This window comes from Pedobacter sp. KBW01 (assembly GCF_003852395.1).
Taxonomy (GTDB): domain Bacteria; phylum Bacteroidota; class Bacteroidia; order Sphingobacteriales; family Sphingobacteriaceae; genus Pedobacter.
Genome location: NZ_QAJQ01000003.1, coordinates 115,344 through 173,014 on the forward strand (window position 1 = coordinate 115,344; position 57,671 = coordinate 173,014).

Annotated in this window: 42 protein-coding genes and 1 tRNA gene (2 of these 43 cut by a window edge); 31 read left to right on the forward strand and 12 right to left on the reverse strand. The window is 40.5% G+C overall.

Features of this window, described 5'->3' with window-relative positions:
• The 7 genes from DBR40_RS03050 to DBR40_RS03080 all read left to right on the forward strand — a co-directional run.
• A protein-coding gene (locus tag DBR40_RS03050; RefSeq protein WP_124558338.1) for a SusC/RagA family TonB-linked outer membrane protein crosses the window boundary here: on the forward strand, window positions 1-751 show its 3' portion. It extends 2,567 nt beyond the left edge of the window; 751 of the gene's 3,318 nt are visible here — the last part of the coding sequence; its start codon lies off the left edge, out of view; it ends in the stop codon at window positions 749-751.
• Between the two features lie 10 nt (window positions 752-761).
• Window positions 762-2,522: a RagB/SusD family nutrient uptake outer membrane protein gene (locus tag DBR40_RS03055; RefSeq protein ID WP_124558339.1), complete on the forward strand. Its 1,761-nt coding sequence runs from the start codon at window positions 762-764 to the stop codon at window positions 2,520-2,522.
• 271 nt (window positions 2,523-2,793) lie between these two features.
• Entirely contained in the window at window positions 2,794-4,902 is a 2,109-nt protein-coding gene (locus DBR40_RS03060; RefSeq protein WP_124558340.1) for a polysaccharide lyase family 8 super-sandwich domain-containing protein, read from the forward strand.
• A gap of 88 nt (window positions 4,903-4,990) precedes the next feature.
• A complete protein-coding gene (locus DBR40_RS03065) occupies window positions 4,991-6,175 on the forward strand; it encodes a glycoside hydrolase family 88 protein (RefSeq protein WP_124558341.1) in 1,185 nt (394 codons plus the stop codon).
• A 17-nt stretch (window positions 6,176-6,192) separates the two neighbouring features.
• Window positions 6,193-7,422: a DUF2264 domain-containing protein gene (locus DBR40_RS03070; RefSeq protein ID WP_124558342.1), complete on the forward strand. Its 1,230-nt coding sequence runs from the start codon at window positions 6,193-6,195 to the stop codon at window positions 7,420-7,422.
• Between the two features lie 85 nt (window positions 7,423-7,507).
• Window positions 7,508-8,347, forward strand: a complete 840-nt coding sequence (kduI, locus tag DBR40_RS03075) for a 5-dehydro-4-deoxy-D-glucuronate isomerase (protein ID WP_124558343.1) — start codon at window positions 7,508-7,510, stop codon at window positions 8,345-8,347.
• 80 nt (window positions 8,348-8,427) lie between these two features.
• Window positions 8,428-9,192 carry an SDR family NAD(P)-dependent oxidoreductase gene (locus DBR40_RS03080; RefSeq protein ID WP_124558344.1) on the forward strand — a complete coding sequence of 255 codons (765 nt, stop codon included), beginning with the start codon at window positions 8,428-8,430 and terminating at the stop codon, window positions 9,190-9,192.
• A 103-nt stretch (window positions 9,193-9,295) separates the two neighbouring features.
• Here DBR40_RS03080 and DBR40_RS03085 read toward each other — a convergent pair whose 3' ends face one another.
• The 3 genes from DBR40_RS03085 to DBR40_RS03095 form a co-directional block, all read right to left on the reverse strand.
• A complete protein-coding gene (locus DBR40_RS03085) occupies window positions 9,296-9,922 on the reverse strand; it encodes a carbonic anhydrase (protein WP_124558345.1) in 627 nt (208 codons plus the stop codon).
• 286 nt (window positions 9,923-10,208) lie between these two features.
• Window positions 10,209-10,820, reverse strand: coding sequence for a hypothetical protein (locus DBR40_RS03090; protein ID WP_124558346.1), 612 nt, complete (start codon window positions 10,818-10,820; stop codon window positions 10,209-10,211).
• 265 nt (window positions 10,821-11,085) lie between these two features.
• Window positions 11,086-11,727 carry a Crp/Fnr family transcriptional regulator gene (locus DBR40_RS03095; protein WP_124558347.1) on the reverse strand — a complete coding sequence of 214 codons (642 nt, stop codon included), beginning with the start codon at window positions 11,725-11,727 and terminating at the stop codon, window positions 11,086-11,088.
• Between the two features lie 78 nt (window positions 11,728-11,805).
• On the opposite strand from DBR40_RS03095, the gene DBR40_RS03100 reads away from it, so the two are divergent.
• The 3 genes from DBR40_RS03100 to DBR40_RS03110 all read left to right on the forward strand — a co-directional run bounded on the left by DBR40_RS03100 (window position 11,806) and on the right by DBR40_RS03110 (window position 13,382).
• Entirely contained in the window at window positions 11,806-12,501 is a 696-nt protein-coding gene (locus DBR40_RS03100) for an HAD family hydrolase (RefSeq protein ID WP_124558348.1), read from the forward strand.
• The gene (locus tag DBR40_RS03105) at window positions 12,498-13,133 is read left to right on the forward strand and encodes a chloramphenicol acetyltransferase (protein ID WP_124558349.1); all 636 of its coding nucleotides are present in this window, start codon (window positions 12,498-12,500) and stop codon (window positions 13,131-13,133) included. Before DBR40_RS03100 ends, DBR40_RS03105 begins: the two co-directional genes overlap by 4 nt.
• A gap of 175 nt (window positions 13,134-13,308) precedes the next feature.
• A tRNA-Ala gene (locus tag DBR40_RS03110) sits at window positions 13,309-13,382 on the forward strand.
• A 948-nt stretch (window positions 13,383-14,330) separates the two neighbouring features.
• Here the strand turns inward: DBR40_RS03110 and DBR40_RS03115 are convergent.
• The 3 genes from DBR40_RS03115 to DBR40_RS03125 form a co-directional block, all read right to left on the reverse strand.
• The gene (locus tag DBR40_RS03115) at window positions 14,331-14,741 is read right to left on the reverse strand and encodes a hypothetical protein (RefSeq protein ID WP_124558350.1); all 411 of its coding nucleotides are present in this window, start codon (window positions 14,739-14,741) and stop codon (window positions 14,331-14,333) included.
• Between the two features lies 1 nt (window position 14,742).
• Window positions 14,743-15,060 (reverse strand): peptidyl-tRNA hydrolase, encoded by a 318-nt coding sequence (locus DBR40_RS03120; protein ID WP_124558351.1) that lies wholly within the window; start codon window positions 15,058-15,060, stop codon window positions 14,743-14,745.
• A gap of 138 nt (window positions 15,061-15,198) precedes the next feature.
• Window positions 15,199-16,098, reverse strand: coding sequence for an AraC family transcriptional regulator (locus DBR40_RS03125; RefSeq protein ID WP_124558352.1), 900 nt, complete (start codon window positions 16,096-16,098; stop codon window positions 15,199-15,201).
• Window positions 16,099-16,281: 183 nt separating this feature from the next.
• Between DBR40_RS03125 and DBR40_RS03130 the strand changes: the two genes are divergently transcribed.
• The 9 genes from DBR40_RS03130 (at window position 16,282) to DBR40_RS03170 (ending at window position 28,970) form a co-directional block, all read left to right on the forward strand.
• Window positions 16,282-17,166, forward strand: a complete 885-nt coding sequence (locus DBR40_RS03130; protein WP_124558353.1) for a sugar phosphate isomerase/epimerase family protein — start codon at window positions 16,282-16,284, stop codon at window positions 17,164-17,166.
• Window positions 17,167-17,284: 118 nt separating this feature from the next.
• On the forward strand, window positions 17,285-18,451 hold the full coding sequence (locus DBR40_RS03135; protein WP_124558354.1) for a mandelate racemase/muconate lactonizing enzyme family protein: 1,167 nt from the start codon (window positions 17,285-17,287) through the stop codon (window positions 18,449-18,451).
• 11 nt (window positions 18,452-18,462) lie between these two features.
• Window positions 18,463-18,951, forward strand: a complete 489-nt coding sequence (locus DBR40_RS03140; protein ID WP_124558355.1) for a VOC family protein — start codon at window positions 18,463-18,465, stop codon at window positions 18,949-18,951.
• Complete coding sequence (locus tag DBR40_RS03145) at window positions 18,951-19,886, forward strand: 2-hydroxyacid dehydrogenase (RefSeq protein WP_124558356.1); 936 nt, start codon at window positions 18,951-18,953, stop codon at window positions 19,884-19,886. The genes DBR40_RS03140 and DBR40_RS03145 overlap by 1 nt, the downstream gene beginning before the upstream one ends.
• A gap of 21 nt (window positions 19,887-19,907) precedes the next feature.
• Window positions 19,908-20,765 carry a ThuA domain-containing protein gene (locus DBR40_RS03150; protein ID WP_124558357.1) on the forward strand — a complete coding sequence of 286 codons (858 nt, stop codon included), beginning with the start codon at window positions 19,908-19,910 and terminating at the stop codon, window positions 20,763-20,765.
• Between the two features lie 12 nt (window positions 20,766-20,777).
• Window positions 20,778-23,999: a PVC-type heme-binding CxxCH protein gene (locus DBR40_RS03155; protein WP_124558358.1), complete on the forward strand. Its 3,222-nt coding sequence runs from the start codon at window positions 20,778-20,780 to the stop codon at window positions 23,997-23,999.
• 399 nt (window positions 24,000-24,398) lie between these two features.
• A complete protein-coding gene (locus DBR40_RS26600; RefSeq protein ID WP_124558359.1) occupies window positions 24,399-25,235 on the forward strand; it encodes a hypothetical protein in 837 nt (278 codons plus the stop codon).
• An 84-nt stretch (window positions 25,236-25,319) separates the two neighbouring features.
• Window positions 25,320-28,190: an outer membrane beta-barrel protein gene (locus DBR40_RS03165; RefSeq protein WP_233603783.1), complete on the forward strand. Its 2,871-nt coding sequence runs from the start codon at window positions 25,320-25,322 to the stop codon at window positions 28,188-28,190.
• Window positions 28,191-28,457: 267 nt separating this feature from the next.
• Window positions 28,458-28,970, forward strand: a complete 513-nt coding sequence (locus DBR40_RS03170) for a hypothetical protein (RefSeq protein WP_124558360.1) — start codon at window positions 28,458-28,460, stop codon at window positions 28,968-28,970.
• Between the two features lie 72 nt (window positions 28,971-29,042).
• Here the strand turns inward: DBR40_RS03170 and DBR40_RS03175 are convergent, their stop codons facing one another.
• Window positions 29,043-29,963, reverse strand: coding sequence for an AraC family transcriptional regulator (locus DBR40_RS03175; protein WP_124558361.1), 921 nt, complete (start codon window positions 29,961-29,963; stop codon window positions 29,043-29,045).
• A gap of 119 nt (window positions 29,964-30,082) precedes the next feature.
• On the opposite strand from DBR40_RS03175, the gene DBR40_RS03180 reads away from it, so the two are divergent.
• From DBR40_RS03180 to DBR40_RS03215, 8 genes are all read left to right on the forward strand, one after another.
• Window positions 30,083-31,423 (forward strand): sugar porter family MFS transporter, encoded by a 1,341-nt coding sequence (locus tag DBR40_RS03180; protein ID WP_124558362.1) that lies wholly within the window; start codon window positions 30,083-30,085, stop codon window positions 31,421-31,423.
• A gap of 107 nt (window positions 31,424-31,530) precedes the next feature.
• Window positions 31,531-34,845: a DUF5107 domain-containing protein gene (locus tag DBR40_RS03185; protein WP_199748264.1), complete on the forward strand. Its 3,315-nt coding sequence runs from the start codon at window positions 31,531-31,533 to the stop codon at window positions 34,843-34,845.
• A gap of 13 nt (window positions 34,846-34,858) precedes the next feature.
• On the forward strand, window positions 34,859-38,107 hold the full coding sequence (locus tag DBR40_RS03190) for a sugar-binding domain-containing protein (RefSeq protein ID WP_158673980.1): 3,249 nt from the start codon (window positions 34,859-34,861) through the stop codon (window positions 38,105-38,107).
• A 41-nt stretch (window positions 38,108-38,148) separates the two neighbouring features.
• On the forward strand, window positions 38,149-40,935 hold the full coding sequence (locus DBR40_RS03195; protein ID WP_124558364.1) for a glycoside hydrolase family 2 protein: 2,787 nt from the start codon (window positions 38,149-38,151) through the stop codon (window positions 40,933-40,935).
• A 352-nt stretch (window positions 40,936-41,287) separates the two neighbouring features.
• The gene (locus tag DBR40_RS03200; protein WP_124558365.1) at window positions 41,288-41,842 is read left to right on the forward strand and encodes a hypothetical protein; all 555 of its coding nucleotides are present in this window, start codon (window positions 41,288-41,290) and stop codon (window positions 41,840-41,842) included.
• Window positions 41,843-42,061: 219 nt separating this feature from the next.
• Window positions 42,062-43,117, forward strand: a complete 1,056-nt coding sequence (locus DBR40_RS03205) for a sensor histidine kinase (RefSeq protein WP_124558366.1) — start codon at window positions 42,062-42,064, stop codon at window positions 43,115-43,117.
• Window positions 43,114-43,806 carry a LytR/AlgR family response regulator transcription factor gene (locus DBR40_RS03210; RefSeq protein WP_124558367.1) on the forward strand — a complete coding sequence of 231 codons (693 nt, stop codon included), beginning with the start codon at window positions 43,114-43,116 and terminating at the stop codon, window positions 43,804-43,806. The genes DBR40_RS03205 and DBR40_RS03210 overlap by 4 nt, the downstream gene beginning before the upstream one ends.
• Before the next feature lie 23 nt (window positions 43,807-43,829).
• Window positions 43,830-45,572: a CocE/NonD family hydrolase gene (locus tag DBR40_RS03215; protein ID WP_233603785.1), complete on the forward strand. Its 1,743-nt coding sequence runs from the start codon at window positions 43,830-43,832 to the stop codon at window positions 45,570-45,572.
• Window positions 45,573-45,645: 73 nt separating this feature from the next.
• Here DBR40_RS03215 and DBR40_RS03220 read toward each other — a convergent pair whose 3' ends face one another.
• Window positions 45,646-46,293, reverse strand: coding sequence for a hypothetical protein (locus tag DBR40_RS03220; protein ID WP_124558368.1), 648 nt, complete (start codon window positions 46,291-46,293; stop codon window positions 45,646-45,648).
• 349 nt (window positions 46,294-46,642) lie between these two features.
• The gene (locus DBR40_RS03225) at window positions 46,643-48,706 is read right to left on the reverse strand and encodes a BNR-repeat neuraminidase N-terminal domain-containing protein (RefSeq protein WP_124558369.1); all 2,064 of its coding nucleotides are present in this window, start codon (window positions 48,704-48,706) and stop codon (window positions 46,643-46,645) included.
• 254 nt (window positions 48,707-48,960) lie between these two features.
• Here DBR40_RS03225 and DBR40_RS03230 point away from each other — a divergent pair, with 254 nt between their 5' ends.
• Together DBR40_RS03230 and DBR40_RS03235 are read left to right on the forward strand one after the other, a co-directional pair.
• Complete coding sequence (locus DBR40_RS03230) at window positions 48,961-49,797, forward strand: GyrI-like domain-containing protein (protein WP_124558370.1); 837 nt, start codon at window positions 48,961-48,963, stop codon at window positions 49,795-49,797.
• A 74-nt stretch (window positions 49,798-49,871) separates the two neighbouring features.
• The gene (locus DBR40_RS03235; protein ID WP_124558371.1) at window positions 49,872-50,990 is read left to right on the forward strand and encodes an agmatine/peptidylarginine deiminase; all 1,119 of its coding nucleotides are present in this window, start codon (window positions 49,872-49,874) and stop codon (window positions 50,988-50,990) included.
• A gap of 179 nt (window positions 50,991-51,169) precedes the next feature.
• Here the strand turns inward: DBR40_RS03235 and DBR40_RS03240 are convergent, their stop codons facing one another.
• A complete protein-coding gene (locus tag DBR40_RS03240) occupies window positions 51,170-53,515 on the reverse strand; it encodes a PDZ domain-containing protein (RefSeq protein WP_124558372.1) in 2,346 nt (781 codons plus the stop codon).
• Between the two features lie 274 nt (window positions 53,516-53,789).
• Complete coding sequence (locus DBR40_RS03245) at window positions 53,790-54,530, reverse strand: SDR family oxidoreductase (protein WP_124558373.1); 741 nt, start codon at window positions 54,528-54,530, stop codon at window positions 53,790-53,792.
• A gap of 78 nt (window positions 54,531-54,608) precedes the next feature.
• Between DBR40_RS03245 and DBR40_RS03250 the strand changes: the two genes are divergently transcribed.
• Window positions 54,609-54,989, forward strand: coding sequence for a winged helix-turn-helix transcriptional regulator (locus DBR40_RS03250; protein WP_124558374.1), 381 nt, complete (start codon window positions 54,609-54,611; stop codon window positions 54,987-54,989).
• Window positions 54,990-55,074: 85 nt separating this feature from the next.
• Here the strand turns inward: DBR40_RS03250 and DBR40_RS03255 are convergent, their stop codons facing one another.
• The gene (locus DBR40_RS03255) at window positions 55,075-55,479 is read right to left on the reverse strand and encodes a DoxX family protein (protein ID WP_124558375.1); all 405 of its coding nucleotides are present in this window, start codon (window positions 55,477-55,479) and stop codon (window positions 55,075-55,077) included.
• Between the two features lie 721 nt (window positions 55,480-56,200).
• Here DBR40_RS03255 and DBR40_RS03260 point away from each other — a divergent pair.
• A protein-coding gene (locus DBR40_RS03260) for a SusC/RagA family TonB-linked outer membrane protein (RefSeq protein WP_124558376.1) crosses the window boundary here: on the forward strand, window positions 56,201-57,671 show its beginning. Its footprint extends 1,730 nt past the window's final position; only the first 1,471 of its 3,201 coding nucleotides appear in the window; it begins with the start codon at window positions 56,201-56,203; its stop codon lies beyond the right edge, outside the window.

The window sequence follows — 57,671 nt, forward strand, 5'->3', positions numbered from 1 at the left end:
AGGCGATGGAAATTATTTTACAAACGGGAATGTAAATGTTAATGGCGGGCCTAAAGATGGTATGATCCGTACACCAGCTGATATGGATTGGTTAAATGCAATGATTGCAGCAGGATATTCTTTCCAGCCAGCCGGAGGTGTTGGTAAAACCAAAATTTATTATGGTGATTTAATTTATGCAGATAACAATGGTGATGGACTTTATGGTAATAGCTTTGATGCACAGTTCTTAAATAAATCTTCTACACCAAGGTTTAACTACGGCTTTAGCATGAATTTATCGTATAAAAATATAGATCTTTCTATGCTATGGTCAGGCAGTGCAGGCATGTGGTATTACTGGAATGCTACAGGCTATAACAACTCTGTTGTATCTCTTGGTAATGCAGTAAGTACCTTAATAGCAAACGATCATTATTATTACAACGATGCAAATCCTAACGATCCGGCTAATAATATTAATGCAAAATATCCAAGACTTAAAAATACTACCGATGTTCAAAACGCAGCAGTAACAAGTGATTTTTACTTATATAATGCTTCATATCTAAAGTTGAAAAACTTACAGATTGGTTATACGCTGCCAGAAAAAATTTCTAAAAAAGCGGCCATGAGCAGAGCAAGAATTTTCCTTTCAGGAGAAAACCTGTTTACCATTACCAATTATCCGGGCTTAGATCCTGAAATAGGAGCAGGAGTATCTTATCCAACTATGCGCCAGTATTCTTTAGGCTTAAATGTTACTTTTTAACGGAAACAAAATGAAAAAGATTTTAACCATACTATTTACAATTGCAGTATTTACGGGTTGTAAAAAAGACTTATTAACAACTACACCTCCTTCACAAGTTGCATCAGAAATGATGTGGACTACAGATAACCTAACCGATCAGGGAATGACCGGTGTTTATGCCACTTTAAGATACGGCATGGCATCAGGTGGTGCCTCAGGTTTAGAATTGTACCAAATGGATTGTTTGGGTTTTACCGGCCAAACCTCGGGTGCAGAATCCTTACTTGCAGGAACAATAACGCCAAGTAATGGCTATTTCGGTGGGCATTGGCAAAACCTTTATGAAGGTATTCAGCGTGCAAATGATGCTTTAAAAAACATTGCGATAAAATCTCCTTCTTCACCTGAGAAAAAAGCCAGGTATATTGCTGAAGCAAAATTTTTAAGGGCTTATTTTTATTTAAGATTAAATCAGTTGTATAAAGGTGTACCGATTTATTTAGAGCCTTATCTTCCTGAAGAAGCAATTAAACCTCGTTCTACAGAAGCGGAAGTTTGGGCTCAGGTAATCAGTGATTTAACTGCCGTGGTTGCAGAACCAAACCTACCTGATAGATATACCAGTGGTAATGCAAATTATGGTCATGTTACTAAAGGTGCTGCTTATGCTTTACGTGGCAAAGCCTATATGTACACACAAAAGTGGGATTTAGCCGCTGCAGATTTTCAAAAAGTTAAAGATGCCGGTTATGGTTTGTTTGCAAATTATAGCGCATTGTTTAAAACCGCTAATGAACAATCTAATGAAATGATTTTCTCTATTCAAAATATTGGAGTTACTGGTTTTGGTTCCACTACACAATTTTATTGCGGTACCCGTTCTTCTTTCGGCTCATGCTGGAATACCTATCATGTTTCTCCAAACCTGGTAGATTTATACGAAAATGCTGATGGCTCTAAATTTAACTGGGATGCCGTTATTCCTGGATATTCAGCTCTTTCTGTAGCAGAGAGAGAGGTGTACTTTTTAAGAAACAACCTAACAGCGGCCGAAATTACAGCAGCCACTACAAGAGGCGCAAAAATGAGTTTGTATTTGCCAACAGGAAACGAAGCACGTATTATTCAGGCTTATGCTAACCGTGATCCTCGATTGGCTGCAAATGTAATTACACCCTACTCAACTTATTTGGGGGTATTTGGCGGTGCTAATGCTCTTGTAACTTCAAGATGGCCTTATCGCGCTGAAGCGGCTACGAATGGCGATTTGCGTACAGATACACAAAGCCTGTTCTATTATTTATACCGTAAATATGTTTACGAAGGCGCAACAGAAACACCAGCCAGAGATTACGGGCCTACAGATTTTGTTTTAATCAGATATGCTGATGTACTTTTAATGTGGGCAGAAGCTCTTAATGAACAAGGTTTAACTGCTGAAGCCATTGCTAAAGTAAACGAAGTAAGAACCAGAGCTGGTGTTGCACTACTTCAAAATACAAATGCTGCTTTACCAACATTTGTAACAAGCCAGACAGATTTGAGAGAAAGAATTCGCAACGAAAGAAGAGTAGAGTTCCCGAACGAGGGGATTAATTTCTTCGATGAAATGAGATGGAAAAGCTGGAAGGACAAAGTTTTTTATGCTGGTAATGGTGTAAAGCAAGCGTGGGGTAAAGTTGTATATGCTTACTCTTTTAAAGGTGATTATTTGTATAACTGGGCAATTCCGGCTGTAGAGATAGAGCGGAATCCAAACCTGACTCAGAATCCAGGTTGGATAAATTAGATTGTTAAGACATGCTTTTAGGCCGCCACCGTCATGGCGGCCTTTTTAACATAACACTATAACCTTTTTCGAAGCATACATACCTTGCTCAATTGAACACATGGGTGAAAATTGACAATATTATATATGAAAAATCATAATTGAAATAAAAAAAACGATAAGTGGAGAAATGATGCAACTGGTTTCTGCTAGTTTTGAAGAAAAACGGGCACCCGCTTTTCCTTACGGTAAATATCAAAACTGGTTTTGGGGCTTCAATAAAAAATAACAGATGTTGGCAGGCAAGAAAATAATAAATTTTAAAATATTGGCTTTTAAGGTACTCAGCGTCGGTGCTTTATGTGTATTGTTGTTCGTTAATCAGGCAAAAGCACAAAATGAGCCCTACAATACCATTTTGCAACGCATTAATACAGATTTGCAAACATTTGTTAAAGATAAAAACCTGGCTACTGAAATAGGGGTAAACCTGAAAAACCTAAACACAGATGGCAGCTGGGCTGATGTTAATTATACTGATGTGCAGTATGCTCCGCTAAAAAGAATTAAGGATATGGCCACGGCTTATATCCGGTCATCAAACAAATGGTATAGCGATGCGCAATTGCATACATCGATTGTAAAAGGATTACAGAATTGGCTCGATAAAAACCCAAAGAATAAAAACTGGTGGTACAACGATATTTTTTATCCGCAGGCCATTGGGCAAACACTCATTTTAATGCGAAGTGCTAAAGTGCAGCTTCCTGCAAGTCTCGAACAGGCATTGATTCAACGGATGGTGATTCGCCGTTTTAGAACTGGCGATGGAGCCAATACCTCAGATGAAGCGCTGCATTATCTCTACCGTGCCTGTTTAACCCGCAATAAAGCAACACTCGATTCAGCTGCAAAATATCTTTTCGAACCCATTGCCATCAGCGATGGGAAAGAAGGTGTTCAGGTTGATGGAAGCTATTACCAGCATGGTAAACAACAAGCTATTGCCAGTTATGGGCGCGTTTTTGCAGGTAACTCTGTAAATGCCGCTTTTTATTTAAGAGAAACCGATTATACCTTGCCTAAAGATCAGCTTGCTATTTTAGTTAACTATCTTAAAAACACTTTCCTTCAAACCATACGTGGCTCGTTTTACGATTTCAATGTACGCGGTCGTGGCATTAGCCGTAAAGATTCGCTAAGTAGCGGAATGGGCGGAATGATTGAAAAAATTAAATTTTTCGACTCCGAAAATACCAGCTATTGGAACGCTTCGGCATTAAGAACAGCAGGTAAGAAACCAGCTAATTACAACATTACCCCTTCGCATAGCCAATATTGGAAAAGCAATTACACCTTGCATGTAAGACCGGCTTATACTTTTAGTGTGCAGGCTTCATCTAACCGGACTTTAAGAACGGAGCGGGGAAATAATGAAAATATATTGGGTAAGTTTTTACCCGATGGGGCAACCAATATCCAGCGCAGCGGTTCTGAATATGCTAACTTGGTGCCGGTTTGGGAGTGGGATAAAATACCTGGCACTACCAGCAGGGATTATCCTGACGATGAGGGTGCAACCATCCGTAAAGACTGGGGGATACCCGGTACTACCAAATTTTCGGGCGGGGTAAGTGATGGCGTGTACGGCGTATCCTGCTACGATTTAAATTACGATAGCCTTCAGGCTAAAAAAGCCTGGTTCTTTTTCGATCGGGAAGTGGTTTGTTTAGGGGCCGGAATCAAAAGTGAAGCTCCCGAAAAGATTACTACAACAATTAATCAGGCCTGGAGCAGGGGAGCGGTAATTTCATCGTCAGGTGAAAAAAATGAGCAAGGCGTATGGGCAGTTCATGATAGCATCGGCTACATCTTTCCGGAGGGTGGTCAGGTAGAAATTAGCAATGTGGCCCAGGCAGGTAGCTGGTACCGCATCAATCAGTTTCAATCCAAAAACGAATTAAAACACAATGTCTTTAAAATCTGGATAAACCATGGTACAAAGCCGCAAAATGAGCGTTACCAGTACATCGTTATTCCGGGAACTACAGTGGCGGAGATTAAAAAGTATAATCGGTCTATGATTCAGATTTTAAAAAATACAGCAACGCTTCAGGCTGTAAAACATAGGGACTTAAATATGTTGCAGGCAGTATTTTATACCCCCGGAACGCTGGAGTATGATGGTGCTTCGCTCTCTGTTGACAAGCCTTGTACAGTATATATTAAAAATTTAAACACCAAAACTCCGGTACTATACATTGCCGATCCTGCTCAGGAAAACCAGTTAATTCAGGTTCAGTTTAAAGCCGCAGGATCATCAACAACCAAAAACATAACCTGTAATCTGCCAACCGGTGCTTTTGCGGGTGCTACCGCAAGTTTTAAAATAGTAGAATAAACACACCTAAAATTATGAAACCATCAGTGTTTGCACCTGCTACAGCCAGGCCCGACAAATACTGATTTTGAAAAACAAAAATGATAAGATGAAAAAAATCAATCTAGCCGCTACACTACTCCTGCTTATGGGATCGGTCTCATTTGCCCAAAGCCCAAAGAAACCCATGGCTCAATTAATTAATGATGAATTTAAATTTGCTGCCGATCAATATCAGGTATTGGCTAAAAATATTCCTGCAGGAAAAACACCGCAGAGTTTTGATAAAGGTAAACCTGTTAATTTCGATATTAAATGGTGGTGCAGTGGTTTCTACTCAGGTAGTTTATGGTACATTTACGAACAGACCAAAAATGACAAGGTAAAAAGTGAGGCAGAGGCTGCACTTAAAATATTAGAACCTAACCAAACCTTTACCGGTAACCACGATCTGGGTTTTATGATGTATTGTAGCTTTGGTAACGGGTATCGCATTACCAAAAATCCAGCATATAAAGAAATTATCCAACGTTCAGCGCAATCATTGGCTACACGTTTCCGTCCTAAAATTCAGGTTATCCAGTCGTGGGACAAGAATAAATATTGGGAATGCCCGGTAATTGTAGATAATATGATGAACCTGGAAATGTTAAACTGGGCCAGCGATAACGGCGGCAACGCACGCTATAAAGAAATTGCTATTACACATGCCAATACTACAATAAAAAACCATTTCAGACCAGATTTTAGCTCTTACCACGTGGTAGATTATAATCCGGAAACTGGCGGGGTTATTAAAAAAGCTACTTGGCAGGGTGCTGCAAACTGTTCGGCATGGTCGCGCGGACAAGGCTGGGCTTTATACGGTTACACCATGATGTACCGCTTTACCAAAGACCAAAACTATTTAAAACAAGCTATCGGAATTGCGAATTATATCTTAAAAAATCCGAACTTACCTGCCGATAAGATTCCGTATTGGGATTTTGATGCGCCTTTAATTCCTTATGCCAAACGCGATGCTTCTGCAGGTGCAATCATTGCATCGGCACTGCTCGAACTGGGACAATACACCGAAGGCAAAGAAAAGGCTGAATTTAAATCGGCTGCCGAGATCATGATTTATTCCCTGGCGAGTGCAACTTATCGTGCCAAGGCAGGCGAAAACGGTGGTTTTTTATTGATGCACAGCACAGGTGCTTTTCCTTTAAACAGCGAAATAGATGTGCCGCTGGTTTATGCCGATTATTATTATTTAGAGGCGCTTGCACGATATAAAAAATGGTACCTATAAACAACAATTTAAACAAAATGAACCATAAATCACTTTTAACCATTATTGCTTGCTGCTTGTTTTTTACCGCAACAGCCCAAAATAAAAAAATAACTACAGGTGCCGAGGACCGCGCCATTTGGGTAAAACAATTGTATCGTATAGCCAATCCGGTAATTCATAACCTGGCTAACGAAACATTAAAAAAGAACATGCCTTTAGAAAAAGCACCTGGCTATGGTTTAAATGCTGCTAAGGTAACTTATCTGGAAGCATTAGGACGTACAATTGCCGGCGTAGCGCCCTGGCTGGCCTTACCTGACGATGAAACTGCCGAAGGTAAACTGAGGAAAACTATGCGTACTGAGCTTTTAAAAGGATTGGCTAATTCAGTAAATCCCGAAAGCCCCGATTATATCAGCTACCGCTCAGAGAGCCAGCCTATAGTTGATGCAGCCTATGTGGCACATGCTTTTTTACGCGCTCCAAAAGCACTTTGGGAGCCACTTGATGAAACAACCAAGAAAAGATTTATCGAAGAGTTTAAGTCGCTCAGAACCCGTAGCGGTGCGTACAACAACTGGTTGTTGTTCTCGGGCTTAACCGAAGGTTTTTTATTAAGCATTGGCGAACAGTACGATCCTGCCCGTGTTCAGTTTGCTATCAATAAAATGAAAGAATGGTATGTAGGCGATAGCTGGTACAGTGATGGCGAAAAATTTAGTATGGATTATTATAATTCTTATGTAATCCACCCCATGTTGGTCGATCTTTTAAAAGTACTGGTAGAAAAGAAAAAAGCACAGCAGGCCGATTACGATCTGGCTTTAAAACGGATGGTGCGTTATTCGGAATATTTAGAGCGGATTATCTCGCCAGAAGGAACTTACCCTGCCTATGGCCGTTCTATTACCTACCGTACGGCAGCATTTCAGGCATTGGCGCAGGTGGCATTGATGGAAAAACTACCTGAATATGTTAAACCCGCACAGGTGCGTGGCGCTTTAACCAAAGTAATTTATAACCTGTATAACGGAAACCAAAATTTTGATGATAAAGGCTGGTTGGTATTAGGCTTTAACGGTCACCAGCCGGATGTTGCCGATACCTATACTTCTACAGGTAGTTTGTATATGGCTACATTGGGCTTTTTAACACTGGGTTTACCAGCTGACAATAAGTTTTGGACAGATGCACCTGCACCATGGACCAGTTTAAAAGCATGGGGCGGAGAAACGATAAAAAAGGATTATAAAGTTGAGTATTAATACCAATAATCGATATCGTATAAATATATTTGCGGGTAAGATTTGATATCGGTTCAAATCTTACCTCACAACTCAATTTTAACCAATGAACAAATTCGAAAGCCGTTACGCTCAAAGCCCAAAAGAAGTTAAACAAATGGATACCGCAGCGCTGCGGGATAATTTCTTAATTGAAAACGTGTTTGAAGCCAACCAGGTAAATCTAACATTATCTCATTTTGACAGATATATTGTTGGTGGTGCCATGCCAGTTGACCAGAAAATTGCACTTCCTAACCCCGATGATTTAAAAGCCAGCTACTTTTTAGAACGTAGAGAGCTTGGGATTATCAATGTAGGCGGAAAGGCAATTGTTACGGCCGATGGCGAAACCTACGAATTGGATTATAAAGAAGCTTTATATATTGGTAAAGGTACTAAAGAAGTATTTTTCGAATCGGCTGATAAAGGTGTAGCTACAAAATTGTACATCAATTCGGCACCTGCGCACCATACTTACCCAACTAAAAAGGTAAGCAAGGCCGAAGCTGAAATTGTTGAGCTGGGAACACCCGAAACAGCAAACCACCGCATCATTAATAAATTGCTGGTGAATAGTGTTTTGCCAACCTGTCAGTTACAGATGGGGATGACCGAATTAAAATCGGGTAGCGTTTGGAATACCATGCCTGCGCATACGCACGACAGAAGGATGGAAGCTTATTTTTATTTTGAAGTTCCACAGGGACAAAGTGTTTGCCATTTTATGGGCCAGCCGCAAGAAACACGCCACATCTGGATGCAGGGCGATCAGGCGGTAATTTCGCCAAACTGGTCAATCCATTCAGGTGCAGGTACCAGTAATTATACCTTTATTTGGGGTATGGCTGGCGAAAACCTTGATTATGGGGATATGGATCACTGCGCCATTACAGAATTGAAATAAACCGTCATCTCGACTAAAGTGTGCCAATTTTTATTGGTAGCGGAATGGAGAGATCTTATAAAAGTATCAATAGAAAACACATGTCAAACGTATTTAATTTAGCAGGTAAAACTGCTTTAGTTACCGGTTGCAAAAGAGGAATTGGAAAAGCCATGGCTTTAGCACTTGCAGAAGCCGGTGCTGATGTTATTGGTGTATCGGCCAGCCTTGAATTTCAAGGTAGCGCCATAGAAAAAGAAGTTTTGGCCCTGGGGCGCAAATTTTATGCTTATCAGTGCGATTTCAGTAAACGCGAAAACACACTCGCATTTGCTGCACAGGTAAAAGCCGATCATCCGGTAATCGATATTCTGGTAAACAACGCCGGCACCATTTTACGTAAACCCATTGCCGAGCACCCTGATGAATATTGGGATGAGGTAATTACGGTAAACCAAACTGCTCCGTTTATCTTAACCCGCGAAGTGGGCAGGGATATGATAGCCAGAGGTAGTGGAAAAGTAATTTTTACAGCATCGCTATTGTCGTTTCAGGGCGGAATTACTGTGCCGGGTTATGCTGCAAGTAAAGGTGCAATTGCTTCTTTAACCAAAGCTTTTGCTAACGAGTGGGCATCAAAAGGCGTAAATGTAAATGCCATTGCACCAGGTTACATTGCTACTGATAATACTACCGCCTTACGCGAAGATCAGGATAGAAGCACTTCGATTTTGTCACGTATTCCGGCAGGAAGATGGGGTACGCCCGAAGATTTTAAAGGGCCAACATTATTCCTTGCCTCAGCTGCAAGTGATTACGTCCACGGAACAATTTTAACCGTAGATGGCGGTTGGATGGGACGATAGGTTAGTTTTGAGTCCAGAGTCTTGAGTTCTGAGTCGGGATTTATAAAAAAAAAAACTCGTTGGTTTTGAAATCAACGAGTTTTTTTATGCTCCGGTCTTCCGACTAGTAGAGTTTATAAATCTCAGTAATGTCTTTCAATATTTTTTCGAAGTCGATTTTCAGGTCAATTAACCGGCCTGTTTTAATATCAAAAACCCAGCCCTGTACAGTTAGTTTACGGCCAACAATGGCTTCCTGTACGGCTGCTGTTTTAAGCAGGTTAACACATTGCTCCTGAACGTTAAGTTCAACAAGGCGGTTATAGCGTGCCTCCTCATCAGCAATGGCATTCAATTCATCTTTATGTAAACGGTAAACATCGCGGATGTTTCTTAACCAGGGATTTAAAATACCCAAATCTGCAGGTTGCATGGCTGCTTTAACACCACCACAGTTGTAATGGCCACAAACTACAATATGGTTTACCTTTAAGTGCCTTACTGCGTAATTTAAAACCGTCATTACGCTTAAATCTACGTTATTTACCAGATTGGCAATATTGCGGTGCACAAATGCCTGTCCGGGCTGGATTCCCATTAAATCTTCGGCAGTAACACGGCTGTCAGAACAACCAATGTATAAAAATTCGGGGCTTTGGCCTTTAGCCAGATCCGTAAAATAATCCGGGTTAATGGATAGTTTTTCGGCAATCCATTTCTCGTTGTTTTTAAAAACTTCTTCTACATTCATAATTTAATTCAATAAGGATTGTATTGTTGTTGGGAAAAATGCAGTATTTATACTGGTATAAAACTAAAAAAGATTTCCCGGTTTTGATAACAAATTCAGCTAACAAAAGTTTAGCAGATTGTAAGATATTGCTGTTGCAAATTTGTGGGGAAATTTAGCGGGTAAGCAGTGTGGAAATATTTCTACAAAATGTAGAAATCACATTTTGAATAAGAGAAAGTAGAGCGATATTTTAAATACATCCGAAGTTTAATTACTGCTAAACTCCGGATGTAGCTATGCTGTTTTAGCTGGCAACTGCTACCGCATTTTTGTTGATGTGGTTAGGCAGTTCCTCGAGTGTGTATAAGTTAACCAACGATTCTCTTAAAACATTTTTTGAATCGTACCACACGTTATCATGCGTAAAGTGACAAACACCTTTGGTAAGTTCGGTAATAATGGCACCAATTAAAGTACCAAAGTGGTTTTCAAAAACATCTCCTGCATGGTATTTAATTGAGAATACCTTGTTGTGGTTTTGAAGTTGCGCTTCTATTTCAGCGCTTAATTTAATGGTTCTAGCTACCTTCTTTTTCTTCTTCTTTTTAAAAAGAGTGGTTAACTTCTGAATAAAGCTTTGTTTAATGATTTTATCTTTAAAAAGCTTTTTCTTGTATTCTTTAAGGTCGAAAGGTTTAATTGAAGTGCCAAAATTTAACTTTAAGTTGTTTTCGTTAAATATTTCTAAGCTTGGCTTTTCCCATTTAAACACGATGGGTAAGTTTCCGTTCGAATTTCTGAACGAAAACGATGAATTAATGTCAAGAACGCTTTCATGCTCGTTCAAGCGTTTTAAAATAGTTGGGATTAAATCGTCTGTTAAGGCGTTGGTATAGATGTGTATATAAGCACTCATTTTGTTAATAAGATTACTGAAATCAATAAAATTCTATATTGATGATTAAGGATATCGACGTATAGGTGGCTATTGCGTAAACAGCCAGATATCGTTAACTCGGGAATCTTGAAAAGATAGGGTGGTTAGTTTTTTTCATATATAGGTTTTTTGTGTGTTTACTTGTATTGTTTGTTTTACTTGCTAAACGTATGCTGTGATGAAAACGTTACACTTGTAAAAACAAAATTTCTATAGCAATAATTATACCATAAAGTTGTAAGGATTATTTTAATCTCTCTACCAGTTTTTTTATGCTGGCTGCACCCATCATGCTTTTAAACTCAGGCATATCTTGGTGGTCTTTCTCTATCAATTGCTTTAAGCTTCTGTTAAAGCTTCTTACAGAAATGCCGAGATAGGCAGCCATATCATCTTTTGAGATAGAGATGTGCTCATCAGCCTGTAATTGGAGCAGTTTTAACAGTGCATATTCTACCGTGTACAATTGTTGAAAAGATGCACGTGTACTGGTTTGTATAATCCGGGTAGATAGCTCCTGGAGTAAGATTGTAGTAAATTCACTACTTTTTTGTATCAGCGATAGGAAAATGTGATCGGGGATAACATATGCAGTTACTTCACTTATGGCAGCTACATTACATAAACAATTGATCTTTTTTAAAGCTTCCAGTTCGCCAATAACCTCGCCCTTGCCTAAAAACTCAATAATAAAATCCTTGCCGTTTTCTTCCGAAATAAAACACTTGCTGATTCCCTCTTTAATGATGTAGATGTTGCTGATTTTGTCGCCCTGTTCAATTAAACGATAACCGGCTTTAAAGTTTTTGAGGGCAATGTTTCCGTCAGCATTTTCGGTACTAAAACGTTCAATAAAAGAGAGGAAGTCGAGATTGGTTCGTAGCATATTCTTTTTGCTGAGACAAATGTCCTTTTTTATCAGGATTGCCGGCGTTACTTTTGTGGCACTAAAGTAAGCATAACCATGAACAATCAGATTACCGTAATTGCTTTTGATGCTGATGACACCCTTTGGGTAAACGAACCTTACTTCCGCGAAACCGAAGATAAATTTGCTGCCCTGCTGGAAGATTTCATGCCACGCCACAGTATAATTGCCGAACTCTACAAAACCGAAATGGCTAATTTATCACTTTATGGATATGGCATTAAGGGTTTTATGCTCAGTATGATAGAAACGGCATTGAAGATAACAGTGGGGGAAAATGACCCCAAAGTTGTGGAAATGATAATCGAATTGGGGCAGGAAATGTTGAACAAACCTATCGAACTGCTGGATGGGGTAGAGGAAGTACTTAAAGCCCTGCACGGAAAATATAAACTGGTTGTGGCTACCAAAGGCGATCTGCTCGATCAGCAAAGGAAACTAACCAAATCGGGTTTAGATCATTATTTCCATCACATCGAAATTATGAGCGATAAACAGGAAAAGGATTATCAAAAACTGATGAAACACCTGGATTGCCAACCCGAATCGTTCTTAATGCTGGGCAATTCCTTAAAATCGGATGTACTACCAGTGCTCAATATTGGCGGGCATGCCGTTCATATTCCGTACCATACCACCTGGGTGCACGAAAGTATTGATCACATCATTGAGCACCCTAATTTTTACGAGATGGAAAGCCTGTCGGAAATTTTACCAAAATTAATTGAATGAAAGAAAAAATAGATATAGACACCTGGATCAGAAAAGATCATTTTAAATTTTTTAGCACATTTGGCGAGCCATTTTTTGGCGTAACCGTTGATGTGGATTGTACGCCTACCTACAAGGAAGCAAAAGAGAAAGCCGTTTCGTTCTTTCTGCTTTATTTGCATAAATCGCTTGCTGCGGCAAATGCGATTGAACCTTTTAGCTACCGCATTATTGATGGCGAAGTGTGGAAATACGACCGTGTAAATGCTGCAGCAACCATTAACCGCCCAAACGGTACTTTTGGTTTTGGTTACCTCGATTTTTACCACGACTTTAACGATTTTAAACTGGCAGCTAATCAGGAGATCGAAAAAGTACAAGCTACAACAGGCTTAATTCCATCTGCTTCTGGCGAAAATGTAATTCATTACTCGGCACTTCCCTGGTTAAATTTCACTTCTTTATCTCATGCCCGCAATTTTGCTTTTCAGGATAGCTGCCCTAAAATCTCTTTCGGTAAAGTGAGAGATGAAAACGGAAGAAAAATAATGCCGGTTTCGATCCACGTAAACCATGCTTTAATGGATGGCTACCATGTGGCGCAGTTTATAGATACCTACCAGGATTTGCTGAATAAAAATGAACCTGCTTAGCCAGGTAGGGTTGATGGCATTTCTTCGCTTTTAAGCTGAAAGATGTGCTGCAATAAAAAAAATCAATTATCATTTGCTTTCGATAAAGTATTTGCTATTTTTGCAGCACAGGCAGGAAGCTTGTTTCCATCATCCTATTTGTTTATTCAGGTTTGGTTATTGGAGTTTAAAAATTGGGGGATTAGCTCATTTGGCTAGAGCGCTTCGCTGGCAGTGAAGAGGTGATCGGTTCGAATCCGATATTCTCCACAACGAAAGCCTTTTAACGAGAGTTGAAAGGCTTTTTGTTTCATAATTATCTCTTTTGCTTTCGAATTAGCCAAAAGCCAACCAAAGTTGCCGATAGCGCGAAAAAGAATACCCACGATAATTTTTCAATCTTGAACGTAAGGAAAGAAAACGGGCGGGCAAGAACTATTGCGAAAATTTGAGTAATGCAATATATGCCGCCAAAGATGAAAAGGAACATACCGAGATACAATATAATCCTGCTTAAAACATTCATTGTACTTTGATTTAGATTGTGAAGACTTATTTAATCATCACTGTGTGCCGATGGAGCTACACTCCGAATTATGCAATTTCATTATACCCGCTACTATTCACATTGCCTTACTTTAGAAGAAGCATCGTAAGGCCAAGCCACGAACTCATATAGATTATAAAGATTACAGAATCGGCAAAGGTTACCTTTTTATTTTCAAATAAATCTATCCCACTTTTTGCAGGTGCTACAAACTCCCGGTTCTGAAACTTTAAACTAAGGTATCTAAGAAGCTGAAAGAGTAACAAAAGTACGATGGTATTTGATAAAAATACGCTCGGATTTCCAGCGTACATTTCAAGAGCAGGGTTTCCTCTGAAACAAAAGAAAAGTATCAGGTGTACTATGCCAAAGCTAAACCAAAGTAAGTATGCCTTGAAATTACGTAGCGATGTATATAACCCAAAGTACATACTGAATTGTGATAGTACTGCATACATAATTATTGTAACCTGCTTAATTTCCGGTTTAGCAAAAACAAGAGTTAGAATTACGCATATTGTTACAAATGCGTATAAAAGTATGCAAACGCTCTCCTATTGTTTTAAGCTATCATAGTAAATAAATGACTTAGGGTTTCCCTTATTTTTCATTGTAAAGATTGATCTAACTAAGGTAATGAATTTCAGTGTTTGCTATAGGTGGCGTAATAATTACACCCCAAATTGCTTACAAAAATGAGTCAAAATCTGAATAAGCTCCACAGCATAATTAACAGAAATTTTCAATACAGCATCACCACTATAATTTATGGCTATAGCCTGCTCGTTTACATTAAAACCCGCATACAACATGGGCTGGCCTAAATCCCAATAAACCAATTCATCGGCTGTTTTAAACAACTGTCCTTGATAAGGTTCTTTAATATAACTAGGGCTGTTCCAAATGGCTTCAGCTAAGGTGGTTATTATTGAAATTAAGCTTTCAGCATCTTCTTTGGTTAACAAACAACTTTCGCTGGTTTCTTTGTCTAGCTCAAGGTGTATTTTATCGCTATCCCTAAATAATAAAATACTGCCGCTTTTAACCAGCCATTTATAAACCTGGGGTTCCTGATTGTGCATATTACTCATTGTTATTGGGTACCCACATCTTAAAAAACTTAAACATTTTGGGATATTCTTCCCTGGGCGAAAAGGCTATGCAGACTTCCTGATTGTTTAATGCCGATTCGGTGAGCACAATATGGTCTGCTTCCTTTTTAGCATTTGCGAACTCTGTTTCAGAAACCACACAAACCACCTTCTTAAATATGCCATTTATCCAGGTTTGCATGTTTGCCGTGTTTTCAAATTTCCTAAAACAGGCAAGAGATGCGTGTGCTGTAATTACGGGTACCATTTTATCAGGAACCTCTCTTTTAACTAAAATATACATCTTCATGATATAGTGAGCGCTTTGCGAAGTTGGCGTTGACGATAAACTTACAGAAAAATTGTGAAGTTGAAGGTTTTATGCTACCGGGTAGCACCAATGCAATATCCCCGATTACCTTTGGTATTAAACCGTTGCCCGAAGGTTTTAATCAGTATGCCGCAAAAAGGGCCGATCGGCATTGCTTTCCATAAATACCTTACGGTATTCCCTGGGCGATATACCTTGCCGGATCTTGAATTGCCTGTTAAAATAAGAAACATTATCAAAACCACAGGCATAACAGATGGCTGTGATATTGTTATCTTTCCCAATTAATAATTTTGTGGCATGACTTACCCTAATCTCATTTACAAACTGTGAGAATGTTTTGTGGGTGCTGCTTTTAAAATAGCGACAAAATGCAGCTTTGCTCATACAAGCGATGGAAGCCGCCGATTGGATGTCTATCTCCCGATGATAATTTTCGAATACATAATTGAATATGGAAGCCAGTTTTTTAGCATTACTTTCATTATGGCGTATTTTTCTGCTATCGTCTGTAATGAGTAATGCTCCTTGCTTACTGCTCAGCGAAAGCTCTTCCAATATCTGCAGCAACAGAATCAGGTTTTTCATTTGCTGGTTAGGCTGAAACTGGAAGAAGCGGGTGCTGGTTGAAGCCGCTGAAGTGTCGAATTTTATACCATATATCGATTGTTGCAACAGCTCCTTCACTGCCCTCAGTTCCAGGGTCTCAAAGAAATCCTTTCCCATAAAATCTGCAGAGAATTGCACTACAATGGCGTGCGCTACTTCTTCATCAGTTGTAGTTAGGATATCACTTGAAAAACAATGCACCAGCCCCGGCCCGAACATAAAGACATCTCCTTCCTTATAATTCATTACCTTATTGCCCACATACACCTGCCCTGAACTTTTTACAATCAAGATCAACTCATAGCTGTGGTGAAAATGAAAAGTACTGGTAAACTGTGGCTGACAGTATTCTTTAATTGCGAAACTGGCGTCCTCAGGAGTAGATATCGGTCGGTAAGAAACTTTCATAATTACTGTTTTTTGGTACAATAGTTATTTTTAGAAGCTAAATTTGACTATTAATGTAAATATAGTATCAAAAATGAGCAAATGAAGTATTTTTATTTCAATTGAAATCTGAATAAGTTTGTTTTACCCAGGCGCCGTTATACGCGGTGTCTGCATGATACTAACCAAAATATTATACCTGATATGGAACTTGCAATACACAATTGGATGCGTGCTGAAACGATAGAAACAACGATAAAAAGAGTTTCTGCGATTGGATATACCAGGCTCGAAGTTGCCGGGAACCCTGATCAGTACAATACAAAGGACGTAAGAAAACTAATGAAAGCGCATGGGCTGAGTTGCTGGGGTTCTGTAACATTAATGCTTGGCGAGCGTAACCTGCTGGCCAGTAATGAGGGGCAACGGGCAGCTTCCGTTCAGTACGTAAAAGATGTAGTGAAAATGGTGAAAGAACTTGATGGCCATATGGTTTCTGTTGTTCCTGCTACAGTAGGCAAGTTGGTGCCCGATGGCCGCAAGGAAGAGGAGTGGGGCTGGGCTGTTAACGCCATGAAAGAAATATACGAATACAGCGAAGCCGCAGGCGTACTGTTGGGCATTGAGCCTATTAACCGGTTTGAAACCTATTTTATTAACCGTGCCGAACAGGCATTGGCACTGGCTGCAGCAGTTGGCCCGAACTGTGGCGTATGTTTGGATACTTTCCACATGAATATCGAAGAAACAGATTTGTTTGAATCCATTAGGAAAGCGAAGGGGAAACTGGTAGGTTTTCATGTGGCAGATAATAACCGCATGGCACCGGGAATGGGAAATCTCAACTGGCAAAAGATCATCGATACCCTTCGGGAAATAAATTATAACGAGGTCCTTTCTGTAGAGTTTTGTGCCCCATTAGATCGTACTCCCGCCAATCCTTATCCTGGAGCTATAGACGAAAAGCCCGAAAACCTTAGTCCCGAGCAGGAGAAATTCCTGATAGACCATGGTAGCTCGTCGGTTACCGATGCATTTTATACCATGCTAACCCAACAATCATTTAATACCTTATCAAAACTTATTTAAGGTCTGAAAGGATCATAAGCATAGTGCTTAGCAACAGCAATGAGCCGTGACTGCATGCGATTAAACACTAGCGCCATACAAACACTTTCATAACCGATAAAAGACAAATTATATTTTAATGAAAATAACAAATGTAGAAGCATTTTGGTTACGTTGCCCCATACCTGAGGCGAAACAACACGTATCAGATTATGGGCTGCTTACCAATTTTGATATGACCCTTGTGGTAATCACAACAGATACAGGATTGCAGGGCTTTGGAGAAGCCAAGGCTGCAGTAGGCTCTTCAGGCGTATGTGCTTCCATTGTAAACTGTATAGAAAACGAACTCAAGCCCGTATTGTTGGGCAAGTCTGTAAAAGACATTACCCGGCTTTGGGAAGAAATGTATAATGGAACAAGAGACCATTATGCATTGTCGAGAGGAAGAAAATTCCCTATCCTTGGACGGCGGGGCCTTACGGTATCTGCCATGAGTGGGATCGATACCGCACTATGGGATTTGAAAGGCAAAATGCTGAACGTTCCAGTACTGGATTTGCTTGGCGGTGCCTGCAGAGATAAAATGCCTGCTTACGCAAGTGGGGGGTGGGCAGACCTGGAACATATAGGCGAGCAGTTGAATGGCTATGTGAGTAAAGGGTTTGGGGGAGTGAAAATGCGTGTAGGCGTAATGGATGGTACCGTACAGAAAAGTATAGATCGGGTAAAAGCAGCCAGAGCAGCACTGGCGCCTGAAATTAAGTTAATGGTTGATGCACACGGCACGTTCAGCGTACCCGAGGCAAAGCAATTTTGCCGGGGCGTAGAAGATTGTAACATCTATTGGTTTGAAGAGCCAGTTAGTCCCGACAATAGGAAAGGAACAGCAGAAGTAAGGGCTGCTACCCACATACCCATTGCCGCCGGCGAAAGTGAGTTTACCAGTTTTGATATACACGATCTTTTGCAAATCAGGGCTATAGATGTTGTTCAGCCCGATGCAGCCATTATTGGCGGCATTTCAGAAGCTATGCGGGCCGGGCATCTGGCCAGTGTGCACCAGGTAGAGCTGGCACCACATTGCTGGGGCTCAGCATTTTCTTTCATGGCAGGGTTAACTGTAGCATTCGCAAGCCCCTCGGCAACCATTATTGAGTTCTCTTTAGGAGGAAACCCCATGATGTACGACCTGGTGAACGAACAAATTAATGTAATCAACGGCGAAATTGCCGCACCTTCTGCTCCAGGACTGGGATTAACCCCTAACTGGGATTTTGTAAAACAGTTTAAACAGCCAGTATAAAATAATTAATTATGGCAAAGGCACTTAAAATTAATCATGTAACGCTCATTGTAGATAATCTGGAAAAAGCAGGAGATTTCTACAGGCAGGAACTTGGCCTTGAGCCACTCCCTGCTTTTAAGTTCGATTACCCTGTAATGTTTTTCAGGTTTAATGATGAACAACAATTGCATATTTCGGAATGGGAAGACCGCACGTCATTTCGCGGGCATATCTGTGTACAGGTAGACGATTTCAGCAGTATCTTTTTCCGCATGAAAGCGTTGAATGCCATTGATGTTAACCCCTGGGGGAAAGTGAGGGAATTGCCAGATGGAGCTATGCAGATGTTTGTACGCGATCCCGCTGGCAACCTGGTAGAAATTTCTTCAATACCTGGAGCTGAAGTAGACGAACGGATATTTAAAGATGAGCTTTATGAAGCAGGTTTATACGTTTCGAACAGGAACGATTTCAGAGGCTTAAAATCAGATGACGCTACTTTATACCATAAAAAGTAATGAAGAAAAACGTATTGTTACTCGAAACTATTGCCGAAGAAGCACTTTCGCTGCTAGCCGAAAATGCGCATGTATTCAAAGGATATGAAGCAGGTGGGCTAAATGAGGTTTTGGGAAAGGTAGAAATACATGCCGTTATTACCAGGGGGAAGGGGCAGATTGATAAGCCTTTAATGGATGCCTTTTTTAATTTGCAGGTGGTAGCCAGGTGCGGCGTGGGACTTGATAATGTGGATGTGGCTGAAGCGACAGCAAGAAAGATCAGGGTAGTTAATGCGCCGGGCAGTAATGCAGCCACTATTGCAGAACACACGCTCGCTTTAATGCTGATGGCAATGCGTAATTTATATCAGTCGGTAGAAAGGGTTAAACAGGGTGACTGGAACTGGCGTAACCAATATGCAGGAGATGAACTGAATGGCAAAACGCTTGGTATATTGGGCATGGGAAATATAGGGAAACGGGTGGCCAAACTAGCTGAGGCTTTTGGTATGAAGGTATTTTACTGGAGCAGAACAGCACGACAGCTGCCTATGGATGAAGTTTTAAAACAATCAGATATAGTAAGTTTACATCTTCCCTTAACTCCCGAAACGAATGAGATTATCGGGGCTAAGCAACTGGCGTTAATGAAACCTGGATCATTCCTGATCAATACCGCAAGGGGCGCACTGATCAATCATGAGGCGCTTCTCGATGCGTTGAATGCAAATACCATTGCCGGATTTGCAGCAGATGTGCTGCCCGATGAACCACCCGTAGAGAGCCTTTCGGTTGTACAACATCCGCACGCAATTATTACCCCTCACGCAGCCAGTCTTACAGCCGCTACCTACCAACGGATGTGCTTGCTTACCGTGAAGAATGTACTTGCCATACTTGGTGGCGGGCAGGCTGATTTAAATAGTGTATATAACCGCGATTCCTTTATTTGATAACCATTAATCCCTAATAAAATGAATAATTTTTGTGTTGGTTTATTATTAACCCTGAGTACAGTTCTTTGCTGTGCGCCATCTACGCAAAAGGCTAAAAAGCCACTCGTTGTTTTTGTGTGCGGCGATCATGAATATAGCGGAGAAGAAACGCTGCCCATTATTGCTGCCGAACTGGAAAAGAACTATGGCATGAGGGCCGTTGTACTCAAAGCATCTCCAGACCACAATAGCGAAGAAAATATTCCCGGACTGGAAATATTAAAAGAAGCAGATTTAGCTGTTTTCTACTTGCGGTGGCGAAGACTTCCCGCCGAACAACTTGCGCACATTGAAACCTACCTGAAGTCGGGAAAACCAGTAATGGGCTTTCGTACCACTACACATGCATTTAATTTCCCTAAGGGGCACCCCAGCGAAAAATGGAATGCTTTCGGTGAGTTCGCGTTAAATGCGCCTCCGGGCTGGGGCGGGAAAGCTAAACATACACACTATGGACATAACAGCAGCACCGATGTGAGCATTGCTCCTGCGGCATCAAACAATCCTATTCTTACAGGTGTAGCAAAAGATTTTCACGTTCGCTCCTGGTTGTACCATGTAGTGCCCGATTATCCCACAAAAGGATCAACAACATTGCTTACAGGCAAAGCCGTAAATCCTGATAGAGCCGCCGTAGAAAATCCGGTAGCCTGGACAGGTACCAATACTTTCGGTGGAAAGGTTTTTATGACCACGATGGGGCATCCCGAAGATTTCAGAATTGAGGCTTTCCAACGCCTTGTAATTAACGCCATTCATGATGAACTGGGCTTAAAAGTGCCAAAGAAATGGAAAGGTAAAATGGATATCCAGGTACCATACCGTGTAGCTAAGTAAACCTGCTTAAAGATGACGAGAATAATAAAGATCAGCCTGTTGTGCCTCATCGTGGCAATACCCACAATGGTGATAATAAACGCCTTTAAATACAAAGCCTCGCCGCTTGTTATGGCTAAAGGCACACGTATTGCCCTGATTGGCAATAACCTGGGGTCGAGAATGATCAATTACGATAATTTTGAAACAGAATTGCAGCTTCGTTTCCCAACGCACCAATTATTTATTCGTAACATGTGTAACCCGGCAGAAACGCCCGGTTTCAGACCTCATGCAAGCAGAAATTCTCCCTGGGCTTTTCCCGGTGCAGAAAAGTTTCAGGTAGAGCGGGCTAACCTTGTTAAAAGAAAAGATGCAGGCGGTACATTAGAAATGGAAGATCCCGGAGAGGGCTTTTTTGAAACACCCGATCAATGGCTTACCAGGTTAAAAACAGATGTAATCATTTCCTTTTTTGGGTTTAACGAATCTTTTGAAGGGAAAGCGGGGCTTGATAACTATAAAGCCGAACTGGATGCCTTTATTAAATGGACGCTGAAACAAAAATATAACGGCACTTCAGGGCCACAGCTTGTCATCGTATCGCCCATTGCTTTTGAAAACCTTAAGGGTAAAACCAAATATGATTTGCCCGATGGTAAGCAGGAAAATGAAAACCTGCTACTGTACACCAATGCAATGAGAGAAGTGGCTGCTGCAAATAGGGTTCGCTTTGTTGATGTATTTAACCCGACACTAGAATGGTATAAAAATGCCTCAAGCCCATTAACCATTGATGGGTCTCAACTAAACGAAGAGGGTTATAAAAAACTCGGGGTCTTGCTTGCAGATCAGATTTTTGGAAAAAACGCAGCCGAAGCAGAAACGAACAGGAAGCTAGTGCATGATGCTGTAATGGAAAAAAACTGGATGTGGCTAAATGATTTTAAAATCCCTAACGGAGTGCACGTGTATGGGCGCAGGTATAAACCTTACGGGCCTGATAATTTCCCGGCAGAGATAAAGAAGATTCGCGAAATGACGCTGATCAGGGATACTGCCGTTTGGCAGGCAGCAGCTAAAGGACAGAAAATGGATATTGAGGCAGCTGATGAGCATACCACCGTTTTGCCAGAGGTAAAAACCAATTATACACCAAGTAAAAAAAATGGCAATCTTAAATACCTGATCGGGCAGGAAGCAGTAAACAGTTTAACTGTGCCACCGGGGTTCAAAGTAGAATTATTTGCCTCAGAAACCGAATTCAGCTTTTTGGCCAAGCCCGTGCAGTTGTCATTTGATAACAAAGGGCGCTTGTGGGTGGCGGTAATGCCTACTTATCCACAATATAAGGTTGGAGACTCAAAGCCTAATGACAAGATCATTATTCTCGAAGACACCAATAAGGACGGCAAGGCCGATAAACAAACCGTTTTTGCCGATGGCCTTCATTTACCGCTTGGCTTTGAAATTGCGGCAGAAGGGGTATATGTTGCCCAGGGAAATAATTTTATTCTGCTTACAGATACCGACGGTGATGATAAAGCTGATAAAAAGGAGATTTTGCTCAGTGGTTTTGATGATCACGATTCTCACCACAGCAGCCACGCGTATACAGCAGATCCCTCGGGAGCCATTTTTTCAGGAGAAGGCGTATTTCTGCGCACCAATATAGAAACTTCTTACGGACCTATTTATGCCACTAATGGCGGGTTTTACAGATACGACCCAAGGCGTAGAAAATTAGAGCGTACGGCGCAAATGGCTATTCCTAATCCATGGGGCATTACATTTGATGATTGGGGGCAACCTTTCTATGCCGAAACCTCCAGTCCTGATTTTCGTTGGATGCTTCCCGGAACAATCTTACCCCGATATGGACAGGCTAACCATAAGTCGAAACAACTGATAGAGGAAAAGCAGCTTGTAAGGCCTACATCAGGCATTGAATTTGTATCCAGCCGCCATTTTCCCGATGAATTTCAGGGAGACTTCCTGATCAATAATACCATTGGTTTTCTGGGAACCAAACAACATACTTTGGAGGATGATGGTACTGGTTATAAAAGCCATTTCCGCATGGACCTGCTGGTGAGTAATGATCCTAATTTTCGACCGGTAGATCTGGAGTTTGCACCTGATGGTTCTTTGTATGTTATAGATTGGCATAATGTGCTCATTGGGCATATGCAACACAATGCCCGCGATCCCCTGCGTGATCATTCCCATGGCAGGATTTACCGCATTACTTATCCTTCAAGGCCCCTGGTAAAACCTGCTAAAATAGACGGAGCCAGCATTGAAGAGCTGCTTGATTATCTTAAACTACCAGAGTACAGAACCCGTTACCGCACCCGCAGAGAGCTGAGGGGGCGCGATGTTGATGAGGTGTTGGCTAAACTGAAAAGCTGGGCTGCAAAGCTGGATACCAACGATACCAGATATGAACATCATTTACTCGAAGCGCTTTGGGTAAGCTGGGGGATGAATAAAGTAGACCAACAGCTTTTAAAACAGCTATTGAAAGCCAAAGACTATCATGTAAGGGCTGCGGCTACAGAGGTGGTACGTTATACCGGGCATCAACTGCCCGACCAGGCAAACTTGCTGATGGAAGCCGCCAGGGATAAAAATAGCAGGGTAAGGTTAACAGCCATTGCCGCTGCCTCGTGGATAGGCAAAGAAAAAGGGCTTCCGGTTTTAGCCGAAACAAATAAATTGCCTTTGGATAGCTGGATGTTGCCAGCTTACCAGACAGCCGTAGCGCATTTGAATGGCAGAAATGTAGAAGAGGAAAAAGAAAAGAAAGAAAAAACGGCACTTACAGGCACTGCACTTGTCTTGTATAACGAAGGAAAAATTATTTATAATAAAGAGGGCTACTGCAAAACCTGTCATCAGGCAGACGGTAAAGGACTTGCTATTGCAGGCTTTCCGCCACTTACACCTAATAATTGGGTAAATGGAAACGATGACCGGCTGATTAAACTGGTGCTGAAAGGCGTAATGGGCCCAATAGAGGTGAATGGCAAAAAATATCCCGGCCAGGTTCCTATGACGCCTTTCGGCGGATTGCTGAAAGATCAGGAAGTAGCGGCAGTGCTCACCTATATCCGTAACTCGTTTGGGAATAAGGGTACTGCAATTTCGCCCGATAAAGTAAAAGCGATAAGGAAAGCCACTCAAAATAAAAAGGATTTTTACTCGCCAGAGCAATTATTGAAAGAGCATCCTATGGAAAGTATTAAGAAATAGAAAATTCGTATACTAAAACAACGTTAAGCAATTAGAAGGTATAACTCATTCAGAATTTAAGCTTTGAGTTTTATCCCAATTTAAGGCAGGATTAATTGCTGTAATATTGCCGCCAAATTAAGGGTAAGTTCGCAGTAAGTCCGCATATAAATCGCATTTCTTTGGTTAAATGCGGTTTATATGCTTTAAAGATGAACGGGAACAGCTGCTCTTAATTTGGCTATAATAGTTGTTCCGGTTCGTAATATTTTAGTGATGAAATAATGTTAAATGGTTCTTTTTAAGTTGTTTTTGATGTTTTGTGTTCCTTAAACCAGATTTTTTTAAACTAAACAATTAAGCCATCGGGTAAATTCTCAGTCTACTGCTTATAAATACCGAACTTAAACTATTTATGAGATGAGAAAAATGTACCTGGCTTTTTTTGCTTCCACTTTATTTATATCTGCATTTGCCCAAAAATCAAGCGATCGGAAAGGAAACCTCGCCCCGGGTGGAATTCGTATTGATGGCCATATTACAGAATGGAATGGATTGCCATTTACCGAGAATAAACGGACCAATTTAGATTATGTGCTGGCAAACGATGAGAAAAATTTATATCTCGTTATTAAATCGAAAGAACAGGCCAGTATATCTAAAATTATGCTCGGAGGGATCAGTTTTATCATCAATACCGATGGCAGGAAGAAAGATAAAGATGCTTATTCAATTACCTACCCATTGGTTAAAAGAGCAGGCAGGGGGGCACAGGGCTTTGGTGCAAACCGGGGTGGTTTTGGTGGCGGCCAAAATCGTTCGGAACAAACTACTGCTCAGCGAGATTCAATTGCACTTGCTTTGCATAAAACCCAATTAGAAACAGTTAAAGAAATAAAGGTGCTGGGCTTTAAAGCTATTCAGGATACTTTAATTTCTATTTATAACGAATACAGCATTAAAACTGTTGCTGTTTTTGATGATGCTGGCGTATATACCTACGAATTATCTGTACCGCTTGCTCAGCTGGGTTTAAAAAGCAGCGATGCCAAAGAGATTGCCTTTCAAATTAAGCTGAATGGTTTAATTGCCGGTTCATTTGGCGGCAGAAATGGAGGAGGCAACGGCGGCGGCTTTGGTGGCGGTGGCAACCGGGGTGGTAGCGGAGCAAGAACCGGAGGGGGCTCAACCAATTTTCAGGATTTAATGCTACCTACCGATTTCTGGGATAAATACACATTGGCAAAAAATAAATAGCATCATTTTATACAAAAATGATCTGCACTTTTTGTATAAACCCCACTCCAACCAATTACTGCTAAGGCAACGCGCTAACCAAACATGAAAAAACTTTACAAGAACACCTTTTTTAATCTTTGCAAAACATTTGGAATTTTGATGCTGGTACTTTGTTTAAGCCAGAGTTTATATGCTCAAAACCAACCTAAAAAAGCAAAGGTACCTCCACCCATTGCCCGCAGGGAAGTAAGTGGTGTGGTTAAAGACGATACCAAACTGGGGATTCCGAGCTGTACTGTAAAGTTAACTTCTATCCATGATACTTTGGTAACCAGTACCAATGATGACGGGATATTTGTAATCAAAAACGTAAAAGAAGCTGTCTACACCTTAACGGTAAGTAGTTTGGGCTATAAAACGTTTGTGGGCAAATTTAAGCAGAATGATGTTACTCCCAGAATTGTAATGGACCCTATTTTCCTGAAGAACGAAGAGAATGCGCTAAAAGAAGTTACCATTAATGGAACGCCATCTATTACCTATAAAACCGATACCGTTGAGTATAAAGCCAGTGATTACGTAGTACGCGAAAATGCGACTGTAGACGAACTTTTGAAGAAAATGGAAGGGATGGAAGTAGGAAGCGACGGTTCATTAACCCATCAGGGAAATACAATTACAAAAGCAAAGATAAATGGCAAAACCTATTTAGGGGGGGATGTAAGTTCGGCCATTCAGAATTTACCGGCAGAAATTGTAGATAAAATACAAATTGTTGATGATTATGGTGACCAGGCTGCAAGAACGGGAATTAAAGACGGCGATCCGGAAAAGATTTTAAACATTGTAACCCGTACAGATAAATCGGTAGGGAATTCGCTGCGCCTTGGGGCAGGTGCGGGTAATAATAAACGTTATGAGGGTTCACTATTTGCAACCCGTTTAAACCAAAACCAGGTTATAGGCATTAATGGCCGGATAAATAATACGGTTACCGGTGTGGCCAATAGCGGGGGCGATTCAAATGGCGGCGGCGGTGGTGGTAACCGTGGCGGTAATGGTGGTGGAGGAAACAATGGTGGAGGCAATTCATCAAGTGGCAGTGGTGGTACGGCAACTTCTGCAAGTCCGTCTTTTTCGTACCGCGATCAGCTGGGCAAGAAAATCAAGATCAATACCAATTACAGTTTCCGCTATAACGACAATAACTCGTCAAATATAAGCGAATCATTTAGCCCAACCATACCTTACAATACCCATACTTCAAGCGAAAGTTTGCGTAATTCTTCCTCAAAAACGCATAATTTTAGTTTTGAACTTGAAGATGATATTGACAGTGCAAACTTTATCCGTTTTTCGCCAAATATAAGCCTGAGCACAACCAATAACAGTACAATTTCATCAACTATTCAAACAATCAGAACGCGCCAGGATAGAAAGGGACTAAGCAGCAGCATTTCAACGCGTCCAAACATTAATGCAACAGCATTTTATCAGCATGTTTTTAAGAAACCACGAAGAAATTTATCGGTTCAGTTAACATTTGGCAATTCAGATGCCGATGCAACATCAGAGCAAAACAACAATATTTTGTATTATGATACCACCAATATAGTAACCAAAGATTCGTTGGTGCACCGTTTAATAGAGCGCAAAAACTTAACACGTAATTACAGGGCCAGTTTTACCTACGTAGAGCCGCTAACAAGTTCCACTCAAATTGAATTTAACAGCCAGGTTAATTACAACGGTTACGACAATAAGGCGATTACCAGTAACATTAATGCTTCAGGAAACAGCCAGATTGTAGATTCTTTGAGCAATATTTATGAATATTCGTTTACCCAATCGCGTGTAGCATTAAATTTCAGGTATGGATTGGGGAACGAAGCTAAAGTTCGTTTTTCTGCAGGTTTAACGGCTATTCCGGCGGTTTTAGCGGGTAGTAAAGCAAGCCTGGGCACCACTACCAGGCGTACCAGTTTTAATTTAATCCCCATTGCCCGTTTTCAGTATTTATGGTCAAAACAACACAGTATTCAGTTAAACTATTCGGGTAATGCAAATGAGCCAAGTTTCGATCAGATTCAACCAGTGCGCGATGAGTCGAACCCTCAAAATCCGGTAGTGGGTAACCCCGCTTTAAAAGTTACCTTTAGTCACTCAATTAATACTGCTTACAATAATTACATTGCAAACTCGAAATTAAACTACTCTATAAACGGTAATGCAACTTTTTCACAAAATAAAGTGGTTACCAACAGGGTGGTTATCGCGGGGCCTTACGGTAGCCAGTTAAACGAAACACATTACGTTAACTTAAATGGTAATTACAATTTAAATGGTAATTATTCAATTAACAAGCAGTTAAACGACCGGAAATATAACTTGGCATTTCGTGGTAATTTCTCTTACAACCACGGCGTTTCAATGAACAATAATGTGGCTTATGAAACCAATTCGTGGGTGTTTTACGAAAAATTTGGTCCGCGCATTACGCCTAACGACTGGGTGGAAGTAAACCCATCGGCTTCGTTTAACTTTACCAAATCGGCCAGTACCTTATCTACATCTTCATCAACCGATTTTAAAACCAAAACAACGGCCTTAAATATTGATGGCAAATTCTACTTCTTAAAAGGGTTTGAACTAGGCTATAGTGCAAGCAAAAATTTTGTAACCGGTATTAATGCAAACATTACCAGTAATCCGCTGGTGATAAACAGTTACCTGCAACGCGATTTCTGGCACCGAAGGATTTCGGCTACGGTGCAGGTTTTTGATATTTTAAATCAGAACAATTTTGTTAACCGTGATGTAAATGTGGATGGTAGTTATACCGATACAAAATCAAATGCCTTAAGCCGTTACTTTATGTTTAGGTTGAGTGCCAATTTGCAAAAATGGACCGGTGCCAGGGGGAGAAATGGAAACGGGATTATGCGCCGCGGTGATGGAAGTTTTATGAATTAAAGGAGGAAATAAGCTATTTAAATGCTATCATCTTGCTACCAACAAAGGGATAAGTTCGTAGTGAGTCCGCATATAGTCCGCGTTTTTGCACTCAAATGCGGATTTACTATAGATCTACAGTACACCATGGTGCCAGATGGTAAGCATCAGCCTGCTGTAAGGATGGACTGACCTAACTGTTTTGATATTATAAGCTTATGCCATTAAAGAGCGGTCCGTATAATTAAAGTAGCATTAAACTGCTATATTGCGCCAGCTTTTTCTGATATGATTAAATCTAAATTCCCTGGCCATCAGGTTATCGGTCAGTTTGTAATGACCGGGTTGTTAATACTGTATGGTTTCCTTTTTTATGCAGGTTTTTACGGTAAGAAACCGGTACCATTATTTTCGAGCTTAGGTGTACTTGTTGTTTTCGTAACAGTAGCGCAGTCGGTTTACATTATTGCCCAAATGAAATTAAATTACAAAACGGTTATTATCGACACTGATATAAAAACCATTTCTTTTAAAATGTTTCTGTTACCAATAACCAGAACTTATCATTTGGATTATTTTGATGGCTATATCAATACACTTGTAAAAGATAAGTACGGTAAATACCCATGTTTTTATCTGGTAAAAGAAGGTAAGCTGATGTATAAAATGGCCGGACGATTTTATAGTAACCTCGATGAACTTCGCGAAGGCTTATCTTGTCTGAAAGATTTAGGTTTCATAAAATATTCTTTTTCACAATCGCTAAAAATAGCTTTTGGCTGTAGAATAGGAATTGCATAAACCATTTTGGGTAATGGTTATATCCTTTTCATTATAATACAAATTGCAATGATCCTTAATGTAGCCATTTGGTTAATTTTTTGGCTCTGCCTCCTCATGCTCCTTTCTTTTGGCCCTATAAGTTTTGGGCGACATGCCCATTTGCTTTTTAAAAAGACGTGAAAAATAGAAGGGGTCATTCATGCCAATTTCAATGGTTATTTCTTTTATGCGCATTGGTGTAAACATCAAAAACTGACAAGCTTTTTGCAACTTAAGGTGGTTTACATATTCCATTGGGGGGTAGCCTGTTTTTTGCTTAAACAAAAAGGATAAATGAGAAGGAGATACATTTAAATCTTTGGCCATCAGCTGTAAAGATAAGGTTAGCTGGATATTTTTGGTCATGTAATCGATCGCTCTGTTTACAATTCCCGTATCCTGGTTCGTTTTATCTATATCAAACTTGCTATGGTGAGCAAAACTCCCTAAAAAGTGGTAGAAACAAAGACTGGAATATTCCATGTTTTCAACACTATACCCACGTTCGAGCTGATGGTATATCGTTTCGAAAAGTTCTATTCTCTTACCCGAATAATGAATAAATTCTTTGTTGTTATTTAGCTTTAGTGTGGTATCATGTACTATCGAATCAGCGTTTCGTCCGGTAAAATGCGCCCAATAAATTGTCCATGGATTATTTTCCAAACTTCCGTAAACATGTTCAGTACCTTTTGGGATAATAAAGAAATCATTGGGCTCTACTTTATGTATTTTCTTTCCTATTTTAACCGTTCCCTGCCCTTCTGTACAATAGATGAGGATGTGTTCATTTGTTCCTTGTGCCCGTTTTCTATAGTGAAAGCGCGCTTTTGGGTAATATCCTATACTGCTTACACACATGCTTTTGATTATATCATTGCTTGCACATGTTTTTGATAGTATTCTTTTGGGGATGATTACGGCCCTTTGTCCTTCAAAACCATCATTTTTTTTAATTGTACTTTTTATCATACTCCTTTTTCTATGATCGTAAGAAAATCCATTATTATCCTCAATCCGTGCATTTGAAAATCATGGTGCTTTGCTGATGTTTGTGTATCACTGTTTAGTATTTATCAACAACCAAATATATGCACTTAATAGCTCAAAGCAAATTTAACACCGGCTACATTACTTTCATCTCCCTGCTTGCAGCGGGTGGTGGCTATCTTTTTGGGTTCGACTTTGCTGTCATTTCAGGCAGCTTGCCGTTTTTAGAAAAACAGTTTCAACTTACGCCTTACTGGGAAGGCTTTGCAACAGGTAGTTTGGCTCTAGGGGCCATGTTGGGTTGCATTATAGCAGGTTACGTATCAGATGCTTATGGCCGCAAGCCAGGTTTAATGATTGCAGCATTTACGTTTTTAGCCTCCTCTTTTGCTATGGCTATGTCACCAAACCGCGATTTCTTTATCGCATCGAGGTTTTTTTCGGGCATAGGAGTAGGCATGGCCTCCATGCTGTCGCCTATGTACATTGCCGAGCTTGCCCCACCCAAATTTAGGGGAAGGTTGGTTGCCATTAATCAGCTAACCATTGTACTGGGTATTTTAATTACCAACTTGATCAATTACACCCTCCGAGATACCGGTGATGATGCCTGGCGATGGATGTTCGGGCTTGGTGCCGTACCCTCAGGCTTATTTTTTATTGGTGTATGGCTACTTCCCGAAAGCCCGAGGTGGTTAGTGCAAAAGGGAAAAGATGAACAGGCACTAAAAGTTTTAAATAAGATTGGTAATAGCGAATTTGCTACCGATGCTTTAAAAAGTATAGCGCAAACACTAAATAGTAAATCCAATACTGTACAAGCCAGCATTTTTAACAAAATGTATTTTCCGGCGGTAATAATTGGGATTGGCCTGGCCATTTTTCAGCAGTTTTGCGGCATTAATACTGTTTTTAACTATGCACCTAAATTATTCGAAAGCATAGGTACTTCTCAGGATGATCAGCTACTGCAAACCGTATTTATTGGAGCCGTAAACGTGGTGTTTACTGTTTCTGCCATGTTTTTGGTTGATAAAATTGGCAGAAAACCCTTAATGCTTATCGGCGCTGGTGGTTTAGCCATTTTGTATGTTATTATCTCTCAATTACTGGCATCGGGTTCTACATCAGTTTCCTGGTTTTTATTAAGTGCCATAGGTGTTTATGCTGTTTCGCTGGCACCGGTTACCTGGGTATTAATTTCTGAGATATTCCCCAATAAAGTTAGGGTAAAAGCAACTACCTGGGCAATACTGTGCCTGTGGGGTGCCTATTTCGTACTGGTATTTACTTTCCCCATTTTATTCGATTGGCTTAAAGAAGATACTTTTTACATCTACGCCGTAATATGCACCATTGGCTGTTTAGCCATTTGGAAATTTGTAAAAGAAACCAAAGGAAAAACCTTAGAAGAAATTGAAGGCATACAAATAGTGCATTAAAGCATAGCGGCGAGAATGCCGGCATCCGAAACTGAGTTTAATATGAACAGCACATATTGAAAAATCAAGATCAATATTATTTAAGCAATAACCATTTACGTATAAATATGCAAGTAAAAGCCTGGGAAGAAATAGTGATTATCCCGACCTATAAAACCAGTGAGCCAGATAAGAACCCGATGTTTCTCGAAAAGAGAATTTATCAGGGCAGTAGCGGAGTTGTTTACCCCCATGCTGTAATAGATCAGGTGTACGATGAAAAAACAGAGCAGGAGTATCAGGCCGTTTTTTTAGAGAACGAATTTATTAAAATTATGATTTTGCCAGAGCTGGGTGGCCGCATTCAGATGGCATACGATAAAACAAACGATTATCATTTTGTTTATTACAATCAGGTTATTAAACCCGCGTTGGTGGGCTTAACAGGCCCATGGATATCGGGTGGAATAGAATTTAATTGGCCGCAACATCATCGGCCAAGTACCTTCGAACCGGTCGATTTTATGATTGAAACACATGCCGATGGCAGTAAAACCGTATGGGTTAGTGAAATAGAAAAAATGTTTCATACCAAAGGAATGGCTGGTTTTAAGCTTTATCCTGATAGTGCTTATCTTGAAATTACAGGCAAATTATACAACCGTACAGCATTACCGCAAACATTTTTATGGTGGGCCAATCCGGCTGTTGCCGTAGATGAGCACTATCAATCGGTTTTTCCGCCCGATGTTACGGCAGTTTACGATCACGGTAAAAGAGATGTATCGCTTTTTCCGATAGCCAAAGGAACCTATTATAAAAAAGACTACTCTCCCGGAACTGATATTTCATGGTATAAGAATATACCTGTGCCAACTTCTTTTATGGCTGTAGGATCTGATTTTGATTTTGTAGGTGGTTATCACCATCAAAAAAAGGCGGGGCTCTTACATATTGCCAATCATCACATTTCGCCCGGTAAAAAACAATGGACCTGGGGCGATGGGAATTTTGGACAAACCTGGGATAGGCATTTAACCGATGAAGATGGACCTTATGTAGAAATTATGACAGGCGTTTACACAGATAATCAGCCTGATTTTTCGTGGATAATGCCTAATCAGGAAATTACGTTTACCCAATATTTTCTGCCTTATAAAGAAATTGGTTATGTTAAAAACGCTACAAAACATGCCCTCGTTAATTTAGAATTTAGTGGAGAAACGGCCTTTGTTAAAGTATATGCTACATCGAAACAGGAGCTTGCACATATCCAATTGAAGTTAAAAGGGGAGGTTGTTTTTTCTTGTCAGGAAAACCTGTCTCCACTTAAAGCTTTCGAAGCAGAAATTACTTTGCCTATTGGATACATCGCGCAGGATGTAACGCTAATGGTAAGCAATAGCGCAGGAGAAAAATTGGTCGACTATTCGCCAATAGCGGTAAAAGATGTTGATGTTTCGCCAGAACCCGCCAAGCCATTGGCGGAACCGGCTGCAATGAAAACCAACGAGGCACTTTACATGGCTGGCCTTCATTTAGAACAATACAGGCATGCCACTTATGCAGCAAAAGATTATTATGAAGAAGCATTGAAACGCGATGATACAGACGTTAGGAACAACAATGCTTTAGGCCTTTATTATTTTAGGAGGGGGCAATTTGAAATTTCTGAAAGGTATTTTGAAAAGGCGGTTACTACCTTGTTAAAGTACAATCCAAATCCGTACGATGGCGAACCACTGTATAATTTAGGTTTAAGCTTATTGTATCAGGGCAAAATTAATGCAGCTTATGATAAATTTTACAAGGCCGCATGGAACGTTGCCCAACAGGATAACGCTTATCTGCAACTGGCCAAAATAGAAGCCATTAAAAATAATTGGCCCGAAGCATTAGCATTGGCAGATCGTGCACTGATACGGAATGCCCATGGTTTTAAGGCAAGGCACTTAAAAACGCTATTGCTGCGGAAATTAAACAAATTAGACGATGCTGCAAAGTTAGCTTTAGAAACACTTTCGATTGATAATTTCGATTTTGGTTCTATATATGAATTATGCCTCATTCATCAGCAAAGCCCTGCCCAGGTTGATGTATGGGAGAGGATTTTAAATGAACGGTTAAGAGATAATGTACATAGTTACATTGAAATAGCGATCGATTACGCGGCTTGTGGCAGATATGAAGAAGCAATAGGCTTATTGTTACGCTGCGAAAACAAAGAACAGCAACCCTTATATTTTTATTATCTGGCCAACTATTATGCCCGGTTGGGAAAGCTGGAAAAGGTTGAACAGTATTTAACCAAAGGTTTCGAACTGAGCCCCGATAAAGTGTTCCCTAATCGTTTAGAAGACATTGACGTTTTAACGTTTGTTAATAAAGAAAACCCCAATGATTATAAAGCGTTTTATTATCTGGGCAATTTATGGTACGATAAAAGGCAATATGCAGCAGCCATAAACTGCTGGAATACTTCGGCTACTATTAATCCCGATTTTGCATCGGTAAACCGTAACCTGAGTATTGCTTACTATAATAAAGATAAAAATGAAGAGAAAGCTTTGGCCTTTATGGAAAAAGCCTTTTTTAACGATGTTACCGATGCCCGTGTGTTATTGGAGCTGGATCAATTGCATAAAAGATTAAATTATTCAATTACCTATCGGTTAACTTTTCTGGAGAAATATAAAGAACTGATCCAAAAAAGAGATGATTTATATCTGGAGTACCTTACCTTAAAAAACCTTAATGGAAATCTCGATGAGGCCTTAGCATTGTTAATGGGGCGTAAATTTCATCCCTGGGAAGGTGGCGAAGGCAAGGTGAGTATGCAATACGTGTTTTCGAAGATTGGTTTGGCTAAAGCAGCTATCAGCAACGGCGAATATGAAGCAGGGATACAATTGCTTAATGATGCTACTGTTTATCCCGAAAACTTAGGCGAAGGTAAGTTGTACGGCACGCGTGAAAACGATGTTGACTACTGGCTTGGGGTGGCTTACCGTAATTTAGGCGATGAGAAAAAAGCCGAAACATATTTTACAAGGGCAAGCCTGGGCGATATGGAGCCTGCAGCAGCCATTTTTTACAATGATCCACAACCTGATGCCATATTTTACCAGGGATTAGCCTACCGGGAACTGCAAAATAATGATGCCGCAAACCAAAAATTTAACAGCTTAATCAGCTATGGTAAAAGCCATGTAAACGATCATATTAAACTGGATTATTTTGCTGTGTCGTTGCCCGATCTGATGATTTTTGATGATGATCTGAACAAACGGAATAAAGTTCACTGCCTGTATATGACTGCATTGGGATATGCAGGATTACAGGATAATGACCTGGCAGAACAAAGTATAATTGAATTGCAGCTTATGGATAATAGCCATTTAGGGATAAGAACAATTGTGAAAAATACTTCGAATGTTAAATAGTGAACTAATTATAATGAAAAGAACAAAAAGATACCAGGCCGTTATTGGGGCTTTGGTTTTTATTGCCCTGCTCTCTTTCCAAGTAAACAGTAAGGCGCAGAATATAATATCATTGGCCGGAAAGTGGTCTTTTGAATTAGATCCTGATAGCCTGGGATATAAAGAAAACTGGTCTGAAAAGCACCTAAGCAGTGATATACAATTACCTGGTACCACTGATGAGGCAGGATATGGAACTGTAACCAAAGGCTCTGATTACGGCATACTTACCCGTGCCCATAAATATGTTGGTGCGGCATGGTATCAAAAAAAAATAACCATCCCTGCTGGTTGGAACAATAAAAACGTTAATCTTTTTTTAGAGCGGGTATTGTGGGAAAGCAAAGTATATGTGGACGGGAAAGAGGTTTCAACCCTTTCGCCATTGTATGTTGCGCATAAGCACCCCTTAGGCAGATTAACAAAAGGAACGCATATTATTACGCTTTGCATAAACAATGAACTGGTGCATAACATTGGCGATAAAGGCCATGGTTATTCAGAGTACACTCAAAGTATATGGAATGGTGTTATTGGGCGTATCGAGTTGCAAAAACAAGAAGATTTAGCAATTAATGCTGTAAAAACTTATCCCGATGTATCGGCAAAAAGCTTACGTTTAGAGGCATTTGTAATGAACTGGCAGCAAAAGAAATCGCCATTGGTGCTTACGGCCACGCTAACCGATAAGCAATCGGGAAAGGTTATCCGCACTCAAAAACAGAATTTTATTGCCAAAGCTGGCGAAGCTAAGTACGATATTATACTCAATCAGTTAAGCGGAATTAAAACCTGGGATGAGTTCGATCCGGCGTTATACCAGGTTACCCTGCAATTAAAAAGTGGTTTGGTGCAAAGCCAATGGACTGATGTAATTGGTTTCAGGAAATTAGGCACCACAGCACATAAAATTTTAGTAAACGATAAAGTTTCGTACATCAGGGGAAACTTAGATTGTGTGCATTTTCCAATAACCGGTTATCCATCAACGCTTGATAAAGATTGGGAAAAGATTTTTCAAAAGTATAAAGATTATGGGTTAAATACCGTTCGTTTCCACTCCTGGTGCCCGCCAGAGGTTGCCTTTAGGGTAGCCGATAGGATGGGGATTTACATACAGGCAGAAGTTTTATGGATTGATTGGTGGATGTCTCAGCCTAATCCAGATCGACCGGAGATGGATACCAGGGGGTTCCCGCAGGGTTTAGGTAAAAATCCCGATGGCGATAAGTTTGTTCAGGAAGAGATGAAGCGTATAGTAGATACTTATGGCAATCATCCATCCTTCCTTTTCTTCTGCATAGGTAACGAATTGGGCAATTCTGATTTTACCGTAATGCAAGAGTGGATAAGGAAAGTTAAAAAAGAAGATCCGAGACGTTTATATGCTGTTTCTACCGCCAGAAAAATTACTGAGGTTGATGATTATATGGTTACCCATAACATTCCAGGTGTGGGTGGAGCTTATGGCAACAGTATAAATAAAACAGATGCAGGCCTGGAAAAGAATTACAGTAAAGCAACCATTCCCATTATTGCGCACGAGGTTGGTCAATACCCTGTATATCCCGAATGGAAAGAGATTGATAAGTATAAAGGCGTATTAAAAGCCCGTAATCTGGAAGGTTTTAAAGAAATGGCGAAAAAGAATGGTATAGTAAGCCAGGATGTAGATTTTCATAAAGCCAGTGGAGCTTTGCAGCAGTTGTTGTATAAAAATTTAATAGAAAATGTACTTCTGGCACCATCAAGCGCTGGCTTTCAGCTGCTGAGCATGCAAGATTATCAGGGGCAAGGTGAAGCATTAATAGGTTGGTTAGATGCTTTTTGGGATGACAAAGGCATAACCGACCCAAAAGTTTTCAGGCAGCACTCCAATGCCGTTGTACCATTAATCCGCATTAACAGCTTTACCTTTACGCAAAGCGATACCATTAAACTATCAATGGAGGTAGCCAATTATTTTAAAAACGATGTTAATGCTAAACTAAACTGGCAGTTAACTGATGAGCTGGGTAATGTGATAAGGGACGGTACTGCTGCTGCAAGTAGCTTTCCTCAGGGTACTTTAACCGCTGCCGGGCAGTTAAATATCGAATGCCTTAACCTACCTGCGGAGGCTAAAAAATATACCTTTAGTTTGCATCTGGCTGGTACAACATATAGCAATTCGTGGCCATTATATGTGTTTCCCAAAGAGCAAAAAAATACGGCTAATGATATTTATGTAGCTACAGAATGGAATGCTAAGGTAGATAGCGTTTTAAATGGCGGCGGGAAAGTATTGCTTATTGCCAATAAACTGGGGACAAAAAATACCTCAAAGGCCGTTTCATTTACACCACTTTTTTGGTCGAGTAGCTTTTTCCCCGGGCAGGGTAACGAAACGCTGGGCTCGCTAATTAACGTGCAGAGTGGTGCTTTTAAAAATTTTCCGACAGATAATTATGCAAGCTGGCAATGGTATAAAGCAGGTAGTGGTGCTAAATATTTTGACCTCTCGGCAATGCCCGAAGCGTTTAAGCCCTTAGTGCAGCCAATTTCTGATTTTCATTACAACAAAAAACTAGGCAGTATTTTCGAAACCCAGGCTGGTGCTGGTAAATTGTTGGTTTGTGGCTATGATTTAACAAAATCAGATAATGCTTATCTACAACAATTAAGGTATAGTTTAATCCATTATATGCAGGGTAATGAATTTAATCCTGTTATGGCGCTACCTAAAGAAAAGCTTAAAGAAATCGTAGCAAAAGTTCCAACAGCAGAGAACCAGAGTCCATTACCCGATCAATTTAATAATGCCATACTTTATATTAATGCCGGTAAAAAAAGCAATAGCACCAGGAGCGAGTGGAGTAATGTTTTGGATGAAGTTGTGGTAAATAAAGGGTTTACTTATGAGGTGGCGGGGGCAAAGGTTTACAAGGAAAAAGAAACAGGTAGCTGGATTGCCAAACGGATGAATATTAATATTGCACCACCCAACGGAATAAAAGGTTATGTGTATCTGCATTTCAACAATCCTGCTCAATCAAAAACATCGGGTATTGTTTCTTTAGAGGGTAGAGAACTGGCCATTGGCGAGATACCTGTTTCTGGTAAATGGGTGAGAATATTTATGATGCGTGAAGATACCAATGATGGGAAATTGAATATAAATATTACTTCGGATGGTGCTGCAAATATTGAAATAGATAAATTAGTTGTCGTACCGGAAGACTAAATTATTGGCGACTATTCTACTGTAGAAAATAAAGTTTTACTATGAAAAAAATATTGTTTACCTGTCTTTTTCAGCTTATCCTTATCTCGGGTATGCTGGGGCAGGAAAAAAATACAACCGCAACAGGCGAAGAAGTGATAAATCTGGCCGGAGCATGGTCTTTCCGTATCGATTCTCTTAAAACAGGGGAACAGGAAAAATGGTATAATAAGCCTGCACTGTTTTTTAACCAGAAAATAAAATTGCCTGGCACTACAGACGATGCTGGTTTTGGTAATCCATTACAGTTAAAACCGGTACTTAAGCGGGAAGTTATGCTGCATTTATGGCGTAAATTTTCTTATGTGGGCGCGGCCTGGTATCAAAAAGAGGTGATTATTCCGGCTTCATGGAATAACAGGCAGGTATCGCTTTTATTGGAAAGGGTTATTTGGCAAACCGATGTATGGGTTGATGGAAAAAAAGTGAATACGCAGGGAGAGAGCCTTAGTGCCCCTCATGATTTTGATCTTTCTCCTTTTTTTAAGCCAGGGAAACACACCCTTACCGTAAAGATTGATAACAGTAAAAAGTTCGATATTGGCGATGGACATGCCTATTCTGCAGAAACACAGATTATCTGGAATGGGGTAATCGGTAAAATACAATTGGTTTCAAAACCAGGTGTTTACCTTAAAAATACCCAGGTTTTTACCGAAGAAAAGTTAAACCGGATTAAAGTTGTTAGCGAAATAGATAATAAATTGGGTAAAAACCTTCGCTCAGCGCTTAGCCTGACTGCGGTAAATGGTGAAACAAAATCCGAAAAATCAAATATTCCCCTATCATTAAAGGCGGGCGAAAACATCATAGTAAGCTATATTGATATTAAAGGCCCAATTAAAAAATGGGATGAGTTTAATCCGGCACTGTATAACCTCCATGCATCAATAAAATCTGCAAATTCAACACATAGCACAACTACCCGTTTTGCTTTCAGAACCCTGAGCAGTAAAGGGCCGCAATTGCTAATCAATAACCGGCCATTATTTTTAAGAGGAACCTTAGAATGCAATATTTTTCCATTAACAGGATACCCGCCAATGGAAAAAGAAGGATGGAGAAAAGTTTTTGAAAGTGCAAAAAATTATGGCTTAAACCATCTTCGGTTCCATAGCTGGTGCCCGCCCGAAGCTGCTTTTGAGATGGCAGACGAAATGGGCTTCTATTTGCAGGTAGAGTTACCTGCCTGGTCGCTTAAAATTGGTACTGATAAACTGGCCGACGATTTTTTTGACCGTGAGGCGGGCCGAATGATCAGGTACTATGGTAATCACCCATCATTCTGCTTTTGGAGTATGGGTAACGAAATGCAGGGTAATATGAAGTGGTTAAGTGATGTGGTGATTAAACTAAAATCAGTAGATAATAGACGAATGTATACCACCACTTCTTATACTTTTGAGAAGGGTTTTGGCGACTGGCCATTAGCGGCTGACGATTATTTTATTACACAGCGCACCAAAAAAGGCTGGGTGCGGGGGCAGGGTATTTTCGATGTTGAAGCCCCTTCTTTTAATAAAGACTATACAAAATCAGTTGATAGTTTGCCCGTACCACTCATTACCCATGAAATAGGGCAGTATGCTGTTTATCCTAATATTAATGAAATTGCGAAGTATACCGGCGTATTGGCCCCGCTAAACTTTACGGCAATAAAAGACGACCTTGCCCGGAAAAACATGACTGCTTTTGCCAGCGATTTTACAAACGCCAGTGGCAAACTAGCTGTATTACTTTATAAAGAAGAAATAGAAAGAGCTTTAAAAACCAAAAATGTTAGTGGGTTTCAGTTATTAGATTTACACGATTTTCCAGGACAGGGAACTGCTCTGGTTGGTGTACTCGATGCATTTTGGGATAGCAAAGGTTTAATTAAACCAGTTGATTTCAGGAAATTCTGTGCTCCTGTGGTACCGCTTATCCGGTTTGAAAAAGCAACTTATACCAACAATGAAGTATTTAAAGCGCAAATAGAAGTAGCTAATTACGGGGCTATTCCATTAAAAAATGCCACCGTAGTTTGGCAGATTACAGGAGATGAAGGCGTGGTATTGGCCTCAGGTAAAATATCTGGTGTAAATATCCATTTAGGTAATAGTGCCCTGGCTGAAAATATTAGTACAACTTTAACAAAAGTAACCAGCGCTCAAAAATTAAACGTAAGCGTTAGTATCGAAAATACAACGTATCAAAATAATTGGAGCATTTGGGTTTATCCCGAAAAGGTAAACCCAATACCTGAAGATGTTGTATTTACTACAGATTACAACGAAGCCCTGTTGGCTTTGGAACAGGGTAAAAAGGTGTTGCTAAATCCTGCAAAAGAAAAGATTAATGGCGTTGAAGGGAAATTTGTGCAGGTTTTCTGGAGTCCGGTTCATTTTCCAAACCAACCCGGAACAATGGGCCTATTGGTCGATCCGAAACATCCTGCTTTTGAAAATTTCCCTACCGATAACCATACCGACTGGCAGTGGTGGGACCTCTGTAAAAAATCAACTACTTTGGTGTTAGATAGCATTGGCCTGTCGCCATCAGCCATTGTAGTTAGAAACATTGATAATTTTTTCAAAAACAGAAATATGTCCAGTGTTGTAGAGGCTAAGCTAGGTAATGGTAAGCTATTGCTTTGTACCATGGATTTGCATACCGATATTAACAACAGGCCAGTAGCCAGGCAATTAAAATACAGCTTATTGGGGTATATACACAGTAGCAAATTTAATCCTGTTACGGTTTTAGATATGCGTAATTTCCAAAAGATAGAAAAGAAGGCTAAACAATAAAGGCTGTTGCCCGTATGGCCGTGATTTCTGCATTAGCTTTAAAGGCAAATCCAAATACCACCATTATTGGTCAGCAGTAGTTTGGGGCGTTTGGAATAATCGGCAGATAAGAAATATAAGGATCAGCAGCAATTTATGAAGGTAAAAAAAGTATATTGACGGTTATTTGCGCGCTTACTTTGTTTGCATGTAAGAAACAAGAAACACTTCCACCTCAAACTGCACAGGGTAGTAATAACTTTGGATGCTATGTTTACAGCAGAAGATAGTGAGGGGAATTAGGTAAGTATTAGCGAGGGGCGCTTTGATGTTATTTTTAAGAATCAATAACAAAGAAATAAATAACAAGTTAATGATACACAGACAGATTATCTACATTTTTTTATTCGTGCTATGTACAGGGAAATTATATGCACAGGAGCAGCTTAGAACCAAGCAAGAGAAGGGTTATTTTAATGTTACTGAGTTTGGTATATATCCGGGTAGTGCCAAAATTAATTTAATGGGCGGTAAATTAAGTTCTTCTGCCAATATACGCAGCATCCGAACAACTAATGGTTTGTTCATCAATCCAAATTTAAGCCTGGGTATAGGGATTGGGCTTGATGGTGTTGATACTGATTTATTTGGATTCTACAATACTTTTAATATAACTGCCGATGCAAGATATTATCTTAAAAACTCCAGAAGCGGTTTCTTTTTTTATGGAATAGTTGGTCCATCTGTTAAAATTGATGATAATTTCAGTGATGGCTTTCTTTTTAATGTTGGAGCAGGTCATAAATTTACCCTGGGCAAGAGTTTTGTTTTAGTACCAGGTCTGGGTTTCGACCATCAATATTTAAAAAATGGATTAGCTAAATACAATGTGGAGTCATTGGCAATCAAGATTGGGGTTCTGTTCTAAAAAATAATTTCTACATAATACAGTTAATGAGGGTACACCAGAGTAACTCACCATTTTATTGATTTTACTAAAAGCCGGCTTATTCATTTAGACCGGCTTTTTTTATAGTAAATTTCTGCAGGGTACCTATCCCCGCATTCATCCTCTGGTTTCTTGCATCCATGTACTTTATCTTTTATATTGCTTTTAGTTTGTGTTCCTTTGGCAAGAAGAAAAAAAATGAATCAGACTCATATTTCACTTTATTGGAGATGCCAGCTCATCGGGTGGACAACTGCTTCTCTCTATTGGGCATTTGTAGCCATTACCAGCGGCGAGTTTCACTGGGGCTTAGGTTTTGCTCAGCTGGTAACCGATGTGATGCTTTACATAGGTATTACCCATCTTTATAAACTATTCGCCGAAAGCAATAAATGGCAGCTCCTGCCTTTAAATAGTTTGATTGTAAGGATGTTTATTGCAGTTCCGGTAATGGGCATTATTTATACCTGCACTACAATCCCAAAAGTATATTTTTTGCGAACTATGTTTGTGAATAACAGGCGGCTAGATTGGGATCAGTTTGCACTGATCAATATTTCGGGCATATTTATGGCCGGTATCAGGTTAATGGCCATCTGGTTACTGGCTTATCATCTTTACCATTATGCTAAAAGGGAGATATTTCTGGCTGCAGAAAACGCCCGGCTCCAATTGGGTTTTAAGCAGGCACAACTCGATAATCTTTCCAGTCAGCTTAATCCACATTTTCTTTTCAATGCACTCAATACCGTTAAATCACTTATTTATACCAAACCAGATGGTGCTGCGAGAGGAATAGACCTGCTGAGTGAAATTTTGCGCAATAGTTTATACAGCGGAAACGCGATGATGGTGCGCCTGGATGAAGAAATTGAATTGGTAAAAGATTACCTCGAGCTCGAAAGCATGCGCATGGAAGAAAGGCTAAGTTTTGAATTCCAGATTAAGGTTCCGGCTTTATCGGTAATGATTCCGCGCCTGAGTTTACAATTACTGGTTGAAAATGCGGTGAAACATGGAATAGCGAAAAAGGTAGCAGGGGGTAAATTGAGCATTACGGTTTATGAGCAGGATGGTTTTTTAAGGATTGAGGTATTAAATCCCGGCAGGTTGGAACAGGATAATGAAAATGCTGGCATTGGACTGGAAAATTTAAGAGACAGGCTGGATATTGGGTACAAAGGAGCGGCTACATTCAACATCAGTCAGCAAAAAGAAAATGTTTTGGCAACCTTAACCATTCCGATCAAATGAAAACAATAAGAACATTGGTTATTGATGATGAGCGCCAGGCCAGGGCCGAAATGATCAGGATGCTAAAGGCTTACCCGCAAATTGTGGTATTGGGCGAAGCTGCAGATGGCTTTGAAGGCAGGAAAATGATTGAGCTTTTGCAGCCCGATTTAATTTTTTTAGATATTCAAATGCCCGGTCAAACCGGTTTTGAAATGCTCGAATCGTTGAGCCACATCCCCCAGGTAATTTTTGTAACTGCTTACGATAGCTATGCGCTCCAGGCTTTTGAAGTAAGTGCGCTCGATTACCTGATGAAACCCGTGCGCAGTGAACGACTGGATAAAGCCGTAAATATAATTACCAAACGTTGCCAGGGACAGTTTGAACCAACTTTTTTTGTCAAAGACAGAAATAAACTCCACCTGATTAAATGGAGTACGATAGAGTTGATTGCCTCTGAAGAGAATTATGTGAGGCTCTATTATGGAAAGGAGCAGGTATTGATGAAAAACTCGTTAAATAATATAGAGAAAAACCCTGATTGTGCCATGTTTTTTAGGGCATCGAGAGAGCGGATGTTTAATATTAATAATGTAGCCTCAGTAGAAAGTAATGAAGGTAGGATTTCGGTAACGCTCTCATCCGGAACTCGCGTACAACTATCCGAACGTCAGTCTGTACGGTTCAGGAACCTTAAAAAAAGATAAATTAAAATTTAGTTAAGATGAAAATGAACAGAAAATTTTTCGGTATGGCTGTGCTATGCCTTTTAATTGCCCGGTTTGGTATGGCTCAGCAGAAACTAAGCTTGCCCGATACTGCCAATTACATTATTTGGGATAGTGTTTTGATTAAAACCAATTATGGTATTACACTTTCTGCTGTTGTGGTGCAGAAAAAGGGCATCACAGCGAAGTTGCCCTGTGCGCTGATGTACCTGATTTATTCGGATACAAACAGAAGCCTTGCCGAAGCCAAATTTGCTGCTGATAAAGGTTATGTTGGCATTGTGGCTGATGCAAGAGGAAAGCGGCTCAGTCCCGATAATCCGGAACCTTATGAACACGAGGCGCGTGATGTGAATGCCGTAATTGATTGGATTGTAACCCAGCCATGGAGCGATGGCCGTGTGGGTATGTATGGCGGCAGTTTTTCGGGCTTTGCACAGTGGGCGGCTACCAAGTATTTGCACCCTGCTTTAAAAACAATTGTGCCCTATGTGGCTTCCATCCCAGGTTTAGGCTTGCCAATGGAGAACAATATTTTTTTAAACGCCAATTACCAATGGGCTTTCCATGTTACCAACAATAAATATACCGACGATGTGGTGAATAACGACAATGCAAGGTGGGCACGTATGCGGAATAACTGGTGGCAAAGCGGAGCAGCCTATAACCGTATTGATAGTATAGATGGAACGCCTAATCCCTGGCTCCAAAAATGGATTTCGCATCCCGCTTACGATGCTTACTGGCAATCGATGGTGCCTTACGGCGAGGATTTTGCAAAGATTAATATTCCTGTGCTCAGCATTACGGGCTATTACGATGATGGGCAGGTTTCGGCGCTCGAATACCTCAGGGAGCATTACAAATACAGGCCTTCTGCAGAACACTATCTGGTTATCGGTCCTTACGATCATTTTGGCGCACAAAAGGGAGGAGCAGCAACACTAAAGGGATATAAAGTCGATCCTGTGGCATTAATTAATACCAGGGAGCTCACTTTTGAATGGCTGGATCATATTTTAAAAGGAAAAGAAAGACCGGCACTGCTAAGGGATAAGATTAATTTCGAAGTGATGGGTGCCAATGTATGGAAACACGTACCTGCTATGGACAAGGTAGAGGCTCATCAGGTTAGGTTTTATCTCGATCGTGCTCCAAATGGTAACACTGTTTTATCCAGGATTAAACCGCGAAAAGAAACCTTTATTGTGCAAAGGGTTGATATGGTAGACAGGAACAGTTATTACAATGATTATTATCCAAGCCAGATTATTAAGAAAGAAATTGATAAAACAAACGGCATTTTCTTTACCAGCAAAGCTTTTGATCGGGAAGTATCGGTTAGTGGTTATTTAACAGGAACACTAAAGGCCATTATCAATAAAAAAGATATGGATGTTGGTTTGGTGCTTTATGAAATTACACCAGAAGGCGAATATTTTCAGCTATCCTATTTCCTGGGCCGGGCCAGTTACGCTAAAGATATGTCTCAGCGCAGGCTACTTACTCCGGGTAAAGCAGAAACCATACCTTTTTACAGGTCTAGATTTTTTAGCCGGCAATTAAGAAAAGGAAGCAGGCTGTTGGTGGTGCTCAACATTGATAAAAATCCTTTTGCCCAGGTAAATTATGGTAGCGGAAAAGATGTTAGCAAGGAAACGGTAAAAGACGCCGGAAAGCCGTTGCAAATCCGCTGGTCGAATACAGGTTTCGTTGATCTCCAGGTTTCGGATACTAACTTTTGATCTGATTTTTAGTTAAAAAGAAAACCCCGTTTAGTTTAAACGGGGTCTCTTACTGTTTGTTTGGTTTGTTGGTTTATTTTTCCAGTTGTACCAGAGCCTGGTCAATCTGCTTTTCTTTCCAGGCATCGATATTTGGATGGGTCATTTTGCTGATATTGGCGGCTACTGATAAAGAAGGGTTTGCATTTTTGGTAAACGATGCAATATCATTTACGGTTGTGTTAAATATTTTAAGTGTGGTAAAAAACCACCTGTCCATATTTCTGATGTTTTGGAAATTGGTATTCGCACTTAAATATTCGTTGTTCGCTTTTTCACAGTAATCGTACTGAACTTTATCCAGTAGCATTAACTTATCGGTTATTTGTGCCAAAACTTCATTCGATAGTGCTAATCCTTTAATACCGATTACACGGTTATTTAATATGAAATAGTCTAAACCTTCAAAAGTAATGGTAGTAAGGCTGGCCCTGTCGAAAATATGCTCTGCGGCTGGCAGGTTGGCCAGCTGCGATGCTGATTTGTTGCGGCTATTATTGAAAGCGCGTCTTTGTGTTACCAAACGGTCAATCAGTGCATCGCCGTTTAATTTATTTGAAACTTCGAACATGCTTTCACCGTTTTTTGCCATTTGCTTTGCTGGTGTCAGGGTTTTAAGCTGCGCGTTGGTTAACAAAGTAATAAAACAAAGAATTGGCGTAAGGGAAAGGGTAATTTTCATTGTTCGGTTAATTTCCACAAAAATATACCTTTTTTGCTTAAACCGAAATATTTGTATGTTTAGTATTACAGTTTTAAAGCTTTTTTGCTATTTAGATATTGACAAATGTCATCAAGATGATTTTTATGCATTTGATTCTGAACGCGATGTTGTTAAGTGCCTTGCCGGGCAGGATTTTTTTTAATCTAAAACTAATCATCCAGCCATGTACGCATAGCTGGATCATTGTATTACAAAAAGATAGTTTAAGGCGTACAAATAAGTAATGGCCGGCAATACGCTGGTGATGATTGGATATTCGGCCTTAGAATATCCAATCGGGCTCGTATTGCAACGCTTGTGGAATGACTTATTTAGAAAGATCGAATACGGTGAGTACGGCAGCATGATCTGAAGGCCATACATCGTCAATTTCGGGAGCAGTTCGGATAATTTTAGAAGCGATTGGTTTAATGCCCTGTCCCTTGTAATAAATATAATCAATCCGTGAGGTTTGCAAATGACCAAATATAGCAGCAAATGTTCCAGCCGGGTGGCTTAACTCATTGGGGTTAATGAATCTGTAAGTATCGGTATAACCACGCTCTAACATTAATTTAGAGATTGGAAAAGCTACAGGGCCATAACCATTATGCAGGGGAGCAGCCCTTGCAGTCCAGTCGAGGTGGCTGCCTGAATTGAAATCGCCCGAAACAATAACCGCCATATCGGTACCTTTAACAACAGGATCAATATCAGTATCCATATTTACTGCGGCATCGGCAGCACCAAGCATGGCATCTTCTTTTATCCAATCGTTTACATCCAAACCTTTGTTCAGGTAATAATCGGTGTATTCGGGGCGGTAAGCATACCTTAACCACCAGTCTGCTACCAAAATCTGCCTTGCATTGGGTAAGGTAATGATGCCTGGTGTAGATTTAAAAGGTTCTTTAGCGGTTAATTTGGTAATGGGGTAGCGGCTAAAAAGGGCAAGGTTTGCATTGGCCGATGCGGTAATCATCTTGAAGTTTAGCGAGTCGGCAAGCATTTGTTGTGTGCCATAAGCTTCCTGCATGCAAATTACATCAGCCGAAGTGCTTCTGATGAGTTCCTTAACGCGGTTTTTGCCATTGTTGCCCATGTGTACGCCACCGTGCCAGATGTTCCACTGCAAAAGTTTTAATGTATTTTCTTTGCCCTGCATCGGAACAACGGTTTTTGTGATATTGGTATTTTCTGCCTCAGGCTGGTATTTTTTTCCGTTTAAGGTAAAGTCCGAAATTGCGCCTTTTATGGTATTGCTAACTACTGCATGCTTTTGGATATCGAGCGTAACTAAAAAGTAATTGATACCACTTTTTAAAACAAATGGTTTGCCTGCGGTAAAGGTTAGTTTTTTTGCAGCCATGCTTCCATTTCCAAATAATTCAGTTCTTACGGCATCCCTGGCACTTTTACCTGTATAATAAACATGTACCCGCTCTATATCGGTTAAATGGGTTGTTCCTTCGAAGTTTAGTGTAAGTTCAGTTAGTTTTAATGGCTGCTCTGTTCCATTTATGGCTATGCGGAGCTTTAACAACTGGTCGTTTTTGGCTCCCTGCTCAGCATCCCATTCACTTGCTATGGTAACCGCATTAAATACCTCCTGGTTTTTAGCTGCGAGAGCAAACAGTCTGTTGTCATTCGCTACCAGGTAAGCTAGTGGGAGATTGCCTTTGTAATTTAAACGTGTATTTCTGAGGTGATAGGCCTGATGTCCCTTCCCAACCAGATTCAGACATACATCATCTTTCAAATCATCAAAATTATAATAAGCCTTAAGGTTTTTAAAATTAGGGTGCCTTGCCGTTAGTGGTTTCGAAGCCCAAAGTTGAAGCACCTGCTGGGGAATTGCGGTATTCCAGATTCTTACTTCATCAATTAGTCCGCCAAAAGTATTTTCAGCTTTATCGTATACGCCAATGGTTCCGGGCAAAATGGCCATTTTACCTTTTGAGGTACCAATGAGTTTGCCGTCCTGGTATAGTTTGGTTTCAGCGCCGTTATTACTTAAGGCAACATAATGCCATTTATCGTCAAGTACATTTGTTGAGGTGAGCTTAGCTGCGGGGCAGTGTAATTTTCCCTCGTGAATTTGCAGGGGTATTTCATCCAGTCCATCCAGGTTGCCGTACTCTCCAACACCAATTATGGTTTCAATTTTTTTCCAGCTTAAATCATTCCCTTTTATCCAGGCCTCTACGGTCCATGCTTTTTCCATAATGGGCATCCCGATACAGGGATTATTATCGGCCCCGTCTAAATGCAATGCAAAATTGCTTGTTGCTCGCGGTTTCTGCGCTTTGGCAGCCAATAGGGTTAAGCAGGATAAAGTGTATAGTAAAAATAATTTCCGAAAAGGGAAAAGCTTGCGGTTTAGCGCTTTCATAAAATTGGTTTACTCTAGATGAATTATTGGTTAGCTGGCAGCTGTTAAAATGGTTTAACATAGCTAATGGCTGCTTACGGGTAAAACTAGATTAATTTTGTGTGATTTTTTATTTCTTCAATGCACAAACGTTTGTTTAGCCGCGTGGCTGCGCTGGTATAATTGAACAAGCTTAACAATTTGGCTTACAATATGCCGTTTTACTTTTTTTACGAATTGTTTTTATTAAATTTCATTAATCAATTATTCAAGTAATGATAAGTACTGATGCTGCCAACCTGTATTGTGTCTACAATACCATCAACCTGATTGAGCAGCGGTACGACCAGTCGATTTCGATCAAAGAGATCGAAGATGTTTCCAATTACTCTTACCGCAATATTCAGCGGATTTTTAAATACAGCTGTGGCGAAACCATTGGCGCTTACCAGCAGAGGCTGCGCGTAGAAAATGCCTATAAATTAATTCTTTATACTAAGGAAAGCCTTACTACCATTGCACTAAAGGTTGGCTTTGCTAATCTGGCTTCGTTTTCAAAGGCTTTTAAACAGCATTTTGGCATTTCGCCCAAACTGGCCAAATCGGGCAAAACACAGTTGTTTAATACTACCCATTTGGTGCCGGTAAAAGCAGCAGGTGTGCTAAAGCCCGAAATTGTATATCTGCCAGCCGTAAAAGTTTATTATAAAAGTACTTTTATCCAGTACACCAACCCAGAGATTGAACAGTTGTGGGGTAATTTTGTAAAGCATGTATTTCCACTGCACGATACCGAATATTTCGGCATTATTGCCGATGAACCCCTGATTAGAAATGAGCTGGCCTGTAAGTACGATGCCTGTGCTTCGCAACCGGCACAAGACGAAAAATTGCCGTCTAAAATGATAATGGGTGGCAGGTATGCCCAGTTTCTTCACAAAGGGAAATACGAAACTTTAGACGATACCTACCAGAAAATTTATGCTGGCTGGATTTTAGATTGCGGACTTGAATTTTCGCATAGCCCCATTATCGAGCGTTACATCAGGCATGCCGATAATACCGAAAGTGAAGAAGAGCTGTTAACAGCGATACTGTTGCCATTAAAATAAAGGTTGTCAATTTCAGACAACTTTATAGTTTTTTATACGGCTAGTTTTGCCCTATAAAAAAAAGAATATTAATCATGAAAAAAATGGGAATCATAATGATGTTATTACCAGCAGTTTTATTATCATGTACCGAAGGCGAATTAGATACAATTTCAAAGCCTTCTGATAGCGCTATTGTTTATACTATGCCCGATGAATCAGCTCCGCACGAAGGCACCTGGCTGCAATGGCCGCATCAATACCAGTATGGGGCAACTTACCGCAACAGGTTAGATGCTACCTGGGTTTCGATGGCAAAAGAACTGGCTTTAAGCGAAAAGGTACATGTTGTTGCTTACGATGAAACCGAGAAAAACCGGATTATTGCCTTACTTAAAACAGCTGATGCTCAGCTAAGCAATATCGATTTTAAAGTTTACCAAACTGATGATGTGTGGGTAAGGGATAACGGCCCTATCTATGTAAAGGATAAAAATGGTCAGCTTTTTATTCAGGATTGGGGCTTTAATGGTTGGGGAGGCAAAGCCGAGTTTAGCAAGTGTGATGCTATACCTTCAAAAATAGCGGCCGATCAACAAATTAAGCGAATAGACCTGAATGCAGTGATGATAAATGAAGGTGGTAGTGTTGAAGTTGATGGCCAGGGTGTACTTATGGCTTGTAAAAGTTCTATTCTGAATAAAAACAGAAACAGAGGAATGACTTTGCAGGAAGCCGAAGCTATATTTACCAAATATTTAGGCATCAGCAAATTTATCTGGCTTGAGGGTAAAGCAGGCCTCGATATTACCGATATGCATATTGATGGATTTGCACGTTTCGCCAACGCTTCGACTATTATTACCATGAATGCAAACGATTTGGATTATTGGCAGGTTCCGGCGGCTGATGCAGACAAACTATATGCTGCAACCGATAAAAAAGGAGCTGCCTATAACTTTGTAAAAGTTCCGCTTACTAAAAATGATGTGGTTACCACCTATGGTAAAAATTTAGGTAAGGCTTCCTATATCAATTACTATATCGCCAATAACCGCGTTTTAGTACCTAACTATAACGACCCAAATGATGCGGTAGCAAACGAAATCATCCAGAAGCTGTACCCTGGTAAAAAGGTGGTAGGGATTGATTGCCGTAACCTGTTTGCCAATGGTGGTATGGTGCATTGTGTTACGCAACAGCAACCGAGGTAAAATTAGAGAGACTGTAGCTTGTTTCAACATAGCAACAGTCTCTTCTCAAACCAAGCAATAATTTTCACAAAGAGAATCGTCATTTCGAGCGGAGTGTAACGGAGTCGAGAAATCTATTAGAGATTTCTCCATTCGCTGCGCTTCAGTCGAAATGACGATCATTCTCCGGGTCTACCATCCTAATCCTTTAACGATATTTCTATTTTCTTCTCTTGCTGGTCTCTCATAATCAGTACTGTAGCATGCCCTTTCCATTTTACCGCATTGTGGAGTTTCAGTAAATCGGCAACACTATTTATGGGGTTTTGATCGAGATTGACAATTACATCACCTTTTTTGAACAAATTCTTTTCGGCAATTGAGCCTTTTTTAATTTCAACCAACAAAGCCCCATTGTCATTATGTATACCAGCAGCAGACCGTTCGCCTAAGTTTTCTATGTTTTTAACCGTTGCGCCCAGCCATTCGCCCTGTACCGATCTGTTGGCAGAAACAGTGGTAATTAGCGGCATAATTTTAGGGCTTTTCGACAATTTTTTTAGTCTTGGGTCGGTTACGCCAAAATTCATAGCGAAATTCTTAAATCCTATTGCAAGGGCAGGAGAGCCGCTTCTTAGCCTAAAGTCGCCGGTTTTCTCATTTTCGAACAAGGCATTTCCGGCTGTACTGTTGGCATCTATTTTTGCTTGTTGTGTTTTAGCCAGCGCATCGGCCGATAAGAAAAAGTTATGGTTTACCTCTTTGCCCCAATAATCGATTTGAATTGGTGCGTAGGCAGTGGTAACGATATTATTTTTAAAAACATCGCCGCTGTTTTTTAGCCATACATGCGGATGGAAAGTGTTGTTGATGATGATGTTGTTGTAAACGGTACGGTGGTAACCTTCGCGGAGTTTAAGTCCGCCACTTAAACAAATATTGTTGTAAATCTGGTAGTTACTGCTTCCGTCATCAAGGTCAATATCCCAGCCGTGATCGCATTGGAACCTGTTGTTGCGGAGCACAATTGGTGCTGTAATATCCAATAGTTCAATACCTGGCCTTGCAGCAACAATACTATCCATCAGTTTTCTTTCGGGTCGCCAGAACCGGTCCCTGCCCCAGGAGTTAAATGCTCCATGATCGCCGGTTTCTAAAACGGTGTCAAATACATCGTTAAATTCGATAATGTGACCGCCCCATGTACCTTCGCTAACATTTATGCCCGCCCGTGGAACTTCGTAAATGGTGTTGTGCGAAACAAGGATATTTTGCGACATGGATATTTCTACCCCTGCCGATTGTTTTTCGATGGTGCCAATATTGTTAATCAGGTTATTGATGGCTTCGCAGTGTTGCGGAAAGTTGTCTGATTTTGGTCCGGCTTCGAAATCCATTTTGTCCCAGGGAATAAATTGCTCATACCTGAAAGCAGGTGAGCGTACCGCATCGGGATCGCCAACAAAGGCCAATGCACTGGCACCAATGTTATAGATGTGGTTGTTCGAAATCTTATCGTTTTTATTGTATTTGCTTAAAAAAACAGCATTACCACCTAAGTTGTAAAAATTGCAGTTCCTGATGCTAATGTTTTCGGTCCCTTCCAGCAAAATAGCACCACCACGGTAAATGGTCCAATCGCTGCGTAGTAATGGTTCTTTTCCCAGCATAAAGCTCCGGGCAGTTTCTGTAAAGTCAATCCCATTTATGCTAATATTCTTTACCGGCGATTTCAGATCGCCTTTAATGTGGATCAGATCCGTTAGCCTGCTGAAAGTGAAATTAGCCTGGTTAATATCGGTTCCTGTTGGTGGAATAAGAAAGAGTGTTTTGCTTTTGCGGTTGTAAAACCATTCTCCTGGTGCATCCAGTTCTTCAAAAATATTTTCTACAAAACGGTATTTGGCGTGCATTTTAGCAGGTCGGTTATTTTGCCAGCCACCTTCGTAATTGAGTTCGCCAGTTTTACTTTTGCCGGTTATCTGGTAGTGGAAACCTCCCCACTCGCCGGCATGTAGGGCATGGATATAACCATTTTCGGGGTTTGCCCAGGTTTTTACGCGTGCAGGGGCAATTGCATCGGCTGCCGTACCCTTAAATACGCGGGCCTGAGGATCGTAATTGGGATAGCGCGCCATTGGTAAATTCTGGCCGTTCATAAACAGTTGATCGGGGGCTGTTTCAAAATCGATCTGCGCCGAATAAATATTGTCTTTATAGCTTTTCCAGATTAGTTTGTTTTTTGCCGATGCCGAGATGGTTACTTTTGCTCCTTTGGCTGCTGTAATATTCAGCGATTTTAAATGGTAGCTGGCGCCCGAAATGGTAATTGTTTTTTGAGGGCTGTACACACCTGATGCCAGTTCAATCACTACATCTTTTCCTTTTTGTTTTAGGGCACTTTCAATGGCGTATTCTAAAGTTTTGATAGGTTGCCTGGCTGTTCCCAGATTTTTATTGTTTCCTGCAGGCGAAACAAAGAGGGTTTGCCCCTGACAAAAACTAAACACAAACAATGCAAGGAGGCAGGTAGTTAATCTTTTCATGCTAAAAATATCTGGTTAACACTCAGAATCAGCTAACTAAATAATGAAGCATTGCTTAGGGCTTGATCTTAAATGTTTTACAAAGAAAGAATAAGTAGGGGAGATAAATTTAACCTGATAAGCAACTTATTCTCTTATATTGGCATTGGCAGGCTGCAGCTGCGTTTTACTTTAGAGATGTATAGCCTAGGGAGGATTATTTTGCAATCGGGCATGAAATAGAGCCGCCAACCTTTAAAGCCTTTGCCTGTAAGCTGGCAACTCATTGTTACCGTTACAGGCTCATGCCGCCATCCATAACAATTTCGGCACCGGTAATAAAGCTAGCTGCTTCGCCACAAAAATAGGCTACCATTTTTCCTACATCCTCGGCTTTTCCAAACTGTTTTAAGGGTACCCGTTCTAATATCCATTCGTTTACCTGGCTCAACTGTTCGGGCGTATAGCCGGCTTTGTTCATAATTTCGGTTGCGGTTGGGCCGGGGCTTACACTGTTTACCCGTATTTTACGTGGTGCCAGTTCGATAGCAGCAATGCGCATTACCGCATTAAGTGCCGATTTGCCTGAAGAATAAATAGAGCTATTGGCAGCGTTCATGCTGGCTGTGTTGGAAGATAGGAAAACAACCGATGCCCCATCGTTCAGCAAGGGGATAAACCTGCTCAGTGTAAAGTAAGCTCCTTTAAAATTTACCCCGATTACATTGTCGAAAGCCGTTTCGGTGGCATTTTCGATTGTTGTATTTTCGAGCACACCTGCATTGATGAATAAGATATCAATTTTGCCAAACTGCTGCTGTACTGCTAAGGCCAGTTGTTGTATTTCGTTTACATTACCTTGGTCGGCTATCATGCCTGTTACACCCAATGCAGCGGCTGCTTCGTCTACAGCAGCTTTTCTGCGACCGGTAATAATTACTTCGGCACCTTGTACCTTTAACTCTTTTGCGGTGGCGTAACCTATGCCGCTATTGCCGCCGGTTACCAGCGCCGTTTTTCCTTTTAAATGTTCCATGACAATTATTTTTTTGTTTGAGCAAAACTAAAGCTATATTGGTATACTTTTGTAAGTAGTATAACGAAGTATACCAGTATGAACGAGAAAGAACTGCTCGAAAAATCGAACCAAATCTTAGCTAATCCACGTAACCAGGAGGAAGAAATACAGGCGCTGCAGGATACCCTGTACGTTTTAAGCGGTAAATGGAAAATCCCGATCATCAATTCCATCTGCAATGGAAATCGACGTTTTCGTGACATTGAGCGGAGCATTCCGGGTATTACCACCCGCATGCTTTCTAAAGAATTAAAGGAAATGAGCGCCAACCAACTTATTAAACGAACGGTAGTTGATGATACACCAGTGATCATCGAATATTCGCCAACCGATTACTGTCACTCGTTTGGCAGCATTATTTTAGAAATGATTAAATGGGGCAAAGCGCATAGGCAACACTTAAAAGAACAACCATAAGTTTATCTTCTAAGTAGCCACAAAACGCAATAAAACCTGCACTGGTTAAAATCCAATGCAGGTTAAGTGAATTTGCTGAAGACAGTTAGTTTGCTGGCTCGGCAATAACTGGCGAATAGGTTGCGGCGTAAATTTTACTGAACATGATATAGGTTACCGACACCATGATAAAAGCAACAATAGCATCAACAGTGGCTGCCGCACCAATAACACTCAGTTTAGAGCAAAATGCGAAGATGATATCGAAAAATATCCCGGCAAATACCCATTCTTTTAAGCGTAGAAAACGGTTAGGGGTTAAAAGAACTGCAATGCCTGATAGTTTGGCTACTCCAAGCACATAAATAAAATAGGCCGGATAGCCGAGTTGCAAGGTAATATCCCACACAATAGGGTTTTTGGTAAGTTCAAATATACCACTTGCACCAAACCATAAAGCTGTTAATGCTGCACCAATCCAGTAAATTCTTTTTGCAATTTTAAGTTTCATAATATTTTCTTTTTTTAGTTTCTGAAACAAATTTGCTGCAAAATACCCCCCTAAACCAGCTTGTTATAGCCGAAATAGACAATTTAGCAGTTGGGATGGGCGGTAGGTGAGGTGAAAGTAAATCACGTACAATTTTAACCACATAAGAAATATAAGCTTAAATGTGCTGACCTGACTTATATGTTTGAAATGATAATGACGAAGTGTAATGCCCGGTCTTTGAGATTTGCCTAACAATAACTGCCTTTGAGTAAATTTTTCCTTTTTATTTTCTGAAAATTTACCTGTTCTCGCTAAAACTTGCCTGACATTAACACGGGCTTCGATTTTGAACCGGATATGATTTTTGTCTTGATCAAAATTCACTGACATTGTAAAACTAATCAGTCTGTATTTGAATACTTACTTTTAGGTAACATTTATGTTGCGTTTTGTAATTTTTGAATTTGTATCAGAATGGTTAATATTGATTTGATAAATCGTTTTATCAACAACCAGATATGATAATGAGCCCGGGTAAACTGCCTTTATTTAGCAGTATGCATTTGTGTAACCGGATTTTATTTGTGCACATTTTGTATGCACAACTGTAAATCTGTATTCCGCAATCACTGTGTTAGCCCATCCCCTTAATTAATTTGAATATGGCCCTACTCAAATCGTTTCTGGATAGTAACTAAAACGTTTTATTTTATTAAAACATTTACTAAACTAAAACCTAATGAAAATTAATCTACTAAAGATTTCAGGGCTTTCTGTGCTTTTTTTGCTCAACAGCCCTGCTTTTTCGAAGAACCCGGGCATTGAAAAACCCAGGGAGCTTTCTGGCGGTAAAATGCCTTACTTACAAGTGCAAAACCGGAAAGTAATTACCGGAACTGTATTGGATGAAAAGAGCCTGCCTATACCTGGTGCAGGAGTTAAAAACATCACATCGGGCAAAGCCTCAGTTACCAATGAATCGGGTAAGTTCAGCATTGAAGCTAATGCAGGCGATGTATTGCGTTTCTCGTACGTGGGCTACGAAAACAAGGATGTAACGGTAGGTGCCGATAACAACATTACCGTTAAACTGGGCGCCGCCGCAGATAACAAATTGGATGAGGTAGTGGTAATTGGATACGGTACGGTTAAAAAAACAGATTTGACCGGCTCGGTAGGGGTGGTCAAAGCTACAGAACTACAGGAGCGTCCGGCATCGTCGTTAAACCAGGCATTGGCCGGGCGGATTTCCGGTGTGCAGGTAAATACCAACTCGGGTCGTCCGGGTGGGCAAACCAGCATTAAAATCAGGGGATTTAGCTCCATCAATACCAGTAACAACCCTTTGTATGTGGTGGATGGAGTAGCGCTGCCGGTAGGTTCGCAAACACAGAACAGTAACGCCATCGATTACATTAACCCGAGCGATATTGCTTCGGTAGAGGTGCTTAAAGATGCTTCTTCAACCGCAATATATGGTGCGCGTGGTGCCAATGGGGTAATTTTAATTACCACTAAAAAAGGAACTGCCAATGCACAACGTGTTACTTACGATGCAGAGTTTGGCATTAACACCCTTTCTGCGCACCATGTAGAAATGCTCGATGCCTTCGAATATGTTAAAGTGCAGGATCTGGCCTACGAAAATATCAAAGTGTACGATCCGGTCGGTTGGGCAGCAGGAAACTATGCCTCTACACCTGTACCAAAGGCAGCACGCATAGCCTTGCCACAGTTTTTCGATAGCAACGGAAATCCGCTTTACAATACCGACTGGCTAAAAGAGTCGACCCAAAACAAACTTTCGCAAAACCACCAGCTTGGTTTTACCGGAGGCAACGAAAACAGTACTTATGGTGTTTTTGCAGGCTATCGTGATGATCAGGGACTTTTACTGAATTCTTATTTAAAACGCTATTCGGGTAGGTTTAATTTCGATAGTAAAATAAAACCCTGGTTAAAAGTTGGCGGTAATTTAAGCTACAATAACCAGGATGAAAATATTGTAGATCAGGGTACCGGTGGGTTAAACTCGGTACGGATGATTACCGAAGCTTTTCCTTTTCTTCCGATTAAACTGGCCGATGGGAAATGGGGCGATAACAAGTTAATTCCATGGGCAGAAGGAGGTTCTAATCCAGTACACATCTTAACCGATCGGAAATATGGTTTAATTACGCAAACAGCCCTCGGAAGTATTTATTCGTCAA

Excerpts from the sequence above, each read along its gene's own strand:
- DBR40_RS03235 (WP_124558371.1), top strand. The coding sequence starts at position 49,872 with ATGAAAAAAATGGGAATCATAATGATGTTATTACCAGCAGTTTTATTA.
- DBR40_RS03215 (WP_233603785.1), top strand. The coding sequence starts at position 43,830 with ATGAACAGAAAATTTTTCGGTATGGCTGTGCTATGCCTTTTAATTGCC.
- DBR40_RS03080 (WP_124558344.1), top strand. The coding sequence starts at position 8,428 with ATGTCAAACGTATTTAATTTAGCAGGTAAAACTGCTTTAGTTACCGGT.
- DBR40_RS03155 (WP_124558358.1), top strand. The coding sequence starts at position 20,778 with ATGACGAGAATAATAAAGATCAGCCTGTTGTGCCTCATCGTGGCAATA.
- DBR40_RS03170 (WP_124558360.1), top strand. The coding sequence starts at position 28,458 with ATGATTAAATCTAAATTCCCTGGCCATCAGGTTATCGGTCAGTTTGTA.
- DBR40_RS03090 (WP_124558346.1), bottom strand. The coding sequence starts at position 10,820 with ATGAGTGCTTATATACACATCTATACCAACGCCTTAACAGACGATTTA.
- DBR40_RS03175 (WP_124558361.1), bottom strand. The coding sequence starts at position 29,963 with ATGATAAAAAGTACAATTAAAAAAAATGATGGTTTTGAAGGACAAAGG.
- DBR40_RS03195 (WP_124558364.1), top strand. The coding sequence starts at position 38,149 with ATGAAAAAAATATTGTTTACCTGTCTTTTTCAGCTTATCCTTATCTCG.
- DBR40_RS03125 (WP_124558352.1), bottom strand. The coding sequence starts at position 16,098 with ATGAAAGTTTCTTACCGACCGATATCTACTCCTGAGGACGCCAGTTTC.
- DBR40_RS03065 (WP_124558341.1), top strand. The coding sequence starts at position 4,991 with ATGAAAAAAATCAATCTAGCCGCTACACTACTCCTGCTTATGGGATCG.
- DBR40_RS03055 (WP_124558339.1), top strand. The coding sequence starts at position 762 with ATGAAAAAGATTTTAACCATACTATTTACAATTGCAGTATTTACGGGT.
- DBR40_RS03245 (WP_124558373.1), bottom strand. The coding sequence starts at position 54,530 with ATGGAACATTTAAAAGGAAAAACGGCGCTGGTAACCGGCGGCAATAGC.
- DBR40_RS03225 (WP_124558369.1), bottom strand. The coding sequence starts at position 48,706 with ATGAAAGCGCTAAACCGCAAGCTTTTCCCTTTTCGGAAATTATTTTTA.
- DBR40_RS03220 (WP_124558368.1), bottom strand. The coding sequence starts at position 46,293 with ATGAAAATTACCCTTTCCCTTACGCCAATTCTTTGTTTTATTACTTTG.
- DBR40_RS03120 (WP_124558351.1), bottom strand. The coding sequence starts at position 15,060 with ATGAAGATGTATATTTTAGTTAAAAGAGAGGTTCCTGATAAAATGGTA.
- DBR40_RS03240 (WP_124558372.1), bottom strand. The coding sequence starts at position 53,515 with ATGAAAAGATTAACTACCTGCCTCCTTGCATTGTTTGTGTTTAGTTTT.
- DBR40_RS03115 (WP_124558350.1), bottom strand. The coding sequence starts at position 14,741 with ATGCACAATCAGGAACCCCAGGTTTATAAATGGCTGGTTAAAAGCGGC.
- DBR40_RS03105 (WP_124558349.1), top strand. The coding sequence starts at position 12,498 with ATGAAAGAAAAAATAGATATAGACACCTGGATCAGAAAAGATCATTTT.
- DBR40_RS03255 (WP_124558375.1), bottom strand. The coding sequence starts at position 55,479 with ATGAAACTTAAAATTGCAAAAAGAATTTACTGGATTGGTGCAGCATTA.
- DBR40_RS03210 (WP_124558367.1), top strand. The coding sequence starts at position 43,114 with ATGAAAACAATAAGAACATTGGTTATTGATGATGAGCGCCAGGCCAGG.
- DBR40_RS03190 (WP_158673980.1), top strand. The coding sequence starts at position 34,859 with ATGAAAAGAACAAAAAGATACCAGGCCGTTATTGGGGCTTTGGTTTTT.
- DBR40_RS03135 (WP_124558354.1), top strand. The coding sequence starts at position 17,285 with ATGAAAATAACAAATGTAGAAGCATTTTGGTTACGTTGCCCCATACCT.
- DBR40_RS03205 (WP_124558366.1), top strand. The coding sequence starts at position 42,062 with ATGAATCAGACTCATATTTCACTTTATTGGAGATGCCAGCTCATCGGG.
- DBR40_RS03145 (WP_124558356.1), top strand. The coding sequence starts at position 18,951 with ATGAAGAAAAACGTATTGTTACTCGAAACTATTGCCGAAGAAGCACTT.
- DBR40_RS03250 (WP_124558374.1), top strand. The coding sequence starts at position 54,609 with ATGAACGAGAAAGAACTGCTCGAAAAATCGAACCAAATCTTAGCTAAT.
- DBR40_RS03200 (WP_124558365.1), top strand. The coding sequence starts at position 41,288 with ATGATACACAGACAGATTATCTACATTTTTTTATTCGTGCTATGTACA.
- DBR40_RS03130 (WP_124558353.1), top strand. The coding sequence starts at position 16,282 with ATGGAACTTGCAATACACAATTGGATGCGTGCTGAAACGATAGAAACA.
- DBR40_RS03140 (WP_124558355.1), top strand. The coding sequence starts at position 18,463 with ATGGCAAAGGCACTTAAAATTAATCATGTAACGCTCATTGTAGATAAT.
- DBR40_RS26600 (WP_124558359.1), top strand. The coding sequence starts at position 24,399 with ATGAGAAAAATGTACCTGGCTTTTTTTGCTTCCACTTTATTTATATCT.
- DBR40_RS03095 (WP_124558347.1), bottom strand. The coding sequence starts at position 11,727 with ATGCTACGAACCAATCTCGACTTCCTCTCTTTTATTGAACGTTTTAGT.
- DBR40_RS03185 (WP_199748264.1), top strand. The coding sequence starts at position 31,531 with ATGCAAGTAAAAGCCTGGGAAGAAATAGTGATTATCCCGACCTATAAA.
- DBR40_RS03165 (WP_233603783.1), top strand. The coding sequence starts at position 25,320 with ATGAAAAAACTTTACAAGAACACCTTTTTTAATCTTTGCAAAACATTT.
- DBR40_RS03150 (WP_124558357.1), top strand. The coding sequence starts at position 19,908 with ATGAATAATTTTTGTGTTGGTTTATTATTAACCCTGAGTACAGTTCTT.
- DBR40_RS03060 (WP_124558340.1), top strand. The coding sequence starts at position 2,794 with ATGTTGGCAGGCAAGAAAATAATAAATTTTAAAATATTGGCTTTTAAG.
- DBR40_RS03100 (WP_124558348.1), top strand. The coding sequence starts at position 11,806 with ATGAACAATCAGATTACCGTAATTGCTTTTGATGCTGATGACACCCTT.
- DBR40_RS03085 (WP_124558345.1), bottom strand. The coding sequence starts at position 9,922 with ATGAATGTAGAAGAAGTTTTTAAAAACAACGAGAAATGGATTGCCGAA.
- DBR40_RS03230 (WP_124558370.1), top strand. The coding sequence starts at position 48,961 with ATGATAAGTACTGATGCTGCCAACCTGTATTGTGTCTACAATACCATC.
- DBR40_RS03180 (WP_124558362.1), top strand. The coding sequence starts at position 30,083 with ATGCACTTAATAGCTCAAAGCAAATTTAACACCGGCTACATTACTTTC.
- kduI (WP_124558343.1), top strand. The coding sequence starts at position 7,508 with ATGAACAAATTCGAAAGCCGTTACGCTCAAAGCCCAAAAGAAGTTAAA.
- DBR40_RS03070 (WP_124558342.1), top strand. The coding sequence starts at position 6,193 with ATGAACCATAAATCACTTTTAACCATTATTGCTTGCTGCTTGTTTTTT.